This is a genomic window from Amycolatopsis dendrobii (genome assembly GCF_014145675.1).
GTDB lineage: Bacteria > Actinomycetota > Actinomycetes > Mycobacteriales > Pseudonocardiaceae > Amycolatopsis > Amycolatopsis dendrobii.
The window spans coordinates 115,344-172,240 of record NZ_JACGZW010000014.1 but is presented as its reverse complement, the minus strand read 5'-3'; the positions used below and the strand labels follow the sequence as shown (position 1 = coordinate 172,240).

Here is a 56,897-nt window from a genome sequence, read left to right as displayed (position 1 = left end):
CCGCGCCGGGCCTTGCTCGCAGCGCGCTTTTCCCGCTTGGCCTGCTTGGCCGCTTCCTTGTCCTGCTTGCCCGCCATATGACCAGGATACGGCCGCGTGCCCGGCCGGGAATCCGTCGGCCCCCTCTGCGAGGATCGCGGGGTGGCCATCGCATCGTCTCCCCAGAGCCGGCAGAGCCGCGCGAGCCTGCTCGACGGGCTTGATCCCGAGCAGCGCGCCGCCGCGGCGGCCCCCCGCGGCCCGGTGTGCGTCCTCGCGGGCGCGGGCACCGGAAAGACCCGGACGATCACGCACCGCATCGCCCACCTGGTCCAATCGGGCCACGTCGCGGCCGGGCAGGTACTGGCAGTCACCTTCACGACGCGCGCCGCGGGGGAGATGCGCACCCGGCTGCGCGGCCTCGGGGTCGACGCGGCGCAGGCGCTGACCTTCCACGCCGCCGCCCGCCGTCAGCTCCGCTACTTCTGGCCGCGGGTCGTCGGCGACCGGCCGTGGGACCTGATCGACAACAAGTTCCGGCTCGTCGCACAGGCCGCCCAGCGCGTCCGGCTGAGCACCGAGACCGAGGTGCTGCGCGACCTGGCGAGCGAGATCGAGTGGAGCAAAGCGTCGCTGGTCTCGCCGGACGACTACCCCTCGGTCGCCGCGCGGACGCAGCGCGACACTCCCGCGCCGGTCGCACAGGTTGCCGAGGTCTACCGCTGGTACGAGGAGCTGAAGACGAACGCGCAGGTCCTCGACTTCGACGACCTGCTCCTGCAGACCACCGCCGTGCTGGAAAGGCACGAGGCGGTCGCGGCCGAGTTCCGCGACCGGTACCGCTGCTTCGTGGTCGACGAGTACCAGGACGTCACGCCGTTGCAGCAGCGGCTGCTCGACGCGTGGCTCGGCGGCCGCGACGACCTCACCGTCGTCGGTGACGCCAACCAGACCATCTACTCCTTCGGCGGCGCCTCGCCGAAGTCGCTGCTGGAGTTCACGCGGCGGTTCCCGGAGGCGACGGTCGTGCGCCTCGAACGCGACTACCGGTCCACACCGCAGGTCGTCGCGCTGGCGAACCGCGTGATCGGCGCCGCGCGCGGACGCCCGGCCGGGTCGCGGCTGAAGCTCGTCGGGCAGCGTCCGGAGGGGCCGGATCCGCGGTTCGCCGAGTACGAGGACGAGGCCGCCGAGGCCGGCGCGGTCGCGCGGCGGGTCCGCGAACTGCTCGACGCGGACGTGCCGGCGAGCGAGATCGCGGTCCTGTTCCGGGTGAACGCGCAGTCGGAGGCGTACGAGCAGGCGCTCACCGAAGCCGGGATCCCGTACCTGGTCCGCGGCGGCGAGCGGTTCTTCCAGCGCACCGAGGTGCGGCAGGCGATGGCGGCGCTGCGCACGGCGTCGATGGAACCGACCTCGTTGGAGCTGGTCACGGCGGTGCGCTCGGTGCTCGCGCGGGTCGGGCTCACCGAACAGCCGCCGTCCGGCGGAGCGGCGAAGGAGCGGTGGGACGCACTGCTCGCGCTGGTCGAGCTGGCCGAGGAACTGGCGGCGGCGGTCGAGGACGCGGATCTGCCGCGCTTCGTCGCGGAGCTCGAGCAGCGCGCGGCGGCGCAGCACCCGCCGACCGTTGAAGGCGTCACGCTCGCGTCGCTGCACGCCGCGAAGGGGCTCGAGTGGGACGCGGTGTTCCTCGTCGGCCTGTCCGAGGGCACGATGCCGATCTTGCACGCGGACGGCGACGACGCCGCGATCGAAGAGGAACGGCGGCTGTTCTACGTCGGCGTCACGCGGGCCAGGGAGCACCTGTCGCTGTCGTGGTCGCTGTCGCGCGGGCAGGGCAGGGGACGCAACCGGCGCCGCTCGCGGTTCCTGTACGGGCTGATCCCGGAGGACCACCCGGCGGCGCGCATCGCCCGATCGCAGCAGGCGGCGAAGCCGGGGTCGAACGTCGCCCGCTGCCGGCTGTGCGGCGGTCCGCTGGTGCAGACCATGGAGGTCAAGCTGGGCCGGTGCGGGAAGTGCCCGTCCACAGTGGACGAGGATCTGCTGGAGAAGCTGAAGACGTGGCGCGGGGAGCGTTCGCGGGAGTTGAAGGTCCCGGCGTTCGTCGTGTTCACTGACGCGACGCTGATGGCGATCGCCGAGCAACGGCCGACCGACGACGGCGCGCTGGTGTCGATCTCCGGGATCGGCGCGACGAAGCTGGAGCGGTTCGGCGCCGAGGTGCTCGACGTGGTCCGGTCGTCGATGCGATCTTGACCGCGTCTTCGCGGTGATCGATGCGGCGAACCTGCAGCTCGGAGGCGATCTTCGGCTTTTCGGCAGAGATTTGGGAAAATAAGTTGCCCCGGTTGCGCCGGGGCGCATAACCTGCGTAGGCACCCGGGCGAGAGCCCGGTCTGGGGATGAACACGACGGCTGCCGCCTCGAGCGGCGCAGTCCGACAGAGAAAGGCGGTGCCGGTGAAATGATCAGCAATCTGATGCAAACGAACCCTGGCACCGGTCTGTCTCTCTGCATGACCGTTGACGCCCCGCGCCAGGGCACCGGTGTGTCCACGTTCGCGCACATCGACGGAACGCGTCGTCACATCGACGGATTGCGTCGCATCGAGCGCAACGGGGCCCCGGCCGGCATCACTCTCGCGAGCGCCGCCGTTGTTGCCGCGTACCCGCAGGTTGATGTCGATCTGCCGACCATCAAGCAGTTCCGTGTTCCGTTGTCGATACGGGAGCGAAGTTCCTGACCTGACGTCAGGACTCAAGGCTCACGAAGGCCGCGGAACCGGTAACCGGATCCGCGGCCTTCGTGTTTTTTTGGCTGCACAACAAGAAGGAACAAGTTGTCCAGTTCGATCGCCCACCGCCACACCACCACCGCATCGCAAAGGAGCACGGAAATGTCATCCGCCATCGCCCTCGCCGAGGGCCCCTTAGCCGAAGGGTTCGACATCGGCGACCTGCTCGACGGGGTCGCCGAGCCGGAACTCCCCTGCCGCTCGCGCGACGCGGACCTCTGGTTCGCCGAGTCGCCCGCGGAACTCGAGCGGGCCAAGGCGTTCTGCGCCGGCTGCCCGGTCCGCGAGGCCTGCCTCGCGGGTGCACTCGCCCGGCGTGAGCCGTGGGGTGTCTGGGGAGGGGAGATCTTCGAGCGCGGTGCGGTGATCGCGCGCAAGCGGCCCCGCGGCCGTCCGCGCAAGAACGCCGCCCTCGAACCCGCCGCAGCAGCCCGGAGCGCAGCCGCATGACCGTCAACCTCATCACCACGCGCGATTTCGAGGCCCGCACCGGAAAACCGGTCCGCGTTCAGCCGAAACCCAAGCAGAACAAGTCTCAGGAGACCACGAAGATGTTGCTTCACGAAGAACTGTCCCGAGCGCGAATACGCGACCTGATAACCGAACACGAAGCCCAACGCCCGTGGCGCCAGGCGCGAGCCGCGCGCCGCTGGTCACGGGTAGCCCGCTGGGCGGCCAGCCGAGCGGAGCGGTACCAACCACCCAACTAATGCGGTACGGCCTTGGTCAGGCAGGCGCCGGGTCTCGGCCCCGCTGCTTGCCCTGACCGGCCGCTTTGTTCCGGAAGCCAGGTGCCCCGCAGGCCAGGATTGCCTCCAGTCCTGGCCTGCGGGAACCGGTTCGTCCGGACGTTGATCCGGCGCAGGTTCTTGCCGCCTGATCACCCAGTCGCTGGGTGATCAGGCGACCGGTTCCGTCCGATCCCTTCGCTGAAACGAGCCTGGAAGGTCCGTCGGGGGACAGTCCAGGCTCGTTCTCGTGCGGAAACCGCGGACAGGTGTTCAATGAGTCCGTGTCCGGACATACGCACGACCACATCGACTGGGCTGACCGGCTGGTTCTCCTCCACGCAGCCGATACCTTCGACGCTCCTGCCCACTCCGCCATCGCCGCCCGTTTGGTGGCGAAGCTCCCGGCGAACCCCACGGTGATCGACCTTGGCTGCGGAGCAGGCGGGATGAGCACCCACTTCGCCCAAGCCCTGGCCGCTCAATCCGGCGGCACGATCATCCTGGTCGACGCGACCCCCGAACTGCTCCGCGAGGCCGAACGCGCCGTACGAGCCGCCGCCAATGTCGCGCAGGCCAACCGTGCGGACGGCTCACCGCAGACGCACAACGGTCGCGCGCCCGAGAGCCGCGCCGAGCCACCGGGCGGCAATCGCGCAGCAGTCGAGGACGACGCCCGGGCTGCCGACGGCACCGCCCGAACAGCCGAAGGCATCACCCCGACAACTGATGGCATCGCGCAAACAGTCGAGGTTCGCGCGGTAGTCGCCGACCTAGCCGATGGTTCCCTGCCCGACTTGCTACCCGCCGCGGATCTCGTATGGGCATCACGCGTCGTGCATCACCTTCCGGATCAGCAGGCCGCGATCAGCTCGCTTACCGCGGTCGCGCGGACTGGCGGCGTCGTCGCGCTGGCTGAGGGCGGGTTGTCTTTTTCTTGCCTCCCTTGGGATCTAGGACTCGGACGGCCCGGTCTAGAGGACCGGTTGCAGGCCGCGCAGGCCGAATGGTTCGTCGGGATGCGCGCGGGCATCGACGGAACCGTGCCGATGCCCTACGGCTGGCCACTCGCGCTCGAACGCGCCGGACTCGCCGACGTCAGCTCGTTCAGCGCATTGGTGGACCACCCCGCACCTGGCCCGGACGGTCTCGCCGACTACGTGCACCACCACCTTTCCCGTCTCGCAACGCACGGTGCCGACCACCTGTCGGACGAAGACCGCGCGACGCTAGCTGCCTTGCTCGACCCGGACAGCGCCCACTACCTCGGCAACCGCCGCGACCTCTTCCTGCTCGGCGCCCGCACCGTGCACCACGGACGCCGACCATGACCGCGCCCGACCCCACGTGCTCACGGTGCGGCCGCGCACGTGCCACCGAAACCGACCCGCTCGCGACCCTGGCCTGGGTGAGCACCAAGGAAAACGGCCACCAGCGCTGGCTCTGCCCGGACTGCGCGCGCAACCACGTCCGGGACATCGAAGGCAAGCTGCCCGACGAGTACTGGTGACCGGCCCGCGACCAGATGCGATGAGTGTTCCGGACCACGGCACCGGGACGCTCCAAGACGCGGTCAGCTTGAAACTCGGAAAGTTCTGCGAGTCGTGTCGATTCCCGTCACCGTCGTTCGACGCGTAGTCGAAGGCGCCCGCAGGGGGCCTAGGGAACTATCACCGGCTATCGCAAAGGACCTCCCATGACTGAGCTGGACTCGGAACGCACCCGGCGCGCGATCGTCGAGCACACCCGGCGCCTCGCGGAAGCGGCCGCCGCGGCCGGACCCGGCGCCGCCGTGCCGACAGCCCCGAAGTGGAGCGTCTCTGACCTGGTCGCGCACGTCGGGCAGACCCAGCACTGGGTCGCGGAGATCATCGAGCGGCGCATCACCGACCCCACCCGATTGCCCACCGAGATGGCCACGCCGCCTGCCGACTCCCGTGACTGGCAGGACTGGCTGTCGGAGTCCGCACAGCGAGTCGCCAGCGCGTGTTCTCCCGACGCGCTGGACGCGCCGGTCTTCAACGCCTCGGGGGACACCAGATCGGGGACGCAGTTCTGGATGTCCAGCATGCTCAACGAGGCGGTCGTCCACGGTTTCGACGCCGCCAAAGCCGCGGACCGGCCAGCCGACATCGACGCCGACATCGCCGCTGCACTCATCACCAACCACCTCACCATGCTCACCTCGCCCACCTGGCAGATGCAGCGGCCCGCATCCGCACACGCCCTCCGGGGCACCGGGCAGACCCTGCAGTGGCTCGCCACCGACGTCGCCGACGGCGCGGGCGCGTGGTTCGCCGAACGGCGTCCGGATGGGGCGGCCTGGCAGCCCGTCACCCGCGAGGCGGGCGTGACGGTGACCGGCCCGGCGCGATCACTGCTGTTGCTCTTGACCCGACGACTCCCTCTCGCCGACCGCGCTTCCGCCGGCGTCACCGTCGAAGGCGACACCGCCCTCGTCCAGCACTGGCTGGACAACACCGCCCACGCCAGCGACTGACTCCGATCGCCACAACGGCTATGGGAACACTGCGGACAGGCCAAGGAGAAACACGACCACTGCTAGGAGCCGAGACGGAATTCGCGGCGGATTTCGTCGACGCACCTCGCCGCAGTTGGTCAACTACGGTGGCGAACCACGGACGCGCACGGTTCAACCGCACCTCACGGCCATGCCAGAGGCCGTCCGGATGCATTGAGCACTAGTGCCAGCCGAGTTCCGCTCGGAGAAGCATCTCCATCAAGTTCGCGTCATGCGGCATTTCCTGTCTTGTAGACGGCGCGCACTTTGGGACGGGGCGTGCGCGTCGCGTGGCGGTAGGCGTTGAGGAGTTCTGTGCTCATCTCCTCCGGTGATTCCCGGAGTTGGCGTGGGGTGCACCGAAACAGCACGGTGCCGGTCGCGGCCAACGCCAGGTGGCTGAAGTCTTCCGGGCCCGCTGCGGTGCGGTAGCGCCATGCAAGGCCGATCTCGTCCCACCAAGCGTCGGCGGTACCGAGCCGGCGGCCGCGGCGGTCGCAGACCGCGACGTTCCATTGCGGGGTGGGCAGCGGGGTTCGTTGGAGGACCCGGAGTGCTTGCCCGTGCGCGAAGGTTTCTTGGTCGTCGAGGTTGCGCAGGACAGTGCGTACCGCGGCTGAACCGCGCTGGTTTCCGGTGTTCAGTTCGGTCGTCAGTTCGGCGCGGTCGGCCAGGCCCCAATACAGCGGCAGCGAGACCAGTCTTGCGATCTCGTCCGGATCGTTTTCGCGCCGGGCCAGGTCGAGGGCGGCGCGGGCGGCGCTCGTGTAGGGCAGGCCGTCGATCTGGATCGCCTTGGGCATCCGGGCGGTGCGGTAGGTGATGACGCTCGGTTCGTTGGACGGCCTTCGGTTGTGTGGCACCAAAAGGTGGATCTCCGGAGTCCGCGGATGGCTGATTCCGTGTGCGCACAACGCATCCGTGCCGGTGATGATGGTTCCGCGTCCGTACCGGGCGACGGCTGCGTGCAGGAGTTCTTCTCGGCTCGGGGGTTTGTCGTGCACGAGATACACGCCGGAGTAGACCTGTCGCCACGGTCCGCCCGGGCCGGAGAGCTGTGCGGCTCTTCGGTCGGAAATTCCTGCGACTCGCAGGTGCCGTCTGTGGAGTACGCCGTGGGAAACGAGATCACCGAAAGCGAGCGAGTCAGTGCTTGTCGTAGTCGTCATACATCGAGAATGACGCCTTGATCAACTGTGCGAAACCACCCTGCGCAATCTGTGGACAACTCGGTGTGGTCGCCCCGTCTTGTGGATAACTCAGGCCGCGAACCCGGGCTGCCACCGTTCCACGATGCCGCGAGCGGGGATCTCGGCGTCGAGCTGGCACAGGATGCCCGTCGAGCCCGCGGTGACCCGGTGGATCATCAGGTACTCCGGCGGCAGGTTCAGGGAGCGGCCGACGTGGAAGTCGTTGCTGCGCGAATCGCCGACACGCCCTGCCTGTCGTTGCATCCAGCGGCGTGTGAAGTGGAACGTCGGCTCGGCCAGCGGCTCGGTGAACGGCGCGAGGTAGGCCAGGACTTCGTCCGCTTCCAGGGACGAGTCCGCTCGGACGAAACGGTTCTCGCGCAGCAGCCGCATCAGCTCGTCGGAATGGCCGTCCAGGGCGAGTCGCGTGATTTCGCCCAGATGACGCGGAATTCCGTGCGGCAGCTTCGCGACGCCGCCGAAGTCGATCACGCACAGCCTGCCGTCGCTGGTGAGCATGAAGTTGCCGGGGTGCGGGTCGGAGTGCAGCAGATGCGCGCGCGCCGGCGACGAGTAGTGGAACTCCGCGAGCAGTCGCCCAGCCAGGTTGCGGGTGGCCGGGTCGCCGTCCGAGATGATCTTGGCCAGCGGCGTGCCAGTGGCCCACTCGCTGACCACGACCTTCGGCGCGCTCGCCACGACGCGCGGGATCAGGAACTCGGGATCGCCTTCGAACGCCTTCGCGAACGCGCGCTGGTTGTCGGCTTCGGCGAGGTAGTCGAGTTCCTCGTCCATCCGCTCGGCCAGCTCCGTGAGCAGCGGTTTCACGTCGGTGCCCGGGACGAAAGCCTGGAACAGCCTGCTGAAGCGCTGAAGCTGGCGCAGGTCGCTGCGCAGCGCCTCGTCCGCACCCGGGTACTGGACCTTGACCGCGACCTCGCGACCGTCGTGCCAGGTCGCGCGATGCACCTGGCCGATGCTCGCCGCGGCGGCGGGCTCGTCGTCGAAGTGCGCGAACCGTCCGACCCACGACCGGCCCAGCTGCTCGGCGAGCACGCGGTGGGTCTGCCTGGCCGGCATCGGCGGAGCAGCTGACTGCAGCTTCGTGAGCGCTTCCCGGTACGGCTGCGCCATGTCGTCCGGCACCGCGGCCTCGAACACGCTCAGTGCCTGCCCGAACTTCATCGCGCCGCCCTTGAGCGTGCCCAGCACCTCGAACAGCTGCTCAGCGGCCTTGGCCGAGAGCGTTGCACTCACCTGCTCAGCGCTCTGCCCCGCCAGCCGCTTGCCCCAGCCGCCCACCGCTCGTCCGGCGATGCCGAGCGGAAGGCTCGCCAGCTTCGCGGTACGGGCAGCGCCGCGGCGCGGCATGGCGGAATCGCGGTCTCCGGTGCGGTCGCGAAAGTCGGTCACTCTGCGATTCTGCCTTGACGAGCACGACGCCCGCAGCCCGCTGACGGCACCCAGGTGTGGCCTACGTCTCTTGCAGCACCTCCTCGGAAGGCCTTTCCACCGCTTCGGGAGCGTCTTCGACGGGAACAGGCGCTCCGCAGCCGCAGTCCGGGTGCGGCTCCCAGCTGCGGCGGTGGAGCTTTCCGTCGAAGCTGTCGATCTCGAGCGTGGCGTTCCAAGCCGGTGGCGGGGTTTCGCTCGGCGAGAGCAGCCGCATCGCTTGGGCGACGGCGAGCGACGCGCATGCGTGCACCGCACCGAGATCAGTCCTGGGCACCCGGCCTACCAGCTGCGTCGCGACCCTCGGCCACGACGGATCCGCATCCGTCCGGTGCAGGTCGCAGCAGCGGAGGCAGGCGCTGCGGCCAGGCACCACGAGCGGCCCGACGATGCCCGTGCCCTCGCAAACCCGGACCGGCAGGTGCGTGGTGGCCGAGTCGGCCAGTTCGGCCACCTCCTCCGGCGGCGGGACAAGGGTGTCGGTGAGCATCACGAGGTCGGGGAGGCGGCGCTGGTTGCGGGCGGTGGTGACATCGGGCGAGATCCGGGCGACGACGTTCCGGATCGCGCGTTGCCTGGGCTGGCCCAGCTCAGCGGTCGTGAACCCGGAGCCGAGATCGGCTTCGGCGACCGTGCCGGACGCGCGGATGTCGAGGTGCCCGACTCCGGACGTCGCGAGCAGCGCGGCGACTGCCACGGCGATCCGCCCGCTGCCGTGGACCGCGATGAGGCTCTGCCAGCGACGATCCGTGAGCGCTGGCTGATAGTGCCGGGCACGCAGCGACCACAAGCCGGTTTCGACCCGTTTCACGTTCTTCTTCGCCGCTTCGGTGACCAGACCGAGCGCGGTCAGCTGTTTCAGCAGCAGATGGAACTGATCCCGGTGTTCGCCTACAGCGAGCAGGACGTCCTCGAGCCCACGCCGTCCGTCGAGCCTGCGGACGCTGTCGACGATCGCCGGGGGCAGGCCGTTGGCGATGATGCCGTAGCGGCGGTCGAGGCCGAACTGGATCTCGTTGTCGTCGCGTTCGAGCACGTGGATGCCCGGAAGCAACGTCGGATACGCCGGAAGGAGCACGTCCGGCGGCGGAACACTGGACAGGGTCATGCGGTCAGCTTGGCAGCTCCGAAACGCCACTCGTGGGTGAGAAGCTGAGTTGTCCACAGGGAAATCTTGTTGTGGACAAGTCAGGGCTGTGACCTTTCGGCGCTCCAAGTTGTCGGTGCTGAGCCTTACCGTTGTCGAGTGGTCGAAGCACGGATGCCCTCCCTGAGAGGCAGGGGCGAGAACGCCCCGTCGGACACTTCTCAACACAAGGTCGAGGTGCGGCGCAGCCAGCGCCGGCACCGGACGGTCACTGCGTACTGGAATGACGACACCCTGGTCGTCCAGATCCCGGCACGGATGACGCGCGAAGAAGAGAAACACTGGGTCGCGGAGATGGAGCGCAGGTTGCTGCGCTCGGGAGGACGGAAGGCGACGCCGCCCAAGGCGTCGGATGCGGCGCTGCTGGCGCGCTGCGCGCTGCTCGGGGCGAAGTACCTGGACGGGAAGGCATTGCCGGCCAGCGTCCGGTGGGTGCCGCCGATGCGCACCAGATGGGCGTCGTGCACGCCGGTGGACGCCACCATCCGGGTCAGCGACCGGCTCCAGCGGGTGCCGCAATGGGTGCTGGATTACGTGCTGGTCCACGAGCTGGCGCACCTGCGGGAGCCGGGGCATGACCCGGCGTTCTGGGAGCTGGTCAACCGGTATCCGAAGACGGAACGGGCGATCGGGTATCTGGAGGGGCTTTCGGCGGCGGCCGGGTGGGGGATTTCAGAGGAGGACTGAGGCGATGGTCAGGCGTGGCTGGGTCTTGGAGGGCGGGGGGCGGCTGGGCTGCGGCTGAGGATCGCGTGCTTGACGGTGTGGCAGAACGCGTGACCGGACCGGGCAGCGGAACACGCGGCGAGACAGCGCGGCGGAACCCGTGGCGAGGCGGAGTGGCAGGACCCGCGACCAGACGGCGTGAAGAAACCGGTGGCGGGGTGGGGAGGCGCGGCCAGATGGCGTGGCGGAACCGGTGGCGAGGTGGGGGAAGGCGCGACCAGACGGGGTGGCGGAACCGGTGGCGAGATGGCGTGGCGGAATCCGACTAGGCGGCGTGGCGGAATCTGCAACACGAGGCAGAGGTTGCGGCCAGCGCGGAACACCGGCGGTACAAACGCCGCGCGGACCGCCTCAACCAGGTGAGACGGTCCGCGTTCAACGGCAGTGCTGCTAGGTAAGGCGGCTAGGAAGCCTCAGGACGACGAGTTCCCCTCGTCGTCCTTCTTCCCCTCGTCCTTCGGAGACTCTTCACCCCTGCCGGCGGAGCCGGAGCCTGAGCCTGAGCCTGAGGCAGACCCGGCATCGGAACCGGAAGTCTCGCGGGCCTCCCGCTCGGCCTTCTCCGTGCGCTCCAGCTCCGCGATCGGGTCCAGGTCAGCCGCGAGAGCTGCTGGTTCGGACATCCGGTCGGCGAAGTCCAGGGGCTCGTCCAGGTCGTCGGCGGTCGGCATGAGGTCGGGGTGGGACCAGAGGCCGTCGCGTTTTTCGAGGCCGTGGCGGTCTCCGACGAGCTTCCACAGGGACGACGCGGCACGCATCCGGCGCGGGCGCAGTTCGAGGCCCACCAGGGTCGCGAAAGTCTGCTCGGCGGGGCCGCCGGTCGCGCGGCGGCGGCGCAGCGTTTCGCGCAGGGCCTCCGCGCCGGGGAGACGGTCGCCGATGGCCTCGGCCACCACTACGTCCACCCAGCCTTCCACCAGGGCCAGCAGGGTTTCCAGGCGCTTCAGGGCCGCCTGCTGCTCGGGCGTGGTTTGCGGTTCCAGCAGACCCGACGACATCGCTTCCTCGATGCTCGCCGGGTTCGCCGGGTCGATGCTTCCGGCGAGCGATTCGAGCGCGGAGGTGTCGACGGTGATCCCGCGGGCGAACTCCTCGACCGTCGCCAGCAGGCGCTGCCGCAGCCACGGGACGTGTGCGAACAGGCGCTGGTGCGCGGCCTCGCGCGCGGCCAGGAACACCAGCACCTCGCTGGCGGGCAGCTCGAGACCCTCAGTGAACTTCTCGATGTTCGCCGGGAGCAAGGCCGACGTGGTCGCCTCGCCGAGCGGCAGGCCGACCTCGGTCGAGGTGAGCACTTCCTGCGCGAGCTGCGCCAGTGCGTTGCCGAGTTGGGAGCCGAACGCCATGCCGCCCATCTGGCCCATCATCGACAGCAACGGACCCGCTGCCTGCTTGGCTTCCTCGGGCAGCGCCTGCATCCACGCGCCGGACACCTGCTGCGCCACCGGATCGCACAGTCGCTGCCAGGTCGGCAACGTCTTCTCGACCCAGGTGCGCGCGGACCACGACACCGTCGAGGTCGCGCCCGCGGGGAGGATCGTCGCCGCGTCGAGCCACAGTTCCGCCAGGTGCGCGGCGTCGCGCACGGCAGTGGCGGAGTCGCCGCCCTCGGACGTGAAGCCGATCTTGGCGTCGTCCCGTCCGCTCAGGTTCTGGAGTGCGATCTGCTTCGCCAGGTCGTAGTTGACCGGCCCGCTCGACGAGCCCGCCTGGCTCAGCATCTGGCCCAGCTGGCTCAGCATCTGCCCGAGCTGGTTGAACGCCTCGGCTCCGCCGGGCTGGCCCGGGTTCGAGGGGTCGTTGTCGCCTCGCTTGTCGGGATCGGGCGGTCCGAAGCCGAACGGGGGATTGCTCATAGCTCCACCGTACGCGGGTGCGACCCGGCTCAGCGCGTCAACCGTGGCCTTCACCGGGAAGCGAACACAGTCACCGTACGCTGTCGCTCGTGACAAAACCGGACGAGGACACCGCGAACCAGTCCCGCCGCGCCGAGCCGTCGCGCGCGCCGGGCCGCAGCGACCGGCGGCTGACCCGCCGCGGATGGACGATGCTGGTCAGCGGCGTGCTGTTCCTGGTGTTCGTCGTGGCCGGGTTCCTGGTCCAGGTGCCGTATGTCGCGATCAGCCCCGGGCCCACCTACGACACCCTCGGCCGCGACGCCGCGGGCAATCCGGTGATCCAGGTCAAAGGGCAACAGACCTACGGCACCAGCGGCGAACTGCGGATGACCACCGTCTCGCTCAACGACGGCATCAACCTCTTCACCGCGCTCGGCCTCTGGGCCAGCGGCCGCTACGCGCTCGCGCCGCGCGAGGAGTACTACAAGCCGGGCGAGACGAACGAGCAGGTCAAGCAGGAGAACATCCAGCAGCTGCAGAACTCGCAAAGCAACGCGCAGGTCGCCGCGCTGCGCCACCTCGGCTACCCGGTGCAGGTCGTCGCGAAGCAGATCGTGTCCGGCAGCCCGGCCGACCACATCCTCGCCCCCGGCGACAAGCTCATCGCGGTCAACGGCAAGCAGGTGCGCGAGGCGGGCGAGGTCGCCGCCTCGATCGCCAACACCAAGCCGGGCGACACCGTCCAGGTCACCTTCCAGCACCTCGGCCAGCCGGAACGCACCGTGCCGGTCACCCTCGCCCAGCGCGACGACCGCACCCAGGGCTTCCTCGGCCTGACCGCCGTCGACCGCGCGGTCGCGCCGTTCTCCGTCGACATCTCGCTGCAGGACGTTGGCGGACCGTCGGCGGGGCTGATGTTCACCCTCGCGATCATCGACCGGCTCACCCCGCCCGGGAAGCCGGGCAGCGACCTCGCGGGCGGCAGGCACATCGCGGGCACCGGCGAGATCAGCGAAACCGGCCAGGTCGGGCCGATCGGCGGGATCTCGTTCAAGGTCGTCGGCGCGAAGGAAGCGGGCGCGACCGACTTCCTCGTCCCCGAGCACAACTGCGCCGAGGCGAAATCGGCCGCGCCGGAAGGGCTCAACCTCATCAAGGTGGCCAACCTCGACGACGCGCTCAAGCAGTTGGACAACCTGAAGGCCGGTCGCCCGACGGCGCACTGCTGACGGGCGCTCAAGCTAAGTCCGTGAAGGGGCCCTTGAAGGAATCTGACTCCTTCAAGGGCCCCTTCACGGACAAAGCGGCAGCCGGTGAATCAGGGCTGCAGGGTCGTCTTCAACGCGTCGACAAGATTCGGCGCGAGGTCCGGGCTTTCCACCAGTTCGTCGACCGCGTTCTCGTCCTCGTTGCCCGGCTGGACGCCGCGCAGCCGCATCACGCAAGCCGCGTCGCCTTCGCGCAGGACGGCCGCGACCAGGCGGGCCTCGGTGCGGCGCGGGTGGTCCGCGGCGGCGCGGCGGAGGCTTTCGGCGTCCGCCTCGGCGATTCCTTCGAGTTCGGCCTCCACGTCCGGCGGAAGCACGATGATCTCCTGCGCCAGCGCGCAGCCGACCACGATGTCCGGCCACGCGATCCGGCCGAGCGATTCGGCGAGGTCGCCGTCCGGCAGCGCCTCCTGGGCCACCGGGGTCAGCGGGTTCGCGCGGTCGAGCTGACCAGCCAGTTCGGGCTGTTCGTCCAGCAGTGCCGCGGTCGGCACCAGCGCGAACAACTGCGGCGGCTGGTTCCAGCCCGCGGCCGCGACGAACTCTTCGACTTCCCGGGCCAGCCCGGCGACAGGGTGGGCGGCAGACGGCTCACTCGGTGGCATGGCGACCATCGTGTCAGGCGTCCCCGCGACGCGCCGCGCGTGCCCGGTTTGGGCGGTCCCGGGAACTCGCGGCACCATCCGTAGAGTTAGAGGTCACGGGGGACACCGCCGTCCCCGGAGAACGTGTTCACGAAGACAGGAGCATTGCCGTGGCGACTCGGCCCCCGGTGAGCCTGAAGCTGTCCCGGCGCAGCCGGATCCTTCTCATCATCGCCGCGGTGATCGTGCTGGCCCTGCTGGCCGGCGTCCGGTTGCTCGACACTTACGTGGACTGGCTGTGGTTCGGCGAACTGCAGGCGCGTTCGGTGTTCACCACGCAGCTGGTCACCCGCATCGTGCTCTTCCTCGCGGTCGGGCTGCTGGTCGGCGGCGCGCTGGCGGTCAGCCTGCTGATCGCCTACCGCACGCGCCCGGTGTTCGTGCCGGTCTCCGGCCGCGACGACCCGCTGTCGCGCTACCGCTCGGTGATCGTCAGCCGGATCCGGCTGTTCGGCATCGGCATCCCGGTGCTCACCGGCGTCATCGCCGGCGCATCGGCGAGCGGCGACTGGCAGACGATCCAGCTGTTCCTCAACGGCACCTCGTTCGGGCAGAAAGATCCCGAGTTCGGCATCGACCTCGGTTTCTACGCCTTCTCCCTGCCGTTCGTGAACTGGCTGCTCGGCTGGCTGTTCGTCACCGTCGTCGTCTCGTTCTTCGGCGCGCTGATCGCGCACTACATCTTCGGCGGCATCCGGCTCGCCGGCCGCGGTGGCCAGCTGGCCGGGCCGACGCGCGCGCAGCTCGCCATCACCGTCGGGCTTTTCGTGCTGCTGAAGGCGGTCGAGTACTTCTTCGACCGGTACAACCTGCTGCTGTCCGACCGGAACATGCCGCTGTTCAACGGCGCCACCTACACCGACCTCAACGCGGTGCTCCCGGCGAAGCTGATCCTGCTGTGCATTTCGGTGATCTGCGCGATCGCCTTCTTCGCGGGCGCGTTCCTGCGGAATCTGCAGCTGCCGGCGATTTCGCTGGTGCTGCTCATCCTCTCCGGCGTGCTGGTCGGCGTCGCCTGGCCGGCGATTCTCGACCAGTTCTCGGTCAAGCCGAACGCCAACGAGAAGGAAGCGACGTCGATCCAGCGCAACATGGACGCGACGCGCGCGGCGTACGGCCTCACCAACGTGAAGTACGAGCAGTACCCGGGCAAGACCGAAACCACCGCGGACGCGGTGAAGGCCGACACCGGCACGGTCTCCAACATCCGGCTGCTCGACCCGAACATCCTCAGCGACACCTTCACCCAGCGCGTCGGCCGCGAGAACTTCTACGGCTTCCCGTCCAAGCTGGACATCGACCGGTACACCATCGGCGGCACCACGCAGGACTACATCGTGGCCGCCAAGGAAATGAAGACCGACGGGCTCACCGGTAACCAGAACAACTGGATCAACAAGCACATGGTCTACACGCACGGCAACGGCTTCGTGGCCGCGCCCGCGAACACGATCGACCGTGCGGTGAAGGATTCGAACTCCGACGGCGGTTACCCGATCGCCACCACGAGCGACACGAGCAACCCCACCGGCGCGGGTTCGGTCAACGGCCAGCCGGGCATCAAGGTCGACCAGCCGCGGATCTACTACGGCGAGCTCACCAACCAGTCCGATTACGCGATCGTCGGCGGCACGCCGGGCAAGGCCCCCGGCGAGTACGACACCGACGCCCAGCGCGGCTACCTCTACCAGGGCAAGGGCGGCGTCTCGCTCGACAACTGGTTCAACCGGCTGATGTTCGCCGCCGAATACCGCGAACCGAAGATCCTCTTCTCCGACGCCATCGGCGACGGCTCGAAGATCATGTACAACCGCGAACCGCGCGATCGCGTCGCGAAGGTCGCCCCGTGGCTCACCCTCGACGGCGACCCGTACCCCGCGGTGGTCAACGGCCGCATCCAGTGGATCGTCGACGGCTACACCACGCTCGACAACTACCCGTACGCCCAGCAGACGCAGCTCGGCGAAGCGACCAACGACTCGCTCAACGGCGTCACCAAACAGGCGAACAACTCGATCAACTACATCCGCAACTCGGTGAAGGCGACCGTCGACGCGTTCGACGGCACCGTCAACCTGTATTCGATCGACGACAACGAACCCGTCCTCAAGGCGTGGGAGAACGTCTTCCCCGGCACGGTCAAGCCCAGCTCGGAGATCTCGCCGGAACTGCGCTCGCACTTCCGCTACCCCGAGGACCTGTTCAAGATCCAGCGCGAACTGCTCGCCCGCTACCACGTGGACAGCCCGCAGGAGTTCTACGCGCAGCAGGCGTTCTGGAGCGTCCCGCAGGACCCGACCGAGGACGGCAGCTCCACCACGGCGGGTGCGAACGTCGCCAACCAGCCGGGGTACTACGTCCTCGCCAACGCGGCGGGCGAAGGCAGGCCGACGTTCCAGCTGACGAGCGCGCTCACCGGTCTGCAGCGGCAGTACCTGTCCGCCTGGATGTCCATCTCGTCCGATCCGCAGGACTACGGCACCATTCGCGTCCTGCGACTACCGCCGGCCAGCGGCGCGAACCAGGTCGACGGACCCGTCCAGGTGCAAAACCGGTTCCAGAGCGACCCCCGCGTCGCCCAAGACCGGACATTGCTGAACAACCCCAACGTCATTCCCATTTACGGCAACCTGATCACCCTGCCGGTCGCCGACGGATTCCTGTACGTCGAACCCGTCTACATCCGCCAGCGAAACCAGCTGAGCTACCCGCAGCTGGCACGCGTGCTCGTCTCCTACGGAGCCAAGATCGGCTTCGCGTCCACCCTCAACGAGGCGCTCGACCAAGTCTTCGGCAAGGGCACCGGCGCGGCGGCGACCACGCCTAAGGAAGGCGAACCCGGCACCACGACGACCCCGCCCACGTCCAGCACCACCGCACCGCCGCCCACCACCGGCGGCAGCAACCCGGCCATGGACAAGGCCGTCGCCGACATCCAAGCCGCGCTCGCCAAACTCAAGGCGGCACAGCAATCCGGCAACTTCGCCGACCAAGGCGCGGCGCTCTCCGCGCTCGACGCGGCCACCAAGGAGTACAACTCCGCCAAACCCACGACGCCGCCGCCCTCCAACGGGCCGACGTCCCAGCCCGGCGGGTGACCTCGGTTACGTAATAGGCACCTGCTTTGCGCCCGCCGGAAACCAGGGCGTAAGGTAGGTCCTACGACGCGGGGTGGAGCAGCTCGGTAGCTCGCTGGGCTCATAACCCAGAGGTCGCAGGTTCAAATCCTGTCCCCGCTACAGAGATGAGAGACCCGTCTTCGCACAAAGCGCGAAGGCGGGTCTCTTTCGTTGTTGCTCTGGGGGTCGAACCCCCAGGCCCCCGCCAGGGGGCGCGCCCCCTGGATCCCCGTGTGGGACTGCGTTGGGGGAGGGGGCTCGCTTTCGTTTGTGGTGGCGGGTGGCTGGTGGTGAATCCGGAGAAAAGTCAATGCTCGCCGGGAGAAATACCATGGCTGTTCCGTTGGCCGAGGCTGGAATATTCCAGTGATGGCAACGACTTCTGACTCTCTACACGAGACAGAAGCAGAGGTCTAAACCTGTCAAAATTGCTAGCTGTGAATCCCGGGTCGCGGGTTTGCGGTCCGACTTTGCCCTCCGGGCGAATTTCGCCTCGCGGGAGCTGGAGGTTGGGCCGCTTCTTCGGGTGGGCGGCGCGGTCGGGGCGGGCGGTGGGGGTGGGGTGTTTTTGCTGGTGGAGGGGCGTTTGTGGGGGTGGTGTGAGAGGGGAATCCGGGGGGTGTAAAGTTGTTTTCACAACGACGCGGGGTGGAGCAGCTCGGTAGCTCGCTGGGCTCATAACCCAGAGGTCGCAGGTTCAAATCCTGTCCCCGCTACTTGGAAACAGGCCGGGGCTCGTGCAGATGCACGGGCCCCGGCTTTTTTGTGCGCCATTTGGCCGTCGCTCGGCTGGTGGTTGCGGCGCGGTGATCGTTTCGGCGGTGGTTGCGCAGAGTGGCAGAGTCTATTGTGGACATACCTGCGGACTGGGCTGTTAGAGGGGTTGCCGCAGGCCACAATGGACTGATTCGTGACCACTGTGGACACAGCGGCGGATAAGTGGGACCGTAGAGGGGTGTCCGAATTGAATGCAACCGCCGCCGCTCTGCTCGGTCTGCTCCACGACGGCCCCGCCACCGGCGGGCAGCTCGTCTCGGGCGCCGACGAGCGCTTCGGCGCCTTCTTCAGTGTCACCCGCAGCCAGGTCTACCGCGAGCTCCCGGCGCTCTCGAAAGAGGGTCTCGTCCGGCTCGGCAAGCAAGGACCCCGTTCGAGCCAGCAGTACGTGCTCACCGCGGCAGGCAAGAAGGCCTTCAAGACGTGGCTCACGTCCGAGGCCGGACCCGACCACCTGCGCAGCCCGCTCATCCTGCGGCTCGTGCACGCCGGCTCCCTCACGGCCAAACAGCGCGGCGCCCTGCTCGACAGCGCCCGCACTACCTACCAGGCACAGCTCGAAGAGGCCAAGAACGCCACCAAGACCGCCGACGGCCCCTACGCCAAGGCAGTCGCCGAGTTCGCCCAGGCGCAGGCCAAGGCCGCCCTGAAGCTGCTCGACTCGATCCCGCAGGCCTGAGCTCCGCCCCGGCCCCACGACCGGTTCGCGACCGGTCGTGGGTTTTGCCGTAACCTTGTCCGACGTGAGCGATGAGTTCGATGCGGCACTGAAGGACCTGACCGGCAAGCTGACGCAGATCGAGTCGGTGATGGACCTCGAAGCGCTGCGCGCGCAGGTCGCCGAACTCGAGGAGCAGGCGTCCAGCCCGACCCTCTGGGACAACGTCGAGGAAGCCCAGCAGGTCACCAGCCAGCTCTCCCACCGGCAGGCCGAGCTGCGCCGCGTCTCCGAACTGCGCCAGCGCCTCGACGACCTCGGCGTCCTCTACGAGCTCGCCGCCGACGAAGGCGACACCGGCAGCATGACCGAGGCCGAGAGCGACCTCGCCGACCTCGCCAAGGACATCGACGCGCTCGAGGTCCGCACCCTGCTGTCCGGCGAATACGACGCCCGCAACGCGGTCGTCAACATCCGCTCCGAAGCGGGCGGCGTCGACGCGGCCGACTTCGCCGAAATGCTGCTCCGGATGTACCTCCGCTGGGCGGAACGGCACGGCTACCCGACGGACGTCTTCGACATCTCCTACGCCGAAGAGGCGGGCATCAAGTCCGCCACGTTCAAGGTGACCGCCCCTTACGTCTACGGCACCCTCTCGGTCGAACAGGGCACCCACCGCCTCGTGCGGATCTCGCCGTTCGACAACCAGAGCCGCCGCCAGACGTCCTTCGCGCACGTCGAGGTCCTGCCCGAGGTCGAGGAAGTCGACCACGTCGACATCCCGGAAAAGGACATCCGCGTCGACGTGTACCGCTCGTCCGGCCCCGGCGGGCAGAGCGTCAACACGACCGACTCCGCGGTCCGCCTCACCCACATCCCGACCGGCATCGTCGTTTCGTGCCAGAACGAGAAATCGCAGCTGCAGAACAAGGCGGCCGCGATGAAGGTCCTCCAAGCGCGCCTGCTGCAGCGCAAAAAGGAGGAGGAACGGGCCGAAATGGACGCGCTCAAGGACGGCGGCTCCAGCTGGGGCAACCAGATGCGCTCCTACGTGCTGCACCCGTACCAGATGGTCAAGGACCTGCGCACCGAATTCGAGGTCGGCAACCCCACCGCGGTCCTCGACGGAGACATCGACGGCTTCCTCGAAGCCGGGATCCGCTGGCGCAAGCAGGCGAACGCGGCCTGATCCGCACTGCCGCGGCGACCCGCGCCAGGACGAGGCGCGGGTCACCCAAGGCACCGGCAACCCGGGCTTAACGGGGCCCATGGGTAGGATGCCGAACCGTGATCCGGCTCGAAGAGGTTTCCAAGGTCTACAAGACCTCGACCCGTCCCGCCCTCGAACGGGTGTCGGTCGAGATCGACAAGGGTGAGTTCGTCTTCCTCATCGGCCCGTCCGGTTCCGGGAAGTCGACGTTCCTGCGGCTGCTGCTGCGCGAAGAGGTGCCTTCCAAGGGCCGGGTCATGGTGTCGAACTTCGACGTCGCCAAGCTCGCCCGGCGCAGGGTCCCCCGCCTGCGCCAGACCATCGGCTGCGTGTTCCAGGACTTCCGGCTGCTGGCCAACAAAACCGTCGCGGAAAACGTGGCGTTCGCCCTCGAGGTCATCGGGAAACCGCGGCCCACGATCCGCAAGGTCGTGCCCGAGGTGCTCGAACTCGTCGGCCTCGACGGCAAAGCCGACCGGCTGCCCAACGAGCTCTCCGGCGGCGAGCAGCAGCGCGTCGCGATCGCCCGCGCGTTCGTGAACCGCCCGCTCGTGCTGCTGGCCGACGAGCCCACCGGGAACCTCGACCCGGACACCAGCCAGGACATCATGCTGCTGCTGGAGCGGATCAACCGCACCGGCACCACCGTGCTGATGGCCACGCACGACCATTCCATCGTGGACTCGATGCGGCGGCGGGTCGTCGAGCTGCAGCTCGGTCGCGTGATCCGCGACGACGCCAGGGGCGTCTACGGCATCGGCCGCTGACGCCCACCGCCCCCGCCCCTTCCCGCCCCGAACCAAGGAATCACGAGAGCGATGCGTGCCAGTTTCGTCTTCAGCGAGGTCGTCACCGGTTTGCGCCGGAACGTCACGATGACCATCGCGATGATCCTCACCACCGCGGTCTCGCTCGCCATGCTCGGCGGCGGTCTGCTCGCCGTGCGCACGATCGACAAGATGAAGGCGAACTTCCTCGCCGAAGTCGAAGTTTCGGTCGCGCTGGTCGACGACGTGAGCGCGAACGACAAGAACTGCACGCAGGCGCTCTGCAACGGGCTCCGCCAGTCGCTGCAGAACAACCCCGGCGTCGAATCGGTCGTGTACGAGAACCGCGACCAGGCCTACGACCGGTTCAAGAAGATCTTCGCGAGCCAGCCCGAACTGCTCGAGCTGACCGGCCCCGAGGCGCTGCCCGCGTCGCTGCAGGTGAAGCTGAAGGACCCGGACCGGTCCGACGCGATCATCAAGCAGTACACCGGCCAGCCCGGCGTCAAGAAGGTCGACGACCAGAAGAAGTTCCTCGACCGCGTGTTCAACGTCTTCAACGGCGTCCGGAACATCGCGTTCGTGATGGCACTCATCATGGCCGTCGCTGCCCTGCTGCTGATCGCGAACACCATTCAGGTTTCGGCGTTCACGAGGCGGACGGAAGTCGGCATCATGCGCCTGGTGGGCGCGACGCGGTGGTATACCCAGTTGCCGTTCCTCTTGGAGGCGGTGGTCGCCGGCACGGTCGGCGCCGTGCTCGGGGTGGTGTTCCTGCTTCTGACGAAGCTGTCCTTCCTCGACACGGTCTTCACCGGCGAAGTGTTCCCGCAGATCACCACGCTCGAGGTGCTGTTCCCGGTCGCGCCGATCCTGCTGGCGGTGTCGATCGTGATCTCGGCGATCACCGGGTACGTCACGCTGCGCCTGTACGTGCGGCACTAGCGGAGAAGAAATCGGCTGCTCGCCGTCGGACACATCACGTAAAGTGGTCGGTATGCCCAAGGAACGTGGACAGAAGGTCATCGCGTCGAACCGCAAGGCTCGGCACGATTACTCCATCCTGGACACCTATGAGGCCGGGATGGTGCTGCAGGGCACCGAGGTGAAGAGCCTGCGGGCGGGCAAAGCCTCCCTTGTGGACGCGTTCGCGACGGTGGACGACGGCGAGGTGTGGCTGCGCAACGTCCACATCCCCGAGTACACCCAGGGCACCTGGACCAACCACATGCCGCGGCGCACGCGGAAGCTGCTGCTGCACCGGCGCGAGATCGAACGGCTCATCGGCAAGACCAAGGAAAGCGGTCTGTCGCTCGTGCCGCTGTCGATGTACTTCAAGGACGGCAAGGTCAAGGTCGAGATCGCGCTGGCCCGAGGCAAGAAGGCCTACGACAAGCGGCAGTCGCTCGCCAAACGCGACGCGCAGAAGGACATCAGCCGCGCGATGGGGCGGGCGTTGAAGGGCCGGTTCACGGAGTGACGGCTGGTCCGGCCACCGACGCCGACGTCCCGGGCTGGATCGCCGGGCTCGGCCTCGACGGGATCGTCGACCTGCACGTCCACTTCCTGCCGAAGCCCGTGCTGGACAAGGTGTGGGCGTATTTCGACCGCGCCGAGCAGCATTACGGCACACCGTGGCCGATCCACTACCGCACGCCCGAGCCGGAGCGGATCGACACGCTGCGCGCGCTGGGCGTGAAAGCCTTCGCGCCGCTGGTGTACCCGCACAAGCCGGGCATGGCGGAGTGGCTCACCTCGTGGGTGCTGGACTTCGCCGACCAGGTGCCGGAAGCGGTGCCCACCGGCACGTTCTACCCGGAGCCGAGCGCGGCGTCCTCAGTGGACAGTGCGTTGCGCGCGGGAGCCCGGTGTTTCAAGGCGCACGTGCAGGTCGGGGCTTACGACCCGCGGGACGAGCTGCTCGACCCGGTGTGGGGCTCGCTGTCCGAAGCGGGCGTGCCGGTGGTGATCCACTGTGGACACGGACCGTTGCGCGGCGACTTCACCGGGCTTGAGGTGTTCGAGGAAGTCCTGCAACGGCATCCGCGGCTCACCGCCGTCCTCGCGCACGCGGCGATGCCGCAGTTCACCACCGCGTTCGAGCTGATGGCCCGCTACCCGCGAGTGCATCTCGACACCACCATGGTCGGCGTGCCGTTCGCGGAGGCGATGTCGCCGCTGCCGCCGGACTGGACGGTCCGGCTGGCGGAGGTGGCCGATCGCGTCGTCCTCGGCACCGACTTCCCGAACATCCCGTACTCCTACGCCACACAGCTGCGGGCGATCGCCGGCTGGGCAGCCGACGATCGCCTTGGCGAGCCGTTCCTGCGGGCGGTGCTGCACGACACCCCCGCGAAGCTCCTCAGCGTTTGACCGCCACGAGAGCCCGGCTCCGCGGCATCGACACCTGACGTCCGGCCAGCGCGTACCCGGCCGCGACCAGCGCCACCCACGGCAGCGGACCGGTCAGCAGGTTGTCGTTGAGCGGCGCGAACCCGTGCGCGGCCAGCCCCAGGAGACCGCCGGAGGCGAGCAGGCCCGCCAGCACCAGCTGCGGCGTCCGAGCGGTCACGACCAGGCCGTCCGGCTGCATTTCGAAGCGCTGGAACAGGCGCAGCAGCCCCAGCAGCACCGCGCCGCACACGGCGGACCAGGCGGGTGCCATCAGGAACCACATCGACGAACCCGGGGTCGGCGTCGAGTAGCCGAGGCCGAAGACGGTCACGCCGGACACCACGACCAGTGCGGGCATGTGCCAGAGATAGACCGACATGAACCGCGGGCTGAGCCAGCTGAGCGCCGCGGTGACGCGTGGGAGCGAGACAAGCTTCTCGCGGAAGGCCAGCAGGAACCCGATCTGGCCGAGCGCCAGGAACAGCAGCAGGACGGTGGGCGGGCTCATGTTGGACACCGGCGCGCCCGGCATGCCGATCATGCTCGCCGGGTACGGACCGAACGCGACCAGCAGCGCCGTCACCCCGAAACCGGCGGCGGACACGGCGAGCGCCGCGCGGCGGCTGAGCGCGCCGAGACGGCCTTCGACGTAGTGGAAACCGAGCTGGTGCACGGCGACCCAGACGATGACGGCGTTGGCGTATCCGATCATCCCGAGGTCGGAGAACCGCGCCACGTCAACGAGAACGCCCAGTCCGGCCAGTACCGCCGGAACCGCGAGACCCCAGCGGCGGTGCGCGGCGACCATCAACGGCGTGAGCAGCACGGTGAGCAGGTAGACCGAGAGGAACCAGAGCAGTTGCGCCGCGATCGCGCTGGCCACCTGGACCGGTTGCGGCGGAACTCCCATGCCCTGCAACAGATCCGGTACGACGAGCCACACCGCCATCAGCGGCAGAACCGGAACGAGCAGGCGACGGACGCGTCCGGCGAACCAGGCGCGCGTGGATTCCGCGCGGCGCAACGAGATCAGGTTCGCCGCGCCGCCGGCGAAGAAGACGAGGGGCATGACTTGCGAGGCCCAGGTGATGATCCACCAGCCGGGGGTCGCGAGGGCGTTGCCGGTGGCGAGAGTGGTGCCGGAGAAGGAAAGCACCGGCATCGTCCAGTGCTGCGCGACCACCGCGAGGATCGCTCCGGCGCGTACCACGTCGAGAAATTTGTCCCGGGTTGCCCTTGCGCCGCGGGTCTGCAGCTGGCTCGTCGTCATGCTGAAGAGCCTGTCGCGTTCCGGGTGCGGAAACAGCGGTGCTGACCACCGAAAACGGGGTCGGGTCAGCAGGAGGCGAAAGGTGGGGTTTGCCCTACCGCGGGTTCTCGTGAACGGCAATGCCGGTTCCAACCGGCATAAACACTCACGAGAGGGTGTCCGGCTCCGGCTCGGACTCGTGCGCCTGCACCCGGTAGGCCCAGCCGTTCTCGGTCAGGCCGAGTTCGTACCGCGTCTCGATTTTCGGGCCGCCGTGCAGGTGGATGTGGCGCACTACGGTGCCCGGAACCGGTTCCTCGTCGGCGAGTTCCTGCACCCGGCCGTCGAGCGGGCCGCCGAAGAAGCGGACGCTGCGGTCGGACATCGGACTCTCCTCGCTCGGCTCGGACATCAGTCCATGGTAGGCGAGGAACCGCCGTCGATGCTGCCGTCAGTTCGAGTGAGGGGTATCAACGGCCGAGGTAGGTCAGCACCGCGCGAACCCGGCGATGTTCTTCGGAACTGGCCTCGAGACCGAGCTTCGAGAAGATGTTGCCGATGTGCTTTTCGACCGCTCCGTGCGACACCACCAGCGAGTTCGCGATGGCGTTGTTGGACAGTCCCTGCGCCATCAGGCCGAGCACCTCGGACTCGCGCGCGGTGAGCGAATCGAGCGGATTGCGGCGGCCGCGGGCCATCAGCTGGGCGATGACGTCGGGGTCGATGGCGGTGCCGCCGTCCGCGACGCGCCGGACCGCGTCCAGGAACTCGTCCACGTCGGCGACGCGCTCTTTCAGCAGGTAGCCGACGCCTCCGGCGCCTCCGGACAGCAACTCGACCGCGTAGCTTTCCTCGACGTACTGCGAGAGCACGAGCACCGGCAGGCCGGCGATCTCCTTGCGGGCCGCCAGCGCCGCGCGCAGGCCCTCGTCGGTGAACGTCGGCGGCATCCGGACGTCGACAATCGCCAGGTCAGGACGGTGTTCGGTGATCGCGCCGAGCAGATCGTCCCCGTTGTCGACCGCGGCGACGGTCTCAATGCCCTCGTCGGCGAGCAATCGGGTGACCCCGGCCCGAAGCAACACGGCGTCTTCGGCGATCACTACCCGCATCAAGGCCCCCAGGTCCGTGAGTGAAAAGCTCCCGGAGGCTATTCACTCACGGACGGGTCACCATTGACACGGCAGGTCCGCTCTGATGACCGTCGGCCCGCCGACCGGGCTCACGACGGTGATCACGCCGTCGATGGTCGCCGCTCGGTCGGCCAGCCCGGCGAGCCCACCGCCAGGGCGCACCTCGGCGCCGCCGTGCCCGTTGTCGGTGATTTCGGTGATGACGTGCGTTTCCGAGCGCCAGACCTTCACCATCGCCTCGGTCGCGCCGGAGTGCTTGGCGATGTTGGTGAGGGTCTCGCCGACGATGAAGTACGCGGTGGTCTCGACCGCGGCCGGCGGCCGGGGCTCGACGTTCACGTGCACGTCCACCGGGATCGGCGACTTCGCGGCCTGCGCGGACAGGGCCGCGTCGAGACCGCGGTCGCCGAGCACGGCGGGGTAGATGCCGCGGGCGAGGTCGCGCAGCTCGGAGACGGCGAGCTTGGCGTCCGAATGGGCCTCGTCGATCAGGTCGCGCACCGCGTTCGGGTCGTTGTCGAACTTCGACTTCGCCCGGCCGAGGCTCATCGCGACCGCCACGAGCCGCTGCTGAGCGCCGTCGTGCAGGTCACGCTCGATCCGGCGGCGCTCGGCCTCCGCGGCGTCCACGCCACGAGCCCGCGACGCCTGGAGGTGTTCGGCCTTCTTTTCGAGCTTCTTCGTGCGGTTCGGGCCTAGCAGCGACAGCGCCAGGTTGCCGTGCAACCAGCCGAGCCACGGCGTCACCCAGATCGCCATCGGCAGCAGCACGATCGACGCGAGCGCGATCGGCAGCTCGACGATCGCCAGCGGGAACGCGACCATCAGGTAAGCCAGGTCACGCCAGGTCGTCGGGTCGGACAGCCGGGTCAGCCAGCGGCGGGTCATCGGCTGCCCGTCCAGCGGCAGCCGCTCGACCGGGCCGAGCGGGGTGCCGAGCATCCGGCGGGCCCAGCGCCGCTCCAGGTCGCCCGACCAGCGGATGAAGCCGGTGACGGCCAGCAGGATCGGGAAGCCGATCCAGATGATGAGCGTCGCCGTGCCGGCGGTCGCGCCGACCACGATGAGGATGAACTGCAGCAGGCGCAGCACGAACGACGGGATCATGTACGCGATCGTGCGTGCCGGATGCGGACGAGGGTGCTCCGGAGGCGGGTCTTGCGCAGTCATCCGGCCACCGTGATCCCGTCGATCTCGTTCCACGAGCGCTCCATGCGCCGCCGCTGGGCGACCGTGGGCCGCAGGAACCCGGCCGCGAACGCGGCGTGCAGGGCCGCCAGCCCCTTGGTGAGGGCCACGGCGATCGCGGCGAACAGCACCCCCAGCGCCGCCCAAGGCAGCGCGGTCACCGTCGAGTCGACGACGAACCACTGCACATCGTAGCTCGGGAAGGCGTAGACGCCGTCCGGAAGGAAGCGGTAGTAGACGGGCAGTCCGACCAGGCCCAAGCTGACCGCCCACACCGTCACGACCAGCACGAACTCCACCAGGCCGAGCGGGAAGAGCAAGAACAGGTAGGACAGGTCACGCCAGGTCGCCGGGTCCTTCAGCCGGGTCAGCCAGCGCTGCTTCTGCCCTGACGGCGGCAACGGCAGATACGGATCGTCGATGTACACGTCGAGCAGCGCGAACACCCGCCCCCGCTCGACCCGCCCCGCGGTCCGCGCGAACAGGACGAGCAGCGCGAGCAGCGGAACCCCCAGCCACACGATGAGCGTCCCCAGCCCGGCCGACCCGAGCGTCACGATGAGCGTGAACGAGAGGATCCCGACAGGCAGGTTGAGCAGGAGATACGCCAACGCCCCGCCCAACGGCGGAGTGCGGCGCCCAAAACTGCGACCGGCGGGCACGGTGACCATGGCGGGGCTCCCTCACTGCGGAAACTGACCTGCTCAGCATGGCCGGAGCGGCACCGGGCAACCAGGGGGCGAGCGGGCATCTTCGGGGTGGGGCCAGCCCTACCCCATGCCGGAATTATCGGGTTGCCGCGCGGGTTATGATGGTGAGGTTACAAGCACCTACAAGGGGGTGAACGGTTTCGACTCTGGACGTTGAATCAAGGGAAGCGTGCCGGTGCAGGCGAGAGACCACCGCAAGCGTCATCGCAACCTAATAAGCGCCAAGGCCAATAGCCAGCGCGACTTCGCTCTCGCTGCCTGATCGCAGTAGAGCAAGTCTGTCGGCCCGGGGTCGCCTCCGACCCGGTCGCCGGCATCAGCTAGGAGGCTTACCGCCGGTCCCGGCCACGGGGCCCGGTAGGGAAGCAAACAGTGGCTGGGCCCGTCACTTCAGCTTGTTCGCGTGACTGAAGGGGCCAAGCAGAGACACAGCGGACTGCGCACGGAGAAGCCTTGAGGAGGCGCTAGAGGACCCGGGTTCAATTCCCGGCACCTCCACTCGATTCGCGGGAGAGCCCTGCCCACGCTGTACGCGTGGGCTAGGGCTCTTCTTCGTCATTCCCCTTGGGGGTCGGACCCCCAAACCCCCGCCAGGGGGCGCAGCCCCCTGGACCCCCATCGCGGTGGGTGCGTTTGGTTGGTGGGGTTCTGCAAGAGGGGGCGGCGGGGTTGCCGTTTTTCTGTGGCTTCGATCCCGCCGCTGCTTGGTGCGCTCTTCGTTGACACCGGTTGCTCCTGAACCGGATTGGGGGCGCATGGTTTCGCAGCGGGCCTGGCGTCCTGCGAGGACAACACCACTGCGGTGATTGCGGCGGCCGCGACTACTACGAGTGCCGCTTGTCCTGAGAATGCGCAACGCAGCCGGTTCGTGCTGGACGCGCGAACCGGCTGCGTTGGGGGCGTGCTGTTACGGCTTTGTCGCGGTGATGGTCAGGCTGGTCGGGTTCTTTGCGCAGCGAGCGGCACGGTCCTGGTCAGCTGGGGCGACAGTCTCGGAGGGCTTCACCAAATCCCACGAGACGTTCGTGAACCCGGCGGTTTCCAGGACTTCGACGATCGTCTCCGTGGGCCAGTGGTGTACTTCGATTTCCGTGGGCGGCGTCGTCAGGACGGCTACCTTGAACTTGTCGCCTTCCTTGGGGTTCGCCGGGCGGTAGGTGCGGAAGCCCGCTGCGGTTTCGGATTCTTCGCTGGAGTTGGCGTTCGCGCTCAGGATTGCCAGCTTGCCGCCCGGTTTGAGGTTGGCGTGCATGGTGTTCGCCATGGTTTGCATGGTCTTCCGGGTGTCCGCGTAGTGCAGGACATGGATGGCTGTCACTACGTCGAACTCGCCTTGGGGCGGCATTGCCGCCAGGTCTTGGACCTCGTAGGTGATGCCTTGCGGGTTTCGCGCTTCCGCCTGCTGGGCCAGCGCGATCATGCCGGGCGAGAGGTCGGTGCCGACTACTTGCGCGGCGCCCAACTGCTTGATGCGGCGGGTGAAGCTGCCTTCGCCGCAGCCTACGTCCAGTACTCGCAGGCCGCGCAGGTCGCCTAGCAAATCCTTGAACGAGGGCCATTCCAAGTTTTCCCGGACGAAGCTGATTATCGCTTCCACGTCGGCGAAAGCAGTGGCTACCTGGTCGTACTGGTCGACGGATTCCGTCATCGAAATCTCCGGTTTCAGGCGGGGCGGATGGTGGCGTAGCCCTGGCCTGGTTCTGGTTTCAGGGCTGCGGCGTCCGAGAAGATTACGTTCGCCAGGGGGAGGGGTTGATGGTAGAAGTTCAGGGAGGCGTCTACCTCGAAGATTCTGCAGGAAGATACGAAGAAAGGCAGTTCGGCGATGAGGTAGTTTTTCGCTTCGGCGATTTGCGCGGGCGTGGCATCGCCGGTCAGTCCTTTGGCAGCCAGCACTTCTTTGGTCATTTCTGTGCTGGCTGAAGCCAGAGTGGGGTCCGCCGCGGTCAGGTGGGTGCAGTGCTCCAGAACCTCGGTGTAGGTGAGGTTTTCCGAGAGTTCGGACATGCGGTGCAGGCCGTCGGCTGGTCTTGGGCCGCCCAGGTCCGTCCATGCTCGGAGGACTCGGTTGCGCAGGACGTTGGTTTCCGACCGGGCCTTCTTCGCTGCCTTGGCCTCGTCGTAGCCCAGGGCGGTGAAGGTGTGTTTCAGTGCGCTGTCGGGGATGACGACGTCGATTTGCTTGAATTCCGTTTGCAGCCAGTCCAAAGTGGAACGCAGGCGGTCGACGTTGAAGTAGCTGTTGCCCGGGCTGACACCGAAAACCGCGTGGCGGCGGGATTCCCAGACCTCTCGGCAGGACGTGGTCAAGGGTTCCACGCTGAAGCCGTTGCTGATCATGTCCAGCGTCCCGTGCCGGGGGTGGCGACGGTGTCCAGGTGGGTGCGGCGCAGTTCTTCCCGCACGATTTTGCCGGTCGCGGTTCTCGGCATGTCCGTCGCGGCGATGACGACGGGGTCGGCCAGTGCGGGGAGGCCGGTGCGGGCCCGGGACCAGTCGATGTCGTCCAGGCGGCCGTCCCGGGTGGCGACGACGGGGAGGGGCAGGTCGTTGTCACGGGGGAGGATGGCGACGTCCGATCCTTCCGGCAGGCGGTCTACCAGGGTGTCTTCGAATTCCAGGTAGCCGATGCCGGACGCGAAGTTGACCTCGCGGTCGACGATCTTCAATGCCCCGGTCGGGGTGAGGATGCCGATGTCGCCGGTGTTCCACCAGTCGCCCACCAGTTTTTCCTTCCAGCGTTCGGGTTCGCCGTAGTAGCCGGCGCAGCGGGCCTTTGTTTTGGCCAGAACCAGGCCGGGGCGGCCGCGGTCGACGGGTTCGAAGGTGTCCGGATCGACGATCTTGAGGGTGACGAAACCGGGCATCGGGCGGCCTACGACGCGCGGGCCGGGTTTGTGGTCGCGCGGGCGGTTCGCGGAGCGGCGCGAGAGCACGGTCATGCCCATGCCGCCGGTTTCCGACTGGCCGTAGCCGTCGCGCCAGAGCGGGAACGGGTGCCGGGACGCGTTCAGGAAGCGGCGGATGACCGGCCAGCGGATCGCGTCGAAGTTTCCGGCGAACAAGCGGATACGAGCGAACGGGTTGTTCGCGCCGGTGCGGATCAGCGGGGCCATGGCCGAATAGTCGATCGGCAAGGCTTCCATGAACGTCGGCTGGTAGCGGCGGAAAACGCGGTCGACTACGTCCGGGGAGCTGTCGTCCATGGCCAGCACGGTGGCCGGGGACAGCGTCAGCACCGAATAGATCCAGGTGAAGGCCCGGGCATGCACGTAGGGCGTGAACATGGCCACGACGTCGTTGCGGCGGAACGTCAGGGGCGGGAAATGGCGGCATTCCAGCCTGGCCATTTGTTTTTGGATCGTGGCTGGCGGGAAGATGATCAATTTGGGGATGCCGGTGGTGCCGGAGGTGTGGGTGAGCATGAGGAGTTCGTCGTCCCGGCGGGGGACGGGGTGCAGGTGCGGTTCCGCTTTGAGGTCCGCGTAGGTCTGCGCGTGCGGGGAGTCGCCGTTGACGCTGAAGATCTTTCCGGCGAGATCCGGGAACGCCTCGGGGGTGATTTCCGCGCGTTCGATGCGTTCGGCGTCGGTGACGACCGCTGACGGTTCCACCCGGCGGATCAGGCTTTGTGCGGCTTCCTTTCCCAGCAAACCGGACAGCATCACGGCGACCGCGCCGAGCCGGGAGATCGCGGCGGCCAGCAGAATGCAGTCGAAATGATTGGCTTTGTAGACGACCACCCGGTCGCCGGGTTTCACGCCCGCTTTACTCAGCACGCCCGCGGAATCCCGGACCAAGGCCGCGATCGCGGGCAGGTCGAGGCTCGAGCGGTCTTCCCGGTCGATGTCCAGCGGCCGGGACAGGTGGAATGTCATGGGCTTGCCGGAACTGCTTCGGTGATCGAACAGTTCGCCCAGGCTGAAGGCCCAGTTCGGTTTCATGGATGAAGTGCTCCTATGCGGTGCTGTCCGGCAGCACAAGGTCGGTTGCCGCCCTCGCCCGAATGCGGGCAAGGGTGAGCGCAGCGAGTCGAATTGCGCGCGAATCGCTGTGCGGGAATGTTCGAAAGGCAGAGCAATGCCGATCCGGGCACCGCCCCCGCGGCACCCGGATCAGTGAAGGTGGCCTACCGGTTGCCGGTAAGCAAACAAGCAGGAACGTACTGAAGCGAATCCACTCAAGCCCCCTGATGTTTTGAGTTTCGCTTTAAGCCCATTAGAGCTATACCTGAGCGGATAGTGACTGTCAATCGTCCGTTGGCGGTGGTCAATGCGGGTATTACGGCAAGTGGGGGACGCCGTGCGGTGGCGCCGCAGTGCGGTCGTGTCGGTTTTGTCGTAGCTTGAATGAAGCGCTTGCGCAGTTGAACACTTCGGTTAAGGTATGCTCGTTCGCGGGGACGTTCTGGGGGTTAGTGTTTTATTTCTGGGGGAATTGACGGGAGGGTGTCACGCTGGGCGGGTGCCGCCGATGTGCGTGGTGAGTGTCGCGGCTGTCGCGGCGACGGCTTCGGCCAAGTCGGGGAAGGTTTCTTCGCAGGGGCCGTCGTCCGGGCAAAGGTGGCGCAGTGTCACGCTGATCGCGGCCATCGGCCTGGAACCGTGGTCGAATACTGGGGCGGCGGCAGAGGCGAAGCCCGCTGTCACGTGACCGTCTTCCACTGACCAGCCGAGGCGGCGTTCGGTCGCCAAGGTGCGGCGTAGCGCGGCCAGCGAATTGGGGCCGCGCGGAGTGCGCAAGACGAATGACGCGGCGGCCGGGAACAGGGCGCGGACGTGTGCGGCCGGCAGATGCTGGAGCATCGCGCGGCCGGACGCGGTCAGATGCGCGGGCAGTCGCACACCGACATCGGTGACCAGGGTTTCCGGGCGGGCCGGGCGTTCCTTGATCAGGTACAGCGATTCGTTGCCGTGCAGGACGCCGAGGTGCGCGGTGTGGCCGATGCGGTCGACCAGTTTGCGCAGCAGCGGCCCGGCCAGCCGCTCCAGTGGGTCGTGGCGCAGGTAGGCCGAGCCGAGTTCGAAGGCGGCGATGCCGAGGCCGTAGCGGCGTTCGGCGGGCAGATGGGTGACGAAACCGGCCGCGGTCAGTTCGTTGAGCAGGTGATATGTCGTCGACCGGGGCAGTTCGAGGTCGCGCGCGATGGCCGCGGCCGAGACCGGGCCCGCGTGGCCGGCGAGCAGGCGCAGCACGGAGAGGCCGTTGCGCAGGGCGGGAACGTCGGAACTGCTCACTGGGGGCTCCTCTGCCTCCTCCGGAAACGGCGCGAGGGGACCCCTCGCACTGCCCGAACGGAGTATGAGGGGTCCCTTCGCACCGGTGGTCGAGGCTCTCGCCACGTGTTGTCTTGGATACCAGACACTACCGCGAACTCCGCCCTGTCGCCGCGGCCCGCCGGGAGGTGCAATGGCGGCATGCCGGAACCAGTCCTCCTGAGCTCGAAGCCGATGACCGCGGCGCAGGTCGTCGACATCGTCCGCGGGCACGCGCACGTCGGGCTCGCCGAGACGGTCGAGAAGAACCTCGCCGCCACCCGCCAGCACATCGAAGACCTCGCCGACGCCACGTCGCCGACCTACGGGGTCTCGACCGGATTCGGCGCGCTCGCCACGCGCCACATCCCGGTCGAGAGCCGCACCGCGCTGCAGCGCAGCCTGATCCGGTCGCACGCCGCGGGCGCCGGGCCGGCGGTGGAGCCGGAGGTGGTGCGCGCATTGATGCTGCTGCGCCTGCGCACGCTGGCCAGCGGCTACACCGGCGTCCGCCCGCAGACGGCGCAAACGCTTGCGGCGCTGCTCAACGCGGACATCACGCCGGTCGTGCACGAGTACGGCTCGCTCGGCTGCTCCGGCGACCTCGCACCGCTGGCCGCGGTCGCGCTCGCGTTGATGGGCGAGGGCGAGGTGTTCCACGCGGGCGAGCGGAAGCCCGCCGCGGACGCTCTGCGGGCGGCCGGGATCACGCCGCTCGTGCTGGCCGAGAAGGAGGGCCTCGCGCTCACCAACGGCACCGACGGCATGCTCGGCATGCTGTTGCTCGCCGCCGCCGACCTGCACCGGCTGCTGGACGTCGCGGACCTCACCGCGGCGATGAGCGTCGAGGCGCTGCTGGGCACCGACCGCGCGTTCGCCGCCGATTTGCAGGCGCTGCGCCCGCATCCCGGCCAGGCGACCAGCGCGGCGCGGATGTTCGCGGCGTTGCAGGGGTCGAAGATCGTGGAAAGCCACCGCGGTCCGGACTGCAACCGCGTGCAGGACGCGTACTCGCTGCGGTGCGCGCCGCAGGTGCACGGCGCCGCGCGGGACACGCTGACGCACGCGGAACTGGTTGCCGAGCGGGAACTCTGGTCCGCGGTGGACAACCCGGTGGTGCTGGCCGACGGCCGGGTGGAGTCGAACGGCAACTTCCACGGCGCGCCGGTCGCGTACGTGCTCGACTTCCTCGCGGTGCCGGTGGCGGACGTGGCGAGCATCGCCGAACGCCGCACCGACCGGATGCTCGACCAGGCGCGCTCGCACGGCCTGCCGCCGTTCCTCGCGCACGACCCTGGCGTCGATTCCGGGCACATGATCGCGCAGTACACGCAGGCCGCCGTGGTCAGCGAGCTGAAGCGGCTCGCGGTGCCCGCCTCGGTCGACTCGATCCCGAGCAGCGCGATGCAGGAGGACCACGTGTCCATGGGCTGGTCCGCCGCGCGCAAGCTGCGCAAGGCGGTCGACGGCCTGACCACCGTGCTCGCCGTCGAACTGCTCACCGCGGCCCGCGCGCTCGACTTCCGCGCGCCGCTGCGGCCCTCGCCGGTCACCGGATGCGTCCGGGACCTGCTGCGCACCAAGGTCGAGGGCCCCGGCCCCGACCGTCACCTGGCGCCCGAGATCGCGGCCGCCGAAGAACTCGTGCGGTCGGGCGCTGTCCTGGCCGCGGCCGAACTGGAGGCCTGAGCATGACTAGCACCGCCCGTACCGTCCGCGCCGCCCGCGGCACGTCGCTGACCGCGAAGAACTGGCAGACCGAGGCCGCCCTGCGGATGTTCCACAACAACCTCGACCCCGAGGTCGCCGAACGGCCCGACGACCTGGTCGTCTACGGCGGCACCGGCCGCGCCGCGCGCAACTGGGCGAGCTTCGACGCGATCACCCGCGAGCTGACCGCGCTGGAACAGGACGAGACGCTGCTGGTCCAGTCCGGCAAGCCGGTCGGCGTGTTCCGCACGCACGAATGGGCGCCGCGGGTGCTGATCGCGAACTCGAACCTGGTAGGCGACTGGGCGACGTGGCCGGAGTTCCGCCGGCTGGAGCAGCAGGGCCTCACCATGTACGGGCAGATGACCGCCGGTTCGTGGATTTACATTGGCACGCAAGGCATTCTGCAGGGCACGTACGAGACGTTCGCCGCGGTCGCGAAGAAGCGGTTCGGCGGAACGCTGCGCGGCACGCTCACCGTCACCGCCGGGCTCGGCGGCATGGGCGGCGCGCAGCCGCTCGCGGTCACGATGAACGACGGCGTGGCGTTGTGCATCGAGGTCGACGCCCAGCGCGCGCACCGGCGCGTCGAGCACCGCTACCTCGACGAGGTGGCCGACGACCTGGACGACGCGATCCGGCGGGTCACCGCGGCGAAGAAGGAGCGGCGTCCGCTGTCGGTAGGCGTGGTCGGCAACGCCGCCGAGGTGCTGCCGGAGCTGTTGCGCCGCGACGTCGAGGTGGACATCGTCACCGACCAGACGTCGGCGCACGATCCGCTGTCCTACCTGCCCAAGGGCATCAGCGTGGACGACTGGCAGGACTACGCGGCGAAGAAACCGGACGAGTTCACCGACCGGGCGCGCGAGTCGATGGCTGACCACGTCGACGCGATGCTCGGGTTCCTCGACCGCGGCGCCGAGGTCTTCGACTACGGCAACTCCCTGCGCGGCGAGGCGAAACTCGGCGGTTGCGAGCGCGCGTTCGACTTCCCCGGCTTCGTGCCCGCCTACATCCGGCCGTTGTTCTGCGAGGGCAACGGTCCGTTCCGCTGGGCCGCGCTGTCCGGCGACCCCGACGACATCGCCGCGACCGACCGCGCGATGCTCGAGCTGTTCCCGGAGAACGAATCGCTGGCCCGCTGGATCAAGATGGCCGGCGAGCGCGTCGCCTTCCAGGGCCTGCCCGCGCGGATCTGCTGGCTCGGCTACGGCGAACGGCACCTGGCCGGCCTTCGCTTCAACGAGATGGTCGCCAGCGGCGAGCTGAAGGCCCCGGTCGTGATCGGCCGCGACCACCTCGACTCGGGCAGCGTCGCCTCGCCGTACCGCGAGACCGAGGGCATGGCCGACGGCTCGGACGCGATCGCCGACTGGCCGCTGCTCAACGCACTGGTCAACACCTCGTCCGGGGCGAGCTGGGTGTCCATCCACCACGGCGGCGGGGTCGGCATGGGCCGGTCCATCCACGCCGGGCAGGTGAGCGTCGCGGACGGCACGCCGCTGGCGGCGCAGAAGCTGGAGCGGGTGCTCACGAACGACCCGGGCATGGGCGTCATCCGGCACGTCGACGCCGGATACGACCGCGCGGCCGAGGTCGCCGACGAGCGCGGTGTGCGGGTGCCGATGAGGGAGCAGGCGTGACCGCATCCGGGCTGCTCGGCGAGATCGCCGACGTCGGGCGCGATGCCCGGCGCGGCGGTTACTCACGGCACGCGTTCGATGCGCCGGAGCACGACCTGCGCACGTGGTTCGTCGAACGGGCGCAGCAACTGGGCCTTGACGTCGAGACCGATCGCAACGGCAACCTGTGGGCGTGGTGGGGTGCTCCCGGCGCGGACGCGGTCGTCACCGGCAGCCACCTGGACTCGGTGCCGGGCGGCGGCGCGTTCGACGGGCCGCTTGGCGTCGTAAGCGCGCTGGCGGCGGTGGAAGCCTTGCAGGCCAAGGAATTCCGTCCGGCCAAGCCGTTCGCGGTGGTGGTCTTCGCCGAGGAGGAGGGCGGGCGTTTCGGCGTGCCGTGTCTCGGTTCGCGGCTGCTCACCGGGACGATTGACGCGGACCGGGCGCGGGCGCTGCGGGATCCGTCCGGCGTCACGTTCGCCGAGGCCGCGGCGAAGTCCGGGCTGGACGTGGACCGCGTCGGCGCGGATCCGGACCGGCTCGGGCTGATCGGGCGATTCCTGGAACTGCACGTCGAACAGGGCAGGGGGCTGATCGACCTTGGGTCGCCGGTGGCGGTCGGCAACACGGTGATCGCGCACGGGCGGTGGCGATTCTCCTTTGCCGGGCAGGGAAACCACGCGGGTGCGACGTTGCTCGCGGACCGGGTCGATCCGATGCTGCCCGCCGCCGAGACCGTGGTCGCGGTGCGGCGGCTGGCGCGGAAGACGCCGGACGCGCGGGCGACCGTGGGTCGGCTGGTGCCCACGCCGGGCGGGACGAACGTGATCGCGTCCACTGTGGACCTGTGGCTGGACGCGCGCGTGCCGGGTGCTTCGACTCCTGCGCTGGTCGAGGAGATCACTCAAGCAGCGCGGGCCGCGGCCGAGGCGGAAGGGTGCGAGCTGGCGGTCACGCGCGAGTCGTACTCCGACGACGTGGTGTTCGACGAGTCGCTGCGGCGGTCGCTGGGGGAGTGGCTGGGCACTCCGCCCGAGTTGCCCACGGGTGCCGGACATGACGCGGCGATCCTGTCGGGATTCGTGCCGTCCGGGATGCTCTACGTCCGCAATCCGACCGGGATCAGCCACGCGCCGGAGGAATTCGCTGAGGCGGACGACGTCGAGGCCGGCGCTCGGGCGCTGGCCGAGGTGCTGGAGCGGCTCGCGAGATGACCACGTACTGGTGCGAACGGGCCTGGCTGCCCGACGGGATCGCGGAAGCGGTCCGGCTCGAGATCGCGGACGGCCGGATCGTTTCGGTGACCGCTGACACGGACACCACCGGGACTGTCCTTAACGGACTGACACTTCCCGGCTTCGCCAACGGGCATTCGCATGCGTTCCACCGCGCGCTGCGGGGCCGGACGCACCACGAGCGGGGCACGTTCTGGACGTGGCGGGAGCGGATGTACTCGCTCGCCGCCCGGCTCGATCCGGATGCGTACTACCGGCTCGCTCGGGGCGTCTACGCGGAGATGGTGCTGGCGGGGTACACGAGCGTCGCCGAGTTCCACTATCTGCACCACGGCCCGGGCGGCAAGCCGTACGCGTCGCCTAACGCGATGGGCGACGCGTTGCGACAGGCCGCGCGGGACGCCGGAATCCGGATGACCCTGCTCGACACCTGCTACCTCGCGGGCGGGATCGGCGTGCCGCCGGACGAGGTGCAGCAGCGGTTTTCGGACGGTTCCGCCGAGAAATGGGCGGAACGCGTCGCGTTGTTGAAGGAAGACGACCTGTTCCGTGTCGGCGGGGCGATCCACTCGGTGCGTGCGGTGCCGGAGTACGAGCTGCCGAAGGTGGACAACGCGGTGCCGAAGGACCGGCCACTGCACATCCACCTGTCCGAGCAGCGCGCGGAGAACGAGCAATGCGAGGCCGCGTACCGCTGGACGCCGACCGGGTTGCTCTGGGATTACGGCGTGCTCGGCGAGCGGCTCACCGCGGTGCATGCGACGCACTTGACCGAGCAGGACATCAAGTGGCTGGGCGATTCCCGGAGCGGCGCGTGCTTCTGCCCGACCACCGAGCGGGACCTCGGGGACGGCATCGGCCCGGCCCGGAGCCTGCTCGACGCGGGCGCGCGGCTCGGCATCGGGAGCGACAGCAACGCGGTGGTCGACGCGTTCGAGGAGACCCGGGCGCTGGAACTGGACGATCGGCTCGCCAGCGAGGAACGCGGCAGGTTCACCGCGGAAGAACTGCTCTCCGCTGGGACCGAGCACATTTCCGCAGGTTGGCCGGAGACCGGCACGCTCGCGCCCGGTGCCGGGGCGGACCTGGTCACGGTCGCGACGGACACGGTGCGCACGGCCGGGATCGAACCGTCCGGCGTGCTGTTCGCCGCCGCGGCCGCGGACGTCCGTACCGTGGTGGTGGCCGGGCGGGAAGTGGTGCGCGACGGTGCGCACATGCTGATCGAACGACCGGAAACCTTACTGGCCAAGGAGATCGAGGCGCTGTGGCAGTACTGATCACCGGAATCGGCGAGCTCACCACGAACGACCCGGAGCTGGGCAAGCTTCGCGACGCCGCGCTGGTGCTCGACGGCGAGACCGTCGTGTGGGCGGGTCCGGCCGCGCAGGCTCCGGACGCCGACGAGCGCGTTGACGTCGAGGGCCGCGCCGTGCTGCCCGGGTGGGTCGACAGCCACACCCACCTCGTGTTCGCGGGCGACCGCACCGCCGAGTTCGAGGCGCGGATGGCCGGACAGGCTTATGCGGCAGGCGGAATCGCGGTCACCGTCGGTGCGACGCGGGCGGCTTCGGACGAGCAGCTGGCGGCGAACCTGCGTCGACATGTCGAGGAAGCGGCTGCGCAGGGCACGACCTGTCTGGAGACGAAGACCGGGTACGGCCTCAATGTCGTTGACGAGACTCGGTCGGCGCGAATCGCTGGCGAGGTCGCGGACGAGGTGACCTTCCTCGGAGCGCACCTCGTGCCGCCGGGTGCCGACGCGGAATCCTATGTGGACCTGGTCTGCGGCGAGATGCTGGACGCCGTCGCACCGCACGTGCGCTGGGCCGATGTGTTCTGCGAGACCGGTGCGTTCGACGAGGCACAGTCGGCGCGCGTGCTCAAAGCGGCGGCGGAGCGCGGGCTTGGGCTGCGGGTGCACGGCAATCAGCTCGGCGAGGGTCCGGGCGTGCGGCTGGCGGTGGAGCTGGACGCGGCGAGCGTGGACCACTGCACGTACCTGAGCGATGCCGACGTCGAGGCGCTCGCGTCGTCCAACACGGTCGCGACAGCGTTGCCCGCGTGCGATTTGTCCACGAGGCAATCGCTCGCTCCGGCACGGCGGCTGCTCGACGCCGGCGCGACGGTCGCGTTGGCGAGCAACGCGAACCCGGGCAGTTCGTACACCACGTCGATGGCGTTCTGCGTGACGACGGCCGTGCTGCAGATGCGGATGACCGTGGACGAGGCCGTGTGGTCGGCAACGGCCGGCGGTGCGCGGGCGCTGCGCCGGGACGACGTCGGGTATTTGCGGCCGGGCGCGCGGGCCGATGTGCATGTACTCGACGCGCCGTCCACCACGCATCTCGCTTATCGGCCCGGGGTCCCGTTGACCCACGCGGTGTGGCGGAAAGGGGCAAAGCTCCGTTGATCAGGTGGCGACGGCGTCCGCGGCTGCGCTAACGTGAAAGGGAACAGGACGCGCGAAAGACCATTGTCCGGTATGGGTTAGGCCGGACGACCCATTTGCTCTGTTTCCGAGCGCCCGGCTTGCGCGGGCCGAGCCCAGTGCGTCCCTCTCGAACCAGAACGTTGGTACGGAAGGGACTTCGCTGATGGCGAATGACGTGAACGACACCGTGCTCGTGATCGGGGCCGGGCTCGGCGGGCTGTGCCTCGCGCAAGGACTGCGCAAAGCCGGGATCCCGTGCGAGGTCTACGAACGCGATTCCGCGCTGGACGCGCGCAGGCAGGGTTATCGGCTGCACATCGATTCCCGCGGTGACCAGGCGCTGCGGCAAGTCCTGCCGCCGCACCTGCACGAGCTGTTCCTGGCCACCTCGGGACAGCCGCGCAACGCCACCACGATCTACGACAGCCAGTTGGTGCCGCGCACCGAGTTCGTGCTGGACGACGGCGAGACCCAGCGCAACGTCAACCGGTTCACGCTGCGGCAGATTCTGTTCGAGGGCCTCGGCAACGTCCGCTTCGGCAAAGAGTTCGTCCGGTACGAAAAGCACGAGAACGGCGTGGTCGCGCACTTCGCTGACGGAACTCAGGCGCGCGGCGCGGTTCTTGTCGGCGCGGACGGGGTCAATTCGCCGGTGCGTCGCCAATATCTCCCGCACGCACAGGTCGTCGACACCGGATTGCGTCAGCTGTACGCGAAGATCCCGCTCACCGAGGAGACCCGGAAGCTGTTCGACCCGGAGATGTTCGCCGTGTTCAGCATCGTTTCCGGGCCGCGCAAGCAGATGATCGGCTTCGCGCCGGTCGACTATCCGGAGCCGATCGCCGACGCGTGTGCGCGGCTCGCGCCCGAGGTTCGCCTCAACCCCGACGAGCCGTACATGACCTGCGCTTTCGGCGCGCGCCAGGAAGTCTTCGGGCGGACCGACGACGAACTCCGCGCGCTGTCCGGGGACGAGATGCAGAAGCTCGTGCTCGACCGCGTCGCGGACTGGAACCCGCGCGTGCGCCGGATGGTCGAAAGCTGGCTCCCGGACTCGCCGTTCCTCGTTTCGATCCGGACCAGCGTGCCGATCGGGCCGTGGGAATCGTCGCGGGTGTGCCTGGTCGGCGACGCGATCCACGCGATGAGCCCGGCCGCCGGGGCCGGAGCGAACACCGCGATGCGCGACGGGGCCGCGCTCGCCGCCGCGTTGAGCAGCGGCACGCCGGACGCGATCGGGGAATACGAGGCGGAAATGCGCCGGTACGGTTTCGCCGCGGTCCGCGAGTCCGCCGCGAACGGGGCGCGGCATCTAGGGCAGAACCCTCTGCCGGAAATGTCTAACACGTCCGTTTAATGCCATTTTCAGAAGGGCGCGGGGGCAGAGTTCCTGCCCCCGCGCCCGACCCTGCGCGCGGTCCGGAAGCGCCCGGGTGACGCTGTAAAAGGACCAGCAGGTGAACGGCGGAAAACCGGCGGCACCGGCAAGATCTCGTTCATTCAGAGTTCAACTACTGGCCACTCGCTGAGGGATCTGGAGACCCCGCCCGCGTCGGTACCGTCACTCCCGCAGGACACTCCGAACTGGAGAGCGGGCATGGACTTTTCTCTCATCGTCCTGGTGGTGATCGTCGCGGCGCTGGCTTTCGACTTCACCAACGGGTTCCACGACACGGCCAACGCGATGGCCACTTCGATCGCCACCGGTGCGCTGAAGCCCCGGGTCGCGGTCGCGATCTCGGCGGTGCTGAATCTCGTCGGCGCGTTCCTTTCGATCGAGGTCGCGAAAACCATTTCCGGCGGAATCGTCGACGACACCAAGGTCACGCCGGTGGTGATTTTCGCCGGATTGGTCGGGGCCATCGTCTGGAATCTCGTGACGTGGCTGGTCGGGCTGCCGTCGAGTTCTTCGCACGCGTTGTTCGGGGGGCTGATCGGGGCGACCTGGATCGCGTCCGGCGCCGACGCCGTGCACTTCGCGAAGGTCGTCGAGAAGGTGCTGATCCCGGCGATCGCGTCGCCGGTGGTGGCGGGCGTCGTCGCGATCGCCGGCACGTTCCTCGTCTACCGGATCACCGCCAAGGCGCGCCAGGACGTCGTCGGCAAGGGTTTCAAGACCGGCCAGGTGCTTTCGGCGAGCCTGGTCTCGCTCGCGCACGGCACCAACGACGCGCAGAAGACGATGGGCGTCATCACGCTCGCGCTGATCGCGGGCGGTTCGCTCGCGCCGGGGTCGAACCCGCCGGTGTGGGTCATCCTCGCCTCCGGCGCGGCGATCGCGCTCGGCACCTACTTCGGCGGCTGGCGGATCATCCAGACGATGGGCAAGAAGCTCACCGAAATCCAGACGCCGCAAGGGTTCGCCGCCGAGACGAGTTCCGCGGCGGTCATCCTCGCCTCGTCTCACCTCGGCTTCGCGCTGTCCACCACGCACGTCACCTCGGGCGGCATCATCGGCTCCGGGCTCGGCCGGAAACTCGCCGAGGTCCGCTGGGGCGTCGCGGGCAAGATGGTGATCGCCTGGGCGCTCACGCTGCCCGCCGCCGCGATCGTCGGGGCCATCGCCGCCGCGGTCTCCACGCGCGGCAGCTGGGGAACGGTCCTCGTCGGCGGTGTCGGAGTGCTGCTCGCGCTGGGCATCTGGCTCGCGTCGCGGCGCAACCCGGTCACGCCGGCCACCGTCAACAACGAGCCGGAGGCCGCCGAGGCCGCCCCGGTCGCGGCCTGAGGGAGCACGACATGGCGATCAACTGGGGTGCCCTCGGCATCGTTTTCGTGGTGGCGCTGGCGGCGGTCGTGGTGCTGACCGGGCTGTTCGCGTACGGGGTGCGCGGGTTGTCGGAGCGCGTGACGGCGCGGGCGCACGGTGGCAGCGGCACGGTTCAACTGACCGGCGCGGTGGTGTGTTTCGCGATCTGCGCCGCGGTGATCGGGTACGGGATCTACCTGATCGTGGCCTAAGCGAGCGCCGCCTCCGCGCGGGTTCGCAGTTCTTCCGGAAGCTCGTCGAGCAACGGCCGCACCGTCGCTCGGCGGGCTTCGTTCAGGTGGGCCAGCACATCCAGCGCCGGTGCCCACAGCGACTCGTCCGCCGCGGCCGTGCGGACCAGTGCGGGCAGGCGGTCGTCGCCGAGCAGGCCGAGGACGTGGTCGATCCGGCTCCGGTCGTCCAGCACGTACGCGGTGTGCAGGAGACCGGCGTCGTCCAGCAGGCCGATGCAGCGGCGGACCGTGTCGTCCGGCAGATGGCCGACGAATCGGCCCAGCGTGATCCAGTCTTCGCGGCGGGTCAGTTCCTCGGCGACCGCCACGACGGTAGCTACCGGGATCCGGGTGATGATGGACGTCGCGCGCCGCGGATCCAGTTCCGCCGCGACCGAGGCGAGGAACTTCGGCGACAGCCGCTTCGCGACGTCGACGCCGCGCGACACGTCGACCAGCCCGGCGATCCGCGCGCACAGCAGCGGGCCGAACACCTTTTCCGCGATCTTCGCGGTCACCCCGGCCGGGAGCAGCCTGCTCGCCAGCGCCATCCGCTCCAGCACGACGAGGTTCGCGTCGAACAGCGTCGTCGTCATCTGCTCGCGCAGCAGCCGCACCTCGCCCTGGTCGACGTCGGCGAGGTAGCCGAGCCGGGCGGGGTCGACGTCCAGCACCCGCGCGAGTTTCAGGATTTCCGGGTTCACAGGCCGACCGCTTTCCGCACCGCGCCGCGCAGCAGGGCGGGCACGTACTTGAGGCTTTCCTCACCCGCGCGGGCGAGCGCCTGCGCTTGCCGGTGCCGGGCGTCCCGCAATGCCGAGGACAAATCCTGTTTGTGCTGCTCAGGCAGGGATTCGATGCCGTCCGGCAGCGGGGAGCCGAGCTGTTCGGCCAGGGTGCGTTCAGCCATGGTGACCCATCATGCCTCACGATCTCGACCTTGACTTTCGGCAGTGGTGACGAATCGGGCGGCCCTTGTAGCGTCAGCGGAATGAAGGAGGCGACGCGAGTCCGCTGGCGCGTGACGTTCGACGTGCTGCTCTGGGCCGCGTTGTGCGGGTTCGTCATGCTCGACGGCCCGCTCGACCCGAACGTCTGGGAACTCGTCTACGGCCTGGTGTCGGTCACCTTGGCGATGGCCACCGCCCGCGTCTACCCGGCGTTCGCGCTGGCAGTGGCGATGTCGACGGCGCTCGTCATCGCGTTCGGCTGGGGCGGGCGGGTGGCGGTGTGGGAGTTCTTCCTGATCGTCGTGATCTCGTACCTGGCCGGTCTGCGGCTGGCCAGGGCGCGTGTGGCGATGATCTGCTTCTTCGCCATCGCGGTGGCCGGGATCCCGCTGGCTTTCCTGCCGAAGGCGGGCTTCGACGCGTGGGGCGCGGTGCTCGGCACGCTCGCGTTCGCCGGGGTCGCGCCGTGTTTGCTCGGCAGGCACGTGCGGCTGCGGCGCGAGCTCGCGCAGGACGGGTGGCGGCGCGCGGAGGAGATGGAGAGCAGGCACCGGCTGGTCGCGCAGGAAGCCCGGCTGCGGGAGCGGGCCCGGATCGCCAGCGACATGCACGATTCGCTCGGCCACGAGCTGAGCCTGATCGCGGTGCGCGCGGCGGCTTTGGAGGTCGACAGCGAGCTTGGCGAAGAGCAGCGCGAGGCCGCTGGACAACTCCGGGCGGGCGCGGCGACGGCGACGGAACGGCTGCGCGAGATCATCGGCGTGCTGCGCGAGGACGCCGCGCCGATCGAGCCGGTGCAGGGCGATCTGGGGGAATTGATCGACCGCGCGCGGGCGTCCGGGATCGAGATCGGCGCGCGGATCGACAAGCTGGACGGCGCACCGCCGATGGTCGCGCGGGCGGTCTATCGCGTGGTGCAAGAGGCGCTCACGAACGCGGCGAAGTACGCGCCCGGCGCGGCCGTCACGGTAGTGGTGACCAGCACTGATGAGTCGACTGACGTCCGGGTCCGGAACGCGCCGCCGCCTGCCGGACCGCTGCCCGGCCGGTCTGGGCAGCGGGGGCTGATCGGCCTGCACGAGCGGGTGCGGCTGGTCGGCGGGAGCCTGACGGCGGGCCCGGCGGACGGCGGGTTCGAGGTGGCGGCCAGCCTGCCGCACGATTCGGCGCCCGTGCCGGAGCAGGACGACGACGGGATCGGGCAGGCGGCGCGCGAGCTGGAACGTGCCCGTCGCGCCGTCCGGTCGAGCCTGGTGCAGGCGATCGTGGTGCCGCTGGCGCTGTTCGGAGTGGTCGTCGGCGGGGCGGGCGTGACGTTCCTGGTGCAGTGGTCGTCGTCGGAACTGCCGCCGGATTCGTACGCGCGGATCCAGCTCGGCATGCCACGCTCGGCCGTCGAACCGATGCTGCCCGGCCGCCAGCGCACGACGCTGCCGTCGATCAACGTGCCGCCGCAGCCCTACCGAAGCATCTGCGAGTACTACGGAGCCGGCCGGAGCTGGCTCAACTTCAACTATGCCGTCTATCGACTGTGCTTTGTGGACGATCGAGTGGCGAGCAAGGATCTTTACAGTGAGGACGAACCGTGATCCGCGTACTGCTGGCCGACGACGAAGCGATGATCCGCGCCGGCGTGGCCGCGATCCTGGCCTCGGACAAGGAAATCGAGGTAGTGGCCGAGGCCGCGGACGGTCGCGAGGCGGTCGAACTGGCCCGCGCGAACCGGCCGGACGTCGCGCTGCTCGACATCCGCATGCCCGGTCTCGACGGGCTCGCCGCGGCCGAGGAGATCCGCAAGCTGCTGCCGGACACCGGCGTCCTCATGCTGACGACGTTCGGGGAGGACGAGTACATCGAACGCGCGCTAGGCCTTGGCGCGAGCGGGTTTCTGCTCAAGGCGGGCGACCCTCGTGAGCTGCTCGCCGGGGTGCACGCGGTCGCCGATGGCGCGGCGTTTCTGTCGCCGAAGGTCGCGCATCGGGTGATCACGCGCTTGTCCGGCAGCCGGTTCACCCGGGCCGCGACCGCACGCGAGCGGGTGAACGTCTTGACGAACCGCGAGCGGGAGGTGCTGGTGCTGCTGGCCGAAGGACTGTCCAATGCGGACATCGCAGCGCGGATGTTCGTGGTGGAGGGCACGGTGAAGGCGCATGTGAGCACGATCCTGACCCGGTTGGACGTGCGGAACCGGGTGCAGGCCGCGATCACGGCTTTTGAAGCGGGGCTGGTGTGAGCCTCGGCGGTTGCCAGCGGCTGATGCTGGCGCCGACTCGGGTCGTGACCGCTGCGGGCAACAGCCGGGTGAAAGTCGCTCGCAGCGCGACCGCCGCCGGGTTCCGGAGGAGCGGCCCGCTGGCACCGGCCTGGATCGACGACTTCGCGACCTTCTGCGTACGCGGGCGTCGTTCCGCGTCGTAACGGCGGAGCGCTTCGTCCACTGTGGACGCCTGGACGTGTGAAGCCAGTACCACCGCGTCCTCCAACGCCTGGCAGCCGCCTTGCCCGAGAAACGGCGGCATCGCGTGCGCGGCGTCCCCGAGGAGCGCGATGCGGCCGCGGGTGTAGCTGGGCAGCGGCGTCGCCAGGTGATGCGTGTCGTGCAGCAGGATTTCCGGGGTGGCGTCGATGAGCTGCGGAATCGGGTCGTGCCAGCGGCCGTACTTCGCGCTCAGGTAAGCGCGCACGTCGTCGTGCCGGATCCCGGCCGGGCGGGCTTCGGAGACCCACCAGTACACCTCGTCGTCCAGCAGCGGCAGGACGCCGATCTCGATTCCGGCCGCCCACGTCGTGCTCAAGGTGGGCTTGAGCGGCAGTTTGGCGATCCCGCGGAACGCCGCGCCGCCGCTGTACTCCACGCGCGCGGCCGGGAAAAGCGCCTGCCGGATCGGGCTGTTGATTCCGTCGGCCGCCACGATGAGGTCCGCCTCGATCGAGCCGGAATCGTGGTGCACCAAGCCGTTCTGCTCAACGCTGGTCACTTCGACCCCGGTCTTGAGGCAGTCGTCGGGCAGCGCGGACCGCAGCGTTTCGATCAGATTCGCCCGGTGGATCGCGCCCAGCGGCAGTCCGTGGCTGCGCACGAAGAGGTCCGCGTCCCAGCTGGCCAGCCGACGCCCGCGCCAGTCGACCAGTCCACCGCCGCGCTGCGCGGAGATTCGCGGCTCGACGCCCAGTTCAGCCAGCGCCCGCTGCGCGTTGGGCCACAACGAGATTCCCGCGCCGATGGCGGTGAACTGCGGTGCCCGTTCGAGCACCGCGACGTCCCACCCGACCCGGCGCAACCCGATCGCCGCGGCCAGTCCGCCGATGCCGCCCCCGACCACGACCGCGCTTCGCGAAGCCATGCCGACCTCCTCTACGTCTGTAGAGGACTCTACACCTGTAGTGTTCCGAGGGTGGAACGGATAGCTGTGATCGGCGACGCAGCCATCGAGGTCATCGCGGCCGAGGGCATGCGCGGGCTGACTCACCGCGCCGTCGATCGTGCGGCCGGGCTGCCCGCGGGTTCGACGTCGTACTACGCGCGCACCCGCGTCGCACTGCTGGAACTGGCCGCGGACCGGATGGTCGCGCTGGACCAGGCCGAGGTCGCCCCGCCGGAAGGGAAACTCGCGGAGTTCCTGGGCGCGATGGTATACCGCTCGATCACCGCCGGCCGCACGAGAATGCTCGCGCGTTACGAATTCGCGCTTGAATCGACCCGGCGGCCGGAGTTGCGCGCCCGATACGACGCTGGCGGCCTGGAATTGCGCCGCCGATGTGCGGAAGTGCTTGCCGCGGCCGGTTCTCCGACTCCCGAGGACCACACCCGAGTGCTCATCGGCTGGCTCGACGGATCGATCTTCGACGCACTGGCAGGCACGGGCTCCGTCAACCCGCCGGCCGAAGCCGAACTGGTTGCCGGAGCCCGTGCCGTGCTCGCCGGATTGGGATTGCCGCGGGCTTGATCAGGCGTCGCGGCGGTTCAGCAGCGCGGTCCCGGCGGCGATTCCGGCGACCGCCCAGACGAGGCAGACCAGCACGCCGACCCAAGGCCCGTACGGCGGCGGGCTGCCGAACAACGGGTTCACGTCGCCAGGCGGCACCATGGCGTTGATCCCCGCGAAGGCCGGGAAATAGTCCATCGCGCCGGGAAGCACGTACGAGGACATCAGCATCGGCAACGGCAGCAGCAGCACGATCACCACCACCAGCGTGCCCGCCGCGCTGCGCAGCACGAACGAAATCCCCAGGCACAGCACGCCGAGCAGCGCGAAATACGTCCCCATACCCAGTGCGGTGATCGCCCCTTGTGACAGCGACGTGGAACCCCCAGCCCCACGCATCAGCACCGAGGCGACCCCCATGCCGAGAGCCGCGACGACCACGCCGTAGACGAACAGCACCGGTACCAGCACCGCGGCTTTGGCTGCGGTGACCCGGGCCCGCACCGGAACCCATTGCAGCGTCGAGCGAATCGACCCGCTGGTGTACTCGCTGGTCACGAACAACGTCGCGACCGCGAGCACGCAGAACTCGACCAGGTAGATCGCGCCGCTGTTGACGATGCCGTGCGCGGTCTGCTGCCGCTCGTCCCCGACGTGCTGGGAAATCCCCGAGACGACGGAGTAAAACGCCATCAACAGCACTCCGCCGATCAGCGACAACCACGTCGCCCGCACCGACCAGAACTTGGTCCACTCCGCCGAAATCGCCAGCTTCGTCATGCCGTAACCCCGTATTCCACCGATCCGGCGGTCAGTTCCATGTACGCCTGCTCGAGCGAAGCGGTCCGCTCGGCGAGCCCGTGCAGCCGGACGCCCAGTTCGTAGGCCAGATCCCCGATCTCGGCGGCGGTCGCCTCGTCGACGAGCAGTTCGCTGCCCTCCCCGGGCAGCACCGACCGGCCGTTGCCCCGAAGCCAGTCCGCGAGTTTCGCGCGCTCCGCCGGATCCGGCACGAGGACCGCGACCGACCGGCTCGAGTTGCCCGCGATGAAGTCGCCGATCGCCGCGTCGGCGAGAATCGACCCCTTGCCGATGACCAGCAGCCGGTCCGCGGTCAGCTGCATCTCGCTCATCAGGTGGCTGGACACGAACACCGTGCGTCCTTCGGCGGCGAGCGAGCGCATCAGCTGCCGCACCCAGCGGACGCCGTCCGGGTCGAGGCCGTTGACCGGCTCGTCGAACATCAGCACGCCGGGGTCGCCGAGCAGCGCGCCGGCGATGCCGAGCCGCTGGCTCATGCCGAGCGAGAACGTCCCGGTGCGCTTGCCCGCGACGTCGCTCAGTCCGACCGTCGCGAGCACTTCCTCGACGCGGCTCGCCGCGATCCCGTTGCTGCGCGCCATCGCGAGCAGATGTTTGCCCGCACTGCGTCCGGGATGCATGGCTTTCGCATCCAGCAGCGCGCCGACTTCTCGCAGCGGAAACCGTAGTTCTGCATACGGTTTGCCGCGGATCAGCGCGTCGCCGGAGTCCGGCCGGTCGAGTCCGACGGTCATCCGCATGGTGGTGGACTTGCCCGCGCCGTTCGGGCCGAGGAACCCGGTCACCGTGCCCGTCTCGATGACCGAGGTCAGGCCGTTGACCACCGTTTTCTGGCCGTAGCGCTTCGTCAATCCGCGAAACGTGATCATAGGGCGAAGTCTGCGCCCGCGCGGGGTGCGCGGACATCAGCCGACCGTCCCGCGCCGACCCCGACTTTAGGCAGGGGTCACCGCGCCCTGCGGGTGGTGTGCCGGGTCGGTGTGGCGGTCGCGGGGTCTTCCGGCCACGGGTGTTTCGGATAGCGGCCGCGGAGGTCGGCGCGGACGGCGGCGTATCCGGTGCGCCAGAAGGATTCGAGATCGGCGGTGACCGCGGCCGGGCGACCGGCGGGCGACAGCAGGTGCAGCACCACCGGAACGCGGCCGTCGGCGAGCGACGGCGTCTCGGTCCAGCCGAAGGTCTCCTGCAGCTTCACCGCGAGTACCGGCTGGTCGCCGCGGTAGTCCACGCGGTAATGCGAACCGGACGGGACTTCGAGCCGGTCCGGGGCGAGTTCGTCGAGCCGCGCGGCCTCGGGCCAGGGGAGCAGGCCGCGCAAGGCGGTTCCGGCGTCGACGTTCGCCAGGTCGGCCCGGCGGCGAACCTTCGAGAGATCCAGCCAAGTGTCTGCCTCGGACAGCAGTGACTCGTCGTCCACGGAAGGCCACGGATCGCCCAGTACGCGGTGCAGGAAGGCCAGGCGTTCGCGGAGGCGGGTTCCGTCTTGGCTCCAGCGCAGCAAACCGAGGCCTTCGGCGCGAAGTCCGGTGACGACTGCGTCGTGGACCAGCTGCGGATCTGGTTTGGGTAAGGGCTTTTCCGACAGAACGATCGCGCCCAGGCGGCGGACGTGCCTGGCGACGACATCGCCGTCCCAACGCACTTCGTCCACTTCGGACACCAGGGTCGGCGCGGCTCGGGTCGCCAATGCTTCGTCGGCGGCCGCGGCGAGGCGGATGGTGCCGTGCACCCGGCCCGGGTCGCGGGTGGCTTCGGCGACGGCCAGCCATTCGGCGTCGCCCAAGCCGCTGCCGCTGGGCAGTTCTGCCGCGGTGCCGCCGGCCATCAGATACACCGGGGCCGATCCCGCGCGCCGCCGCGCCAAGCGTTCCGGATGGGCGAGGGCGACGACCAACGCGGCGTCCGGATTTGCTTTCGTTGGGGAATTGACCAATGCTGCCAACCGTTTCGCGCCCCGCTGCCATCGGCGGGCCGCGTCGTCGTGTGCGGAACGGAGCCGTCGCAGTTCCGCTTCGACGTCGGTCAGCGTCGCTCCGGTATCGAGCAGCGCGACCACTTCTGCCGCGGCTCGAGCACCGACGGCCTCAGCGCCGTCCAGCAACGCGCGCGCCAGCCGGGGATGCAAACCGAGGTCGGCCATCTTCTGTCCGCGCGGCGTGACCGCACCATCGGACGTGGTCGCGCCGAGCGTGACGAGAAGGCTTCGCGCGGCAGCGAGCGCGCCTTCGCCAGGCGGGTCCCACCAGTCGAGGCCGGTTCCGTCGGGGGTGGACCAGCAGGCGAGCTCCAACGCGAACCGCGCCAGTTCGGCGGTGCGGATTTCCGGCTCCGGATACGCCGGGAGCGTTGCTTGCTCGTGCTCCGGCCAGCAGCGGTACGCCCGGCCAGGCGCTTCACGGCCCGCGCGACCAGCGCGTTGTTCCGCCACCGCCGCCGAAACCCGCACCGTGGCGAGCCCGGCGAGACCGCGTCGGTGGTCAACTCGGGGGACGCGCGCGAGACCCGAGTCCACGACCGCGCGGACGCCAGGAACGGTCAGGCTCGATTCGGCGACGGCGGTCGCGAGGACTACCCGGCGACGGTCGCGGGGCCGTAATGCTTCGTCTTGCCGGACAGCGGAAAGCCGTCCGTGCAGTGGCAGCACATCCGCGTCCAGCGAACTCAACAACGCTGACGTACGCGCGATTTCCCCGGCGCCCGGGAGGAACGCGAGCACGTCGCCGTCGCCTTCGGAGAGGGCTTTCCGGACCGCTGAAGCGACCGCGGCTTCCGGACGTTCCCCACGCGCTGGAGCGCGGTAGCTCAGCTCAACCGGATACGTGCGGGCTTGTGCGGTGATCACCGGCGCGTCGTCGAGCAGTTCGGCCAGCCGTCCGGACGCGACCGTCGCCGAGGTCGCGAGCAGCCGCAGGTCGTCGCGCAATCCGGCACGGACGTCGAGGAGCAAAGCGAGCAGCAGATCGGCGTCGAGATGGCGTTCGTGGCATTCGTCCAGCAGCACCGTCGACACGTCGGCCAGTTCGGGATCGTGCTGCACCCGCCGCACAAGCAGCCCCGACGTGACCACCTCGATCCGCGTGCGCGAAGACACCTTCCGGTCGCCGCGCACGGCGTACCCGACCGTCTCGCCTACGGGTTCGCCCAGCAGAGCGGCCATCCGCCCGGCCGCGGCCCGAGCAGCCAGCCGACGCGGCTCGGCGACCACGACGCGTCCTTCGCCGCGGTTCAGCGCGAGCGGCACGAGCGTGGTCTTGCCGGTGCCGGGCGGGGCGACGAGCACCGCGGCGCCGTGGTCGTCGAGCGCGCTCAGCACGGACGGCAGCACCGCGCGGACGGGCAGGTCCGGCAGCGAGGCTAGGTCGGTCACTGCTCGGTGATCTCCGGTGGATTCGGCAACGGGTAGTTCGACGGCCCGATGTTCGTCTCCAGCGACTTCCGCCAGGCCCCGGTCGACACCATCTTCCGGATCGCGTCGTCGACCGCGTGCTGGCCCTCGGTGTCGCCCTTGCGCAGGCCGACGCCGTACCGCTCAGTGGAGAACGGGCGGCCGACCACCTTCAGCAGCTCCGGATTCTGCGCGGCGTACCCGGCGAGGATCACCGCGTCCGTGGTCACCGCGTCGACCTGGTTGGCCAGCAGCGCGGTCACGCAGTCCGGATACCGCGGGTACTCGACCAGCTTCACCATCTGCGCGAACTTGTCCTTCACCATCTGCGCCGGCGTCGAGCCGGTGACCGAGCACAGCCGTTTGCCGTTGAGGCTTTCCGGACCGGTGATGTCCGGCGAGGTGAGCCGCACCAGCAGGTCCTGGCCGGTGACGAAGTACGGGCCGGCGAAGCCCACCTGCTGTTTCCGCTTGTCGGTGATCGAATAGGTGGCCACGACCAGGTCGACCGCGCCCGAGGTCAGGTCCGTTTCGCGGCGGGCCGGGGTGGTCTCGTGCCAGGTGATGCGGTCCGGTTCGACCCCCAGTTCGCGCGCGACGAAAGTAGCGACGTCGACGTCGAAACCGGCGAGCCTTCCGTCGACGGTTCGCTGCGAAAGTCCCGGCGCGTCGAACCGGATTCCGATCGTCAGGTGGTTGCCGTCACGCGCCCGGGTGGGAAGCGGATCGTCCTTCGATACCTCCGAAGAACCGCACGATACGCAGCTGACCAGCAGAAACACGGCGGCGAGCACTGCGCGAAACCGCATCGGTGCCTCCGCTTCGCCGGTTGGCTGCTCACATAGTTCTCAGGTCAGACGGCTAGCCTAAGCGCGTGCGCCGACTGCCCCAACCTGTACTCGACACCATCGGCACGCTCGCCCGGCTCGGGCTGGCTGCCGTGTGGCTCGTGTCCGGCGGCCTGAAGATCGCCGATCCGGGACAGACGTACATCGCCGTGCAGGCCTACGACGTGCTCCCGCACGCGCTGGTGCGCCCGGTCGCCACCGGGCTGCCGCTGCTGGAGCTGGTGCTCGGGCTGCTGCTGCTCGCCGGGCTGGCCACGCGCTGGGTCGCGGGAGCCTCCCTGCTGCTGCTCGCCGTGCTCGTCGCGGGCATCGCGCAGTCGTGGGCACGCGGTCTGAGCATCGACTGCGGCTGCTTCGGCGGCGGCGGGCGCGTGGACGCCGGGCAGACCGAATACCCGCAGGAGATCCTGCGCGACACCGGCTTCGCCCTGCTCGCGGTGTGGCTGCTCGTCCGGCCGCGCACGTGGCTCTCGGTCGACGGCTGGCTCGGCTGGGGCAAGAGCGGGAAAGCCGGGAACTCGGACGAGGCCCCGGACGACTACCCCCAGAGCATCGCGGAAGGGAATTAGGAACAGTGGGTGGAGCTGCGCGCAACGCGCGGAAAAGCCGTCAGCAGGCGGCGGCCGCGAGGTCGGTCGCCCAGGCGCGGGGCTCGAAGAGCGACCGGAACAAGATCATCGCGATCGTGGTCGCCGTCGTGGTGGTCGCCGCGCTCGTGATCGGCGGCGTGCTCTGGATCAACTCGAGCAAGAACGCGACGCAGGACAGCGCGATCCAGCCGGGCACGACCTCGGCGCTCGGGCCGGGCGTGGTCGAGAAGCGCGACGGGGCTGTCGTGTCGGTCGGCAAACCGGGCGCGCCGAAGACCATGGACCTCTACGCCGACTTCCTGTGCCCGTACTGCGCCAAACTGCAGCAGGACTTCGGGCAGCGGATGGAGAAGGCGATCAACGACGGCCAGCTCACCGTGCGCTACCACATGGTGATCCTGCTCAACAAGAACTCGGACCCGCCTGGCTACTCGCTCGAATCGGCGAACGCCGCGCTCGCCGCCGCCGACCAGCAGAAGTTCACCGCGTTCCACGACGCGCTGTTCAAGAACCAGCCGCCGGAAGGCGGTCGCGGGTACGACAAGGCGCAGCTGATCAAGCTGGGCCAGGACCTCGGGATCAACGACCCGAAGTTCGCGCAGGCGATCAACGCCGGCGCGTACGACCAGCAGTTGCAGGCAGCGTTCCAGCAGATCCAGAACGACCCGAAGCTGCAGCAGGACTTCGGCAACGGCCAGGTCGGCTTCGGCACGCCGACGGTCGCGGTCGACGGCAAGGCCGTTCCGGCGCAGGGCGACTGGCTGACGAAGATTCTGGGCGGCTGACCTGATCCGGTCATTTCGCCTGTCCGGGCACAACCCGTCCGCTAACCTGGGCCGCAGGGTTCAGGGGAGGGGCGGGTTGTGTCCGGTTTTCATGTCGACGACGGCGCGTATGAGAACTACGCGAAGCAGGTCGACCCACTCGGCGACGAGGTACGTTCCGCGGCGAAAGCACACCTCGGTCCGCACGTGACGCTTTCTGGCGACGGGTTCTCCGCGATCGGGGACGAATCCGGGTTCGCCGGCGCGTACGGCGCGCGGATGCGGGCGTTGCAGGAACGGATGCACGCGCTCGGCGGCGGCTGGCACAACGTCGGCGAGGCCGCTCGGCGCACGCAGGGCAACTACGCCGCGGTGGAGCAGGAACACGGCGACGCGATGCGCAGGCTTTCGTGAACGCTCCGGTCGATCATCTGGTCCGCAACGGGCTGGACACCACGAATCAGTTCGCCGCGAAGCTGAAGCACGATCCGTCGGCGATCAACGGCGCGCGCGACGGGCATGTCGCGCTGCAGACGTCCGTCGGCCAGGCGAATCAGCACGCGGGTGCGCAACGGGTGAATCTGGCGCAGGCCAGTTCCGGGGCGACCTCGGAGCGCGCGGTCCAGACGTCGAAGGACCTGGAGAAGGAAGTCCAGGACCTTCTCGACGAGAGCGCGGAAATCGAGCGGGCGGTCGCGGAGGCGGCGGAGACGCTGCACGTCGGCGAGATCCGCAACGATCAGGTGCGGGACCAGATCCTGCGGGAGATCGCGTCCTCGATGAAGGCGCTGGCGGCGGTCAACGGGATTCAGCCGCCGGAGAGCCGGGCAGCCGCGGCTCGGCAGATTCTGCTGCAGCTGCAGACGAAAATCGGGCAGCTGACCGGGCAGGCGGCCACGTTCACCGAGGAGACGCTCGGGAAACTGACCGGACTGGGGCAGCGGCTCGGCGGATCGGAATCGACGTCCGCGAGCAGCGCTACGACGTCGGTGCCGCAGGCATTCAACAACAATGGCGCGCACGTCAGCCACGGTGGTGGCGGAGGCGGTGACAGCGGCGGCGGAGGCGGCGGCGGGTATGCCGGGAAGCCGCGGTTGCCGGTGGCCGTTCCACCGCAGCCGGGCAGCGGCGTCGGGATCAACCTGCCGGGCGGGAAAACCGTGATGGCACCGAACGAAACCGCGGCCAAGGCGGTCCGGGCGGCGTTGTCTCAGCTGGGCGTGCCGTACGTGTGGGGCGGGACCGCGCGCGGGCAAGGGCTCGACTGCAGCGGGTTGACCATGACGTCCTATCAGGACGCTGGGTTGCAATTGCCGCGCACGGCGAAGCAGCAGACGGTCGGGGCCGAGGTGCCGTCGATCGATCAGTTGCTGCCGGGGGACTTGGTGGTGTGGTCCGGACACGTCGCGATGGTGATCGGCGACGGGCAGATGGTCGAGGCCGGGGATCCGGTGCAGATCAGCAAGATCCGCACGACCAACGCCGGACAGCAGTTCATCGGGTTCTACCGGCCGACGGGGTGAGTGGTGGCTGAATTCGACATGGACCGCGCGGTGGCGCGGGTGAGGGAAGAGGCCTCCCGGACCGGGGAAGCGGCTGCCGCCCGGTTCGAACGGGCCGGGCCAGTGGTCGGGAAAGCCGCTGCTGGCGGGGTTTCCGTCGAGGTCGCGCCTGGTGGGTTGCTGACTGGGCTGACGTTGACGCGGGCTGCGTTGCGTGGCGGGTCGGAGGCTGTCGCCGCGCAGATTCTGGAGCTGTCGCGGCGGGCCGAGCGGCGGGCCGCGGATCGGATGCATCAGGTTCTGTCGCCGGTATTGGGGGCGGAAGCCGTGGCTGCGCTGGGATATACGGCGTTGACTGAGGATGATCCCGATTTTTATGACGAAGAGCCGGTGGTGTTGTGAAGACTCGGGAGCTTATTGAGCTGGCGCGGGACCGGGAGGCGGCGTTGGCTCAGGTCGCGTCGTTGATGGGGGAGGCGCGGGGGTCGGCTCATGCCTTGGATGGGTCGGTTGAGGTGACTGTGGATGCGTTGGGGGCGTTGAAGCGGTTGTGGCTTGCGCCTGCGTTGGGGTCGGCGGATCCGTCTCGGGTTTCTGCGCTTGTGCTTGAGGTGGTACGGGTGGCTATGGCTGAGGCCGAGCAGGATTGCTACAACCGGGTGGGGTTGTTGCTGGGGGAGGAGGCCGGGTTGCTCGTGGAGGCGTTGTCTGGGCGGGCGGCGCCGGCTCGTGCTTCGGACGATGATCCGGGGATGACTGTGGAGGAGTTTCAGCGGTTGCGGGGGGAGCGGTTGGGGGAGAGGCGGTTTCCGGCTCCTGCGCCTGCTGCCGAGTCCACTGTGGAGTCTGCGGTGGAGGAGGAGTGGGAGAGTTTTGATCCGGCTTCGTTGCGGTCGGATCGGTGACGGGGGCCGGATCGGTGAAGGGCCCGTCGGTTCGGTGTTTGGTGAGTTGAGCCGCTGGGTGGTCGGAGCCGTTTTGTGGAGGGCTGACGCCCCCATCGGGGGCGGTGGTTGCGTGGGGCACCCCGATTTTTGAGTGTGACTACGGCGCGGGGGTGCTTGTCAAGGCGGGAAAGATGCCTTGACAAGCACCCCCGCGCCGTGTTTTTGGCTTCGTATCGGGGGTGGGGGAGGTGTGGGCGCCTGGATGGGTTGGGTGCGTTGGCTGCGGTTTGGCGGTGGGTGTGCGCGGCTTGGGTGGCTGGTTGCGTTGGGAGTCGCGGCTGCGGTTGAGCGCCCCAATGTGGCATTGGGTGCATGTGGCGCACCGAACGCCGCATTGGGTGCGTGGGATGCACCGAATGCCGCATTGGGTGCGTGGGATGCACCGAATGCCGCATTGGGTGCGTGGGACGCACCGAACGCCGCATTG

54 protein-coding genes, 2 tRNA genes and 1 other RNA gene (1 of these 57 only partly in view) are annotated in these 56,897 nt (G+C 68.9%); 35 read left to right on the top strand and 22 right to left on the bottom strand.

Features of this window, described 5'->3' with window-relative positions:
• A protein-coding gene (locus H4281_RS36145; protein WP_182895346.1) for a DUF4191 domain-containing protein crosses the window boundary here: on the bottom strand, window positions 1–77 show its 5' portion. 652 nt of this gene lie to the left of the window's left edge; only the first 77 of its 729 coding nucleotides appear in the window; the start codon lies at window positions 75–77; its stop codon lies beyond the left edge, outside the window.
• Between the two features lie 64 nt (window positions 78–141).
• On the opposite strand from H4281_RS36145, the gene H4281_RS36140 reads away from it, so the two are divergent.
• The 6 genes from H4281_RS36140 (at window position 142) to H4281_RS36115 (ending at window position 6,007) form a co-directional block, all read left to right on the top strand.
• Window positions 142–2,241, top strand: a complete 2,100-nt coding sequence (locus H4281_RS36140) for an ATP-dependent DNA helicase UvrD2 (RefSeq protein ID WP_182895345.1) — start codon at window positions 142–144, stop codon at window positions 2,239–2,241.
• A gap of 208 nt (window positions 2,242–2,449) precedes the next feature.
• Entirely contained in the window at window positions 2,450–2,728 is a 279-nt protein-coding gene (locus H4281_RS36135; protein WP_182895344.1) for a hypothetical protein, read from the top strand.
• Window positions 2,729–2,881: 153 nt separating this feature from the next.
• Window positions 2,882–3,229, top strand: a complete 348-nt coding sequence (locus H4281_RS36130; RefSeq protein WP_067592977.1) for a WhiB family transcriptional regulator — start codon at window positions 2,882–2,884, stop codon at window positions 3,227–3,229.
• A 562-nt stretch (window positions 3,230–3,791) separates the two neighbouring features.
• Window positions 3,792–4,838 carry a class I SAM-dependent methyltransferase gene (locus H4281_RS36125; RefSeq protein ID WP_182895343.1) on the top strand — a complete coding sequence of 349 codons (1,047 nt, stop codon included), beginning with the start codon at window positions 3,792–3,794 and terminating at the stop codon, window positions 4,836–4,838.
• Complete coding sequence (locus H4281_RS36120) at window positions 4,835–5,017, top strand: hypothetical protein (protein ID WP_182895342.1); 183 nt, start codon at window positions 4,835–4,837, stop codon at window positions 5,015–5,017. The genes H4281_RS36125 and H4281_RS36120 overlap by 4 nt, the downstream gene beginning before the upstream one ends.
• Window positions 5,018–5,203: 186 nt before the next feature.
• Entirely contained in the window at window positions 5,204–6,007 is an 804-nt protein-coding gene (locus H4281_RS36115; RefSeq protein ID WP_182895341.1) for a maleylpyruvate isomerase family mycothiol-dependent enzyme, read from the top strand.
• Window positions 6,008–6,258: 251 nt separating this feature from the next.
• Here the strand turns inward: H4281_RS36115 and H4281_RS36110 are convergent, their stop codons facing one another.
• The 3 genes from H4281_RS36110 to H4281_RS36100 all read right to left on the bottom strand — a co-directional run bounded on the left by H4281_RS36110 (window position 6,259) and on the right by H4281_RS36100 (window position 9,778).
• Window positions 6,259–7,032, bottom strand: coding sequence for a type IV toxin-antitoxin system AbiEi family antitoxin (locus H4281_RS36110; protein WP_446680395.1), 774 nt, complete (start codon window positions 7,030–7,032; stop codon window positions 6,259–6,261).
• Window positions 7,033–7,287: 255 nt separating this feature from the next.
• Window positions 7,288–8,589 carry an ABC1 kinase family protein gene (locus tag H4281_RS36105; RefSeq protein ID WP_220508372.1) on the bottom strand — a complete coding sequence of 434 codons (1,302 nt, stop codon included), beginning with the start codon at window positions 8,587–8,589 and terminating at the stop codon, window positions 7,288–7,290.
• Window positions 8,590–8,692: 103 nt separating this feature from the next.
• A complete protein-coding gene (locus H4281_RS36100; RefSeq protein ID WP_182895338.1) occupies window positions 8,693–9,778 on the bottom strand; it encodes a ThiF family adenylyltransferase in 1,086 nt (361 codons plus the stop codon).
• A 216-nt stretch (window positions 9,779–9,994) separates the two neighbouring features.
• Here H4281_RS36100 and H4281_RS36095 point away from each other — a divergent pair, with 216 nt between their 5' ends.
• Window positions 9,995–10,504, top strand: a complete 510-nt coding sequence (locus H4281_RS36095) for a M48 metallopeptidase family protein (protein WP_237598137.1) — start codon at window positions 9,995–9,997, stop codon at window positions 10,502–10,504.
• Between the two features lie 452 nt (window positions 10,505–10,956).
• Here the strand turns inward: H4281_RS36095 and H4281_RS36090 are convergent, their stop codons facing one another.
• The gene (locus H4281_RS36090) at window positions 10,957–12,399 is read right to left on the bottom strand and encodes a zinc-dependent metalloprotease (RefSeq protein ID WP_182895337.1); all 1,443 of its coding nucleotides are present in this window, start codon (window positions 12,397–12,399) and stop codon (window positions 10,957–10,959) included.
• Window positions 12,400–12,590: 191 nt separating this feature from the next.
• On the opposite strand from H4281_RS36090, the gene H4281_RS36085 reads away from it, so the two are divergent.
• On the top strand, window positions 12,591–13,610 hold the full coding sequence (locus tag H4281_RS36085) for a YlbL family protein (protein ID WP_182895400.1): 1,020 nt from the start codon (window positions 12,591–12,593) through the stop codon (window positions 13,608–13,610).
• A gap of 89 nt (window positions 13,611–13,699) precedes the next feature.
• Here H4281_RS36085 and H4281_RS36080 read toward each other — a convergent pair whose 3' ends face one another.
• Complete coding sequence (locus H4281_RS36080) at window positions 13,700–14,254, bottom strand: PPA1309 family protein (RefSeq protein ID WP_182895336.1); 555 nt, start codon at window positions 14,252–14,254, stop codon at window positions 13,700–13,702.
• A gap of 149 nt (window positions 14,255–14,403) precedes the next feature.
• On the opposite strand from H4281_RS36080, the gene H4281_RS36075 reads away from it, so the two are divergent.
• The 9 genes from H4281_RS36075 (at window position 14,404) to H4281_RS36035 (ending at window position 23,197) form a co-directional block, all read left to right on the top strand.
• Complete coding sequence (locus tag H4281_RS36075; protein ID WP_376771997.1) at window positions 14,404–17,391, top strand: UPF0182 family protein; 2,988 nt, start codon at window positions 14,404–14,406, stop codon at window positions 17,389–17,391.
• Window positions 17,392–17,458: 67 nt separating this feature from the next.
• Window positions 17,459–17,532 (top strand) — tRNA-Met (locus tag H4281_RS36070).
• 522 nt (window positions 17,533–18,054) lie between these two features.
• Window positions 18,055–18,128: transfer RNA gene (locus tag H4281_RS36065), tRNA-Met, on the top strand.
• Between the two features lie 239 nt (window positions 18,129–18,367).
• Entirely contained in the window at window positions 18,368–18,868 is a 501-nt protein-coding gene (locus H4281_RS36060; RefSeq protein ID WP_067592944.1) for a PadR family transcriptional regulator, read from the top strand.
• A 64-nt stretch (window positions 18,869–18,932) separates the two neighbouring features.
• A complete protein-coding gene (gene prfB, locus H4281_RS36055) occupies window positions 18,933–20,036 on the top strand; it encodes a peptide chain release factor 2 (RefSeq protein WP_182895335.1) in 1,104 nt (367 codons plus the stop codon).
• Between the two features lie 98 nt (window positions 20,037–20,134).
• Complete coding sequence (ftsE, locus tag H4281_RS36050) at window positions 20,135–20,824, top strand: cell division ATP-binding protein FtsE (RefSeq protein WP_009073292.1); 690 nt, start codon at window positions 20,135–20,137, stop codon at window positions 20,822–20,824.
• A 51-nt stretch (window positions 20,825–20,875) separates the two neighbouring features.
• Window positions 20,876–21,769, top strand: a complete 894-nt coding sequence (ftsX, locus tag H4281_RS36045) for a permease-like cell division protein FtsX (protein ID WP_009073294.1) — start codon at window positions 20,876–20,878, stop codon at window positions 21,767–21,769.
• A 52-nt stretch (window positions 21,770–21,821) separates the two neighbouring features.
• A complete protein-coding gene (gene smpB, locus H4281_RS36040; RefSeq protein WP_067593092.1) occupies window positions 21,822–22,304 on the top strand; it encodes an SsrA-binding protein SmpB in 483 nt (160 codons plus the stop codon).
• The gene (locus H4281_RS36035; protein ID WP_182895334.1) at window positions 22,301–23,197 is read left to right on the top strand and encodes an amidohydrolase family protein; all 897 of its coding nucleotides are present in this window, start codon (window positions 22,301–22,303) and stop codon (window positions 23,195–23,197) included. The genes smpB and H4281_RS36035 overlap by 4 nt, the downstream gene beginning before the upstream one ends.
• Here the strand turns inward: H4281_RS36035 and H4281_RS36030 are convergent.
• From H4281_RS36030 to H4281_RS36010, 5 genes are all read right to left on the bottom strand, one after another.
• Window positions 23,187–24,488 carry an acyltransferase family protein gene (locus H4281_RS36030; RefSeq protein ID WP_182895333.1) on the bottom strand — a complete coding sequence of 434 codons (1,302 nt, stop codon included), beginning with the start codon at window positions 24,486–24,488 and terminating at the stop codon, window positions 23,187–23,189. The two genes, H4281_RS36035 and H4281_RS36030, sit on opposite strands and share 11 nt — an antisense overlap.
• Before the next feature lie 145 nt (window positions 24,489–24,633).
• A complete protein-coding gene (locus H4281_RS36025) occupies window positions 24,634–24,852 on the bottom strand; it encodes a DUF8847 domain-containing protein (RefSeq protein WP_009073301.1) in 219 nt (72 codons plus the stop codon).
• A gap of 85 nt (window positions 24,853–24,937) precedes the next feature.
• Entirely contained in the window at window positions 24,938–25,579 is a 642-nt protein-coding gene (locus H4281_RS36020) for a response regulator transcription factor (RefSeq protein WP_009073303.1), read from the bottom strand.
• 57 nt (window positions 25,580–25,636) lie between these two features.
• Window positions 25,637–26,770 (bottom strand): sensor histidine kinase, encoded by a 1,134-nt coding sequence (locus H4281_RS36015; protein WP_182895332.1) that lies wholly within the window; start codon window positions 26,768–26,770, stop codon window positions 25,637–25,639.
• Window positions 26,767–27,459, bottom strand: coding sequence for a sensor domain-containing protein (locus H4281_RS36010; RefSeq protein WP_182895331.1), 693 nt, complete (start codon window positions 27,457–27,459; stop codon window positions 26,767–26,769). Before H4281_RS36010 ends, H4281_RS36015 begins: the two co-directional genes overlap by 4 nt.
• A gap of 165 nt (window positions 27,460–27,624) precedes the next feature.
• Between H4281_RS36010 and ssrA the strand changes: the two genes are divergently transcribed.
• Window positions 27,625–27,999: a transfer-messenger RNA gene (gene ssrA, locus H4281_RS36005) on the top strand.
• A gap of 406 nt (window positions 28,000–28,405) precedes the next feature.
• Here the strand turns inward: ssrA and H4281_RS36000 are convergent.
• The 4 genes from H4281_RS36000 to H4281_RS35985 all read right to left on the bottom strand — a co-directional run bounded on the left by H4281_RS36000 (window position 28,406) and on the right by H4281_RS35985 (window position 32,735).
• Window positions 28,406–29,146, bottom strand: a complete 741-nt coding sequence (locus H4281_RS36000; RefSeq protein ID WP_182895330.1) for a class I SAM-dependent methyltransferase — start codon at window positions 29,144–29,146, stop codon at window positions 28,406–28,408.
• A gap of 14 nt (window positions 29,147–29,160) precedes the next feature.
• Window positions 29,161–29,838, bottom strand: a complete 678-nt coding sequence (locus tag H4281_RS35995) for a tRNA-dependent cyclodipeptide synthase (RefSeq protein WP_182895329.1) — start codon at window positions 29,836–29,838, stop codon at window positions 29,161–29,163.
• The gene (locus H4281_RS35990) at window positions 29,835–31,442 is read right to left on the bottom strand and encodes a class I adenylate-forming enzyme family protein (RefSeq protein ID WP_220508327.1); all 1,608 of its coding nucleotides are present in this window, start codon (window positions 31,440–31,442) and stop codon (window positions 29,835–29,837) included. Before H4281_RS35990 ends, H4281_RS35995 begins: the two co-directional genes overlap by 4 nt.
• A 507-nt stretch (window positions 31,443–31,949) precedes the next feature.
• Window positions 31,950–32,735: an IclR family transcriptional regulator gene (locus H4281_RS35985; protein ID WP_182895328.1), complete on the bottom strand. Its 786-nt coding sequence runs from the start codon at window positions 32,733–32,735 to the stop codon at window positions 31,950–31,952.
• A gap of 180 nt (window positions 32,736–32,915) precedes the next feature.
• Between H4281_RS35985 and hutH the strand changes: the two genes are divergently transcribed.
• From hutH to H4281_RS35945, 8 genes are all read left to right on the top strand, one after another.
• Complete coding sequence (hutH, locus tag H4281_RS35980) at window positions 32,916–34,442, top strand: histidine ammonia-lyase (protein ID WP_182895327.1); 1,527 nt, start codon at window positions 32,916–32,918, stop codon at window positions 34,440–34,442.
• Between the two features lie 2 nt (window positions 34,443–34,444).
• Window positions 34,445–36,106 carry a urocanate hydratase gene (gene hutU, locus H4281_RS35975; RefSeq protein ID WP_182895326.1) on the top strand — a complete coding sequence of 554 codons (1,662 nt, stop codon included), beginning with the start codon at window positions 34,445–34,447 and terminating at the stop codon, window positions 36,104–36,106.
• Complete coding sequence (locus tag H4281_RS35970; protein WP_182895325.1) at window positions 36,103–37,299, top strand: allantoate amidohydrolase; 1,197 nt, start codon at window positions 36,103–36,105, stop codon at window positions 37,297–37,299. The genes hutU and H4281_RS35970 overlap by 4 nt, the downstream gene beginning before the upstream one ends.
• Complete coding sequence (locus H4281_RS35965) at window positions 37,296–38,600, top strand: formimidoylglutamate deiminase (protein WP_182895324.1); 1,305 nt, start codon at window positions 37,296–37,298, stop codon at window positions 38,598–38,600. The genes H4281_RS35970 and H4281_RS35965 overlap by 4 nt, the downstream gene beginning before the upstream one ends.
• Window positions 38,588–39,733, top strand: coding sequence for an imidazolonepropionase (gene hutI / locus H4281_RS35960; RefSeq protein ID WP_182895323.1), 1,146 nt, complete (start codon window positions 38,588–38,590; stop codon window positions 39,731–39,733). The genes H4281_RS35965 and hutI overlap by 13 nt, the downstream gene beginning before the upstream one ends.
• Before the next feature lie 184 nt (window positions 39,734–39,917).
• On the top strand, window positions 39,918–41,111 hold the full coding sequence (locus H4281_RS35955; protein ID WP_182895322.1) for an FAD-dependent oxidoreductase: 1,194 nt from the start codon (window positions 39,918–39,920) through the stop codon (window positions 41,109–41,111).
• Window positions 41,112–41,351: 240 nt separating this feature from the next.
• Window positions 41,352–42,482 carry an inorganic phosphate transporter gene (locus H4281_RS35950; RefSeq protein ID WP_182895321.1) on the top strand — a complete coding sequence of 377 codons (1,131 nt, stop codon included), beginning with the start codon at window positions 41,352–41,354 and terminating at the stop codon, window positions 42,480–42,482.
• A gap of 11 nt (window positions 42,483–42,493) precedes the next feature.
• Entirely contained in the window at window positions 42,494–42,715 is a 222-nt protein-coding gene (locus H4281_RS35945; protein ID WP_182895320.1) for a hypothetical protein, read from the top strand.
• Here the strand turns inward: H4281_RS35945 and H4281_RS35940 are convergent.
• Together H4281_RS35940 and H4281_RS35935 are read right to left on the bottom strand one after the other, a co-directional pair.
• The gene (locus H4281_RS35940) at window positions 42,712–43,440 is read right to left on the bottom strand and encodes a hypothetical protein (protein ID WP_182895319.1); all 729 of its coding nucleotides are present in this window, start codon (window positions 43,438–43,440) and stop codon (window positions 42,712–42,714) included. The two genes, H4281_RS35945 and H4281_RS35940, sit on opposite strands and share 4 nt — an antisense overlap.
• Window positions 43,437–43,646: a hypothetical protein gene (locus H4281_RS35935; protein ID WP_182895318.1), complete on the bottom strand. Its 210-nt coding sequence runs from the start codon at window positions 43,644–43,646 to the stop codon at window positions 43,437–43,439. The genes H4281_RS35940 and H4281_RS35935 overlap by 4 nt, the downstream gene beginning before the upstream one ends.
• Window positions 43,647–43,727: 81 nt before the next feature.
• On the opposite strand from H4281_RS35935, the gene H4281_RS35930 reads away from it, so the two are divergent.
• Both H4281_RS35930 and H4281_RS35925 read left to right on the top strand, forming a co-directional pair.
• On the top strand, window positions 43,728–45,275 hold the full coding sequence (locus tag H4281_RS35930) for a sensor histidine kinase (RefSeq protein ID WP_182895317.1): 1,548 nt from the start codon (window positions 43,728–43,730) through the stop codon (window positions 45,273–45,275).
• Window positions 45,272–45,919: a response regulator gene (locus tag H4281_RS35925; protein WP_182895316.1), complete on the top strand. Its 648-nt coding sequence runs from the start codon at window positions 45,272–45,274 to the stop codon at window positions 45,917–45,919. The genes H4281_RS35930 and H4281_RS35925 overlap by 4 nt, the downstream gene beginning before the upstream one ends.
• Here the strand turns inward: H4281_RS35925 and H4281_RS35920 are convergent.
• The gene (locus H4281_RS35920; RefSeq protein WP_182895315.1) at window positions 45,891–47,030 is read right to left on the bottom strand and encodes an FAD-dependent monooxygenase; all 1,140 of its coding nucleotides are present in this window, start codon (window positions 47,028–47,030) and stop codon (window positions 45,891–45,893) included. The two genes, H4281_RS35925 and H4281_RS35920, sit on opposite strands and share 29 nt — an antisense overlap.
• 51 nt (window positions 47,031–47,081) lie before the next feature.
• Between H4281_RS35920 and H4281_RS35915 the strand changes: the two genes are divergently transcribed.
• Window positions 47,082–47,633, top strand: a complete 552-nt coding sequence (locus H4281_RS35915; RefSeq protein WP_237598150.1) for a TetR/AcrR family transcriptional regulator — start codon at window positions 47,082–47,084, stop codon at window positions 47,631–47,633.
• Here the strand turns inward: H4281_RS35915 and H4281_RS35910 are convergent, their stop codons facing one another.
• From H4281_RS35910 to H4281_RS35895, 4 genes are all read right to left on the bottom strand, one after another.
• A complete protein-coding gene (locus H4281_RS35910; protein ID WP_182895314.1) occupies window positions 47,634–48,392 on the bottom strand; it encodes an ABC transporter permease in 759 nt (252 codons plus the stop codon).
• On the bottom strand, window positions 48,389–49,303 hold the full coding sequence (locus tag H4281_RS35905; RefSeq protein WP_182895313.1) for an ATP-binding cassette domain-containing protein: 915 nt from the start codon (window positions 49,301–49,303) through the stop codon (window positions 48,389–48,391). The genes H4281_RS35910 and H4281_RS35905 overlap by 4 nt, the downstream gene beginning before the upstream one ends.
• Window positions 49,304–49,380: 77 nt before the next feature.
• Window positions 49,381–51,801, bottom strand: a complete 2,421-nt coding sequence (gene hrpB / locus H4281_RS35900; RefSeq protein WP_182895312.1) for an ATP-dependent helicase HrpB — start codon at window positions 51,799–51,801, stop codon at window positions 49,381–49,383.
• Window positions 51,798–52,628, bottom strand: coding sequence for a glutamate ABC transporter substrate-binding protein (locus H4281_RS35895; RefSeq protein WP_182895311.1), 831 nt, complete (start codon window positions 52,626–52,628; stop codon window positions 51,798–51,800). Before H4281_RS35895 ends, hrpB begins: the two co-directional genes overlap by 4 nt.
• A 98-nt stretch (window positions 52,629–52,726) precedes the next feature.
• Here H4281_RS35895 and H4281_RS35890 point away from each other — a divergent pair, with 98 nt between their 5' ends.
• The 6 genes from H4281_RS35890 to H4281_RS35865 all read left to right on the top strand — a co-directional run bounded on the left by H4281_RS35890 (window position 52,727) and on the right by H4281_RS35865 (window position 56,428).
• The gene (locus H4281_RS35890; RefSeq protein ID WP_182895396.1) at window positions 52,727–53,236 is read left to right on the top strand and encodes a MauE/DoxX family redox-associated membrane protein; all 510 of its coding nucleotides are present in this window, start codon (window positions 52,727–52,729) and stop codon (window positions 53,234–53,236) included.
• 5 nt (window positions 53,237–53,241) lie between these two features.
• Window positions 53,242–54,042 carry a DsbA family protein gene (locus tag H4281_RS35885; RefSeq protein WP_182895310.1) on the top strand — a complete coding sequence of 267 codons (801 nt, stop codon included), beginning with the start codon at window positions 53,242–53,244 and terminating at the stop codon, window positions 54,040–54,042.
• A gap of 78 nt (window positions 54,043–54,120) precedes the next feature.
• Window positions 54,121–54,435 (top strand): hypothetical protein, encoded by a 315-nt coding sequence (locus H4281_RS35880; RefSeq protein ID WP_182895309.1) that lies wholly within the window; start codon window positions 54,121–54,123, stop codon window positions 54,433–54,435.
• Window positions 54,432–55,544, top strand: coding sequence for a C40 family peptidase (locus tag H4281_RS35875; RefSeq protein ID WP_182895308.1), 1,113 nt, complete (start codon window positions 54,432–54,434; stop codon window positions 55,542–55,544). Before H4281_RS35880 ends, H4281_RS35875 begins: the two co-directional genes overlap by 4 nt.
• Window positions 55,545–55,925, top strand: a complete 381-nt coding sequence (locus tag H4281_RS35870; RefSeq protein ID WP_182895307.1) for a YbaB/EbfC family DNA-binding protein — start codon at window positions 55,545–55,547, stop codon at window positions 55,923–55,925. It begins immediately after the preceding gene.
• Between the two features lie 65 nt (window positions 55,926–55,990).
• Complete coding sequence (locus tag H4281_RS35865; RefSeq protein WP_220508360.1) at window positions 55,991–56,428, top strand: YbaB/EbfC family nucleoid-associated protein; 438 nt, start codon at window positions 55,991–55,993, stop codon at window positions 56,426–56,428.
• The last annotated feature ends 469 nt before the right edge of the window (window positions 56,429–56,897 follow it).

Coding starts and splice junctions, on each gene's coding strand:
- H4281_RS36135 (WP_182895344.1), top strand. CDS start 2,450: ATGATCAGCAATCTGATGCAAACGAACCCTGGCACCGGTCTGTCTCTC.
- H4281_RS36130 (WP_067592977.1), top strand. CDS start 2,882: ATGTCATCCGCCATCGCCCTCGCCGAGGGCCCCTTAGCCGAAGGGTTC.
- H4281_RS36120 (WP_182895342.1), top strand. CDS start 4,835: ATGACCGCGCCCGACCCCACGTGCTCACGGTGCGGCCGCGCACGTGCC.
- H4281_RS36115 (WP_182895341.1), top strand. CDS start 5,204: ATGACTGAGCTGGACTCGGAACGCACCCGGCGCGCGATCGTCGAGCAC.
- H4281_RS36105 (WP_220508372.1), bottom strand. CDS start 8,589: ATGCCGCGCCGCGGCGCTGCCCGTACCGCGAAGCTGGCGAGCCTTCCG.
- H4281_RS36100 (WP_182895338.1), bottom strand. CDS start 9,778: ATGACCCTGTCCAGTGTTCCGCCGCCGGACGTGCTCCTTCCGGCGTAT.
- H4281_RS36090 (WP_182895337.1), bottom strand. CDS start 12,399: ATGAGCAATCCCCCGTTCGGCTTCGGACCGCCCGATCCCGACAAGCGA.
- H4281_RS36085 (WP_182895400.1), top strand. CDS start 12,591: ATGCTGGTCAGCGGCGTGCTGTTCCTGGTGTTCGTCGTGGCCGGGTTC.
- H4281_RS36080 (WP_182895336.1), bottom strand. CDS start 14,254: ATGCCACCGAGTGAGCCGTCTGCCGCCCACCCTGTCGCCGGGCTGGCC.
- ftsX (WP_009073294.1), top strand. CDS start 20,876: ATGCGTGCCAGTTTCGTCTTCAGCGAGGTCGTCACCGGTTTGCGCCGG.
- smpB (WP_067593092.1), top strand. CDS start 21,822: ATGCCCAAGGAACGTGGACAGAAGGTCATCGCGTCGAACCGCAAGGCT.
- H4281_RS36030 (WP_182895333.1), bottom strand. CDS start 24,488: ATGACGACGAGCCAGCTGCAGACCCGCGGCGCAAGGGCAACCCGGGAC.
- H4281_RS36025 (WP_009073301.1), bottom strand. CDS start 24,852: ATGTCCGACCGCAGCGTCCGCTTCTTCGGCGGCCCGCTCGACGGCCGG.
- H4281_RS36020 (WP_009073303.1), bottom strand. CDS start 25,579: ATGCGGGTAGTGATCGCCGAAGACGCCGTGTTGCTTCGGGCCGGGGTC.
- H4281_RS36015 (WP_182895332.1), bottom strand. CDS start 26,770: ATGACTGCGCAAGACCCGCCTCCGGAGCACCCTCGTCCGCATCCGGCA.
- H4281_RS36010 (WP_182895331.1), bottom strand. CDS start 27,459: ATGGTCACCGTGCCCGCCGGTCGCAGTTTTGGGCGCCGCACTCCGCCG.
- H4281_RS36000 (WP_182895330.1), bottom strand. CDS start 29,146: ATGACGGAATCCGTCGACCAGTACGACCAGGTAGCCACTGCTTTCGCC.
- H4281_RS35995 (WP_182895329.1), bottom strand. CDS start 29,838: ATGATCAGCAACGGCTTCAGCGTGGAACCCTTGACCACGTCCTGCCGA.
- H4281_RS35990 (WP_220508327.1), bottom strand. CDS start 31,442: ATGAAACCGAACTGGGCCTTCAGCCTGGGCGAACTGTTCGATCACCGA.
- hutH (WP_182895327.1), top strand. CDS start 32,916: ATGCCGGAACCAGTCCTCCTGAGCTCGAAGCCGATGACCGCGGCGCAG.
- hutU (WP_182895326.1), top strand. CDS start 34,445: ATGACTAGCACCGCCCGTACCGTCCGCGCCGCCCGCGGCACGTCGCTG.
- H4281_RS35965 (WP_182895324.1), top strand. CDS start 37,296: ATGACCACGTACTGGTGCGAACGGGCCTGGCTGCCCGACGGGATCGCG.
- H4281_RS35955 (WP_182895322.1), top strand. CDS start 39,918: ATGGCGAATGACGTGAACGACACCGTGCTCGTGATCGGGGCCGGGCTC.
- H4281_RS35950 (WP_182895321.1), top strand. CDS start 41,352: ATGGACTTTTCTCTCATCGTCCTGGTGGTGATCGTCGCGGCGCTGGCT.
- H4281_RS35945 (WP_182895320.1), top strand. CDS start 42,494: ATGGCGATCAACTGGGGTGCCCTCGGCATCGTTTTCGTGGTGGCGCTG.
- H4281_RS35935 (WP_182895318.1), bottom strand. CDS start 43,646: ATGGCTGAACGCACCCTGGCCGAACAGCTCGGCTCCCCGCTGCCGGAC.
- H4281_RS35930 (WP_182895317.1), top strand. CDS start 43,728: ATGAAGGAGGCGACGCGAGTCCGCTGGCGCGTGACGTTCGACGTGCTG.
- H4281_RS35920 (WP_182895315.1), bottom strand. CDS start 47,030: ATGGCTTCGCGAAGCGCGGTCGTGGTCGGGGGCGGCATCGGCGGACTG.
- H4281_RS35910 (WP_182895314.1), bottom strand. CDS start 48,392: ATGACGAAGCTGGCGATTTCGGCGGAGTGGACCAAGTTCTGGTCGGTG.
- H4281_RS35905 (WP_182895313.1), bottom strand. CDS start 49,303: ATGATCACGTTTCGCGGATTGACGAAGCGCTACGGCCAGAAAACGGTG.
- H4281_RS35895 (WP_182895311.1), bottom strand. CDS start 52,628: ATGCGGTTTCGCGCAGTGCTCGCCGCCGTGTTTCTGCTGGTCAGCTGC.
- H4281_RS35865 (WP_220508360.1), top strand. CDS start 55,991: ATGGGGGAGGCGCGGGGGTCGGCTCATGCCTTGGATGGGTCGGTTGAG.